Source organism: Agaribacterium haliotis, assembly GCF_002312815.1.
In the GTDB taxonomy this organism is placed as follows: domain Bacteria; phylum Pseudomonadota; class Gammaproteobacteria; order Pseudomonadales; family Cellvibrionaceae; genus Agaribacterium; species Agaribacterium haliotis.
The window spans coordinates 1-57,671 of sequence record NZ_NKQJ01000017.1; the positions used below are offsets into that span (position 1 = coordinate 1).

General features: G+C 50.1%; 36 protein-coding genes (1 of these 36 running past the window's edge). 21 read left to right on the forward strand and 15 right to left on the reverse strand.

What is annotated here, in order from left to right; genetic code table 11:
- Nucleotides 1-413: 413 nt before the first annotated feature.
- The 4 genes from CFK45_RS16860 to CFK45_RS16875 all read left to right on the forward strand — a co-directional run bounded on the left by CFK45_RS16860 (nt 414) and on the right by CFK45_RS16875 (nt 3,061).
- On the forward strand, nt 414-791 hold the full coding sequence (locus CFK45_RS16860; RefSeq protein ID WP_096087621.1) for a carboxymuconolactone decarboxylase family protein: 378 nt from the start codon (nt 414-416) through the stop codon (nt 789-791).
- A gap of 94 nt (nt 792-885) precedes the next feature.
- Nucleotides 886-1,101, forward strand: coding sequence for a DUF6500 family protein (locus CFK45_RS16865; RefSeq protein ID WP_096087622.1), 216 nt, complete (start codon nt 886-888; stop codon nt 1,099-1,101).
- A gap of 371 nt (nt 1,102-1,472) precedes the next feature.
- Complete coding sequence (locus tag CFK45_RS16870) at nt 1,473-2,327, forward strand: sulfurtransferase (RefSeq protein WP_096087623.1); 855 nt, start codon at nt 1,473-1,475, stop codon at nt 2,325-2,327.
- A gap of 17 nt (nt 2,328-2,344) precedes the next feature.
- Nucleotides 2,345-3,061: a class I SAM-dependent methyltransferase gene (locus CFK45_RS16875; RefSeq protein ID WP_096087624.1), complete on the forward strand. Its 717-nt coding sequence runs from the start codon at nt 2,345-2,347 to the stop codon at nt 3,059-3,061.
- A gap of 77 nt (nt 3,062-3,138) precedes the next feature.
- Here CFK45_RS16875 and CFK45_RS16880 read toward each other — a convergent pair whose 3' ends face one another.
- The 3 genes from CFK45_RS16880 to CFK45_RS16890 form a co-directional block, all read right to left on the reverse strand.
- Nucleotides 3,139-5,121 (reverse strand): TonB-dependent receptor plug domain-containing protein, encoded by a 1,983-nt coding sequence (locus CFK45_RS16880; RefSeq protein WP_096087657.1) that lies wholly within the window; start codon nt 5,119-5,121, stop codon nt 3,139-3,141.
- 326 nt (nt 5,122-5,447) lie between these two features.
- Nucleotides 5,448-7,598 (reverse strand): Ig-like domain-containing protein, encoded by a 2,151-nt coding sequence (locus CFK45_RS16885; protein ID WP_143247626.1) that lies wholly within the window; start codon nt 7,596-7,598, stop codon nt 5,448-5,450.
- Nucleotides 7,599-8,125: 527 nt separating this feature from the next.
- The gene (locus tag CFK45_RS16890) at nt 8,126-9,868 is read right to left on the reverse strand and encodes an Ig-like domain-containing domain (protein ID WP_158224743.1); all 1,743 of its coding nucleotides are present in this window, start codon (nt 9,866-9,868) and stop codon (nt 8,126-8,128) included.
- A gap of 288 nt (nt 9,869-10,156) precedes the next feature.
- Between CFK45_RS16890 and CFK45_RS16895 the strand changes: the two genes are divergently transcribed.
- The 3 genes from CFK45_RS16895 to CFK45_RS16910 all read left to right on the forward strand — a co-directional run bounded on the left by CFK45_RS16895 (nt 10,157) and on the right by CFK45_RS16910 (nt 17,097).
- Complete coding sequence (locus CFK45_RS16895) at nt 10,157-10,651, forward strand: prepilin-type N-terminal cleavage/methylation domain-containing protein (RefSeq protein ID WP_096087627.1); 495 nt, start codon at nt 10,157-10,159, stop codon at nt 10,649-10,651.
- Between the two features lie 300 nt (nt 10,652-10,951).
- Nucleotides 10,952-12,772, forward strand: a complete 1,821-nt coding sequence (locus CFK45_RS18395) for an SMP-30/gluconolactonase/LRE family protein (protein WP_143247627.1) — start codon at nt 10,952-10,954, stop codon at nt 12,770-12,772.
- 509 nt (nt 12,773-13,281) lie between these two features.
- Nucleotides 13,282-17,097, forward strand: coding sequence for a carbohydrate-binding protein (locus CFK45_RS16910; RefSeq protein ID WP_096087630.1), 3,816 nt, complete (start codon nt 13,282-13,284; stop codon nt 17,095-17,097).
- Nucleotides 17,098-17,190: 93 nt separating this feature from the next.
- Here the strand turns inward: CFK45_RS16910 and CFK45_RS16915 are convergent, their stop codons facing one another.
- From CFK45_RS16915 to CFK45_RS16925, 3 genes are all read right to left on the reverse strand, one after another.
- Entirely contained in the window at nt 17,191-19,629 is a 2,439-nt protein-coding gene (locus CFK45_RS16915) for an ABC transporter permease (RefSeq protein WP_096087631.1), read from the reverse strand.
- Between the two features lie 328 nt (nt 19,630-19,957).
- Entirely contained in the window at nt 19,958-21,577 is a 1,620-nt protein-coding gene (locus CFK45_RS16920; RefSeq protein WP_096087632.1) for an SdiA-regulated/phytase-like domain-containing protein, read from the reverse strand.
- A gap of 104 nt (nt 21,578-21,681) precedes the next feature.
- Nucleotides 21,682-22,296, reverse strand: a complete 615-nt coding sequence (locus tag CFK45_RS16925; RefSeq protein WP_096087633.1) for a helix-turn-helix transcriptional regulator — start codon at nt 22,294-22,296, stop codon at nt 21,682-21,684.
- Nucleotides 22,297-22,645: 349 nt separating this feature from the next.
- On the opposite strand from CFK45_RS16925, the gene CFK45_RS16930 reads away from it, so the two are divergent.
- The 4 genes from CFK45_RS16930 (at nt 22,646) to CFK45_RS16945 (ending at nt 29,614) form a co-directional block, all read left to right on the forward strand.
- Nucleotides 22,646-24,211: a hypothetical protein gene (locus CFK45_RS16930; RefSeq protein WP_143247629.1), complete on the forward strand. Its 1,566-nt coding sequence runs from the start codon at nt 22,646-22,648 to the stop codon at nt 24,209-24,211.
- Nucleotides 24,208-26,346 carry an ATP-binding protein gene (locus CFK45_RS16935; protein ID WP_096087635.1) on the forward strand — a complete coding sequence of 713 codons (2,139 nt, stop codon included), beginning with the start codon at nt 24,208-24,210 and terminating at the stop codon, nt 26,344-26,346. Before CFK45_RS16930 ends, CFK45_RS16935 begins: the two co-directional genes overlap by 4 nt.
- Nucleotides 26,346-27,068: a response regulator transcription factor gene (locus tag CFK45_RS16940; RefSeq protein WP_096087636.1), complete on the forward strand. Its 723-nt coding sequence runs from the start codon at nt 26,346-26,348 to the stop codon at nt 27,066-27,068. The genes CFK45_RS16935 and CFK45_RS16940 overlap by 1 nt, the downstream gene beginning before the upstream one ends.
- Nucleotides 27,069-27,631: 563 nt before the next feature.
- On the forward strand, nt 27,632-29,614 hold the full coding sequence (locus CFK45_RS16945; protein WP_096087637.1) for an Ig-like domain-containing protein: 1,983 nt from the start codon (nt 27,632-27,634) through the stop codon (nt 29,612-29,614).
- Between the two features lie 343 nt (nt 29,615-29,957).
- On the opposite strand, the gene CFK45_RS16950 is transcribed toward CFK45_RS16945, so the two are convergent.
- The 3 genes from CFK45_RS16950 to CFK45_RS16960 form a co-directional block, all read right to left on the reverse strand.
- Nucleotides 29,958-31,481 (reverse strand): lytic polysaccharide monooxygenase, encoded by a 1,524-nt coding sequence (locus CFK45_RS16950; protein WP_096087638.1) that lies wholly within the window; start codon nt 31,479-31,481, stop codon nt 29,958-29,960.
- A 113-nt stretch (nt 31,482-31,594) separates the two neighbouring features.
- Nucleotides 31,595-34,672, reverse strand: a complete 3,078-nt coding sequence (locus CFK45_RS16955) for a glycoside hydrolase family 9 protein (RefSeq protein WP_096087639.1) — start codon at nt 34,670-34,672, stop codon at nt 31,595-31,597.
- Nucleotides 34,673-34,752: 80 nt separating this feature from the next.
- Complete coding sequence (locus tag CFK45_RS16960; RefSeq protein ID WP_096087640.1) at nt 34,753-36,498, reverse strand: cellulase family glycosylhydrolase; 1,746 nt, start codon at nt 36,496-36,498, stop codon at nt 34,753-34,755.
- A 308-nt stretch (nt 36,499-36,806) separates the two neighbouring features.
- Here CFK45_RS16960 and CFK45_RS16965 point away from each other — a divergent pair, with 308 nt between their 5' ends.
- Complete coding sequence (locus tag CFK45_RS16965; protein ID WP_096087641.1) at nt 36,807-38,036, forward strand: AraC family transcriptional regulator; 1,230 nt, start codon at nt 36,807-36,809, stop codon at nt 38,034-38,036.
- A gap of 137 nt (nt 38,037-38,173) precedes the next feature.
- Here the strand turns inward: CFK45_RS16965 and CFK45_RS16970 are convergent, their stop codons facing one another.
- Nucleotides 38,174-39,259, reverse strand: a complete 1,086-nt coding sequence (locus tag CFK45_RS16970; protein ID WP_096087642.1) for a glycoside hydrolase family 5 protein — start codon at nt 39,257-39,259, stop codon at nt 38,174-38,176.
- Between the two features lie 24 nt (nt 39,260-39,283).
- Nucleotides 39,284-40,294, reverse strand: coding sequence for a LacI family DNA-binding transcriptional regulator (locus CFK45_RS16975; protein WP_096087643.1), 1,011 nt, complete (start codon nt 40,292-40,294; stop codon nt 39,284-39,286).
- A 167-nt stretch (nt 40,295-40,461) separates the two neighbouring features.
- Here CFK45_RS16975 and CFK45_RS16980 point away from each other — a divergent pair, with 167 nt between their 5' ends.
- Complete coding sequence (locus CFK45_RS16980) at nt 40,462-41,979, forward strand: tryptophan halogenase family protein (RefSeq protein WP_096087644.1); 1,518 nt, start codon at nt 40,462-40,464, stop codon at nt 41,977-41,979.
- 273 nt (nt 41,980-42,252) lie between these two features.
- Here the strand turns inward: CFK45_RS16980 and CFK45_RS16985 are convergent, their stop codons facing one another.
- Entirely contained in the window at nt 42,253-45,279 is a 3,027-nt protein-coding gene (locus CFK45_RS16985) for a TonB-dependent receptor (RefSeq protein WP_096087645.1), read from the reverse strand.
- A gap of 533 nt (nt 45,280-45,812) precedes the next feature.
- Here CFK45_RS16985 and CFK45_RS16990 point away from each other — a divergent pair.
- Together CFK45_RS16990 and CFK45_RS16995 are read left to right on the forward strand one after the other, a co-directional pair.
- Nucleotides 45,813-47,732: a sodium:solute symporter family protein gene (locus CFK45_RS16990; protein ID WP_204378499.1), complete on the forward strand. Its 1,920-nt coding sequence runs from the start codon at nt 45,813-45,815 to the stop codon at nt 47,730-47,732.
- A gap of 61 nt (nt 47,733-47,793) precedes the next feature.
- A complete protein-coding gene (locus CFK45_RS16995; RefSeq protein WP_096087646.1) occupies nt 47,794-50,235 on the forward strand; it encodes a glycoside hydrolase family 94 protein in 2,442 nt (813 codons plus the stop codon).
- Nucleotides 50,236-50,333: 98 nt separating this feature from the next.
- On the opposite strand, the gene CFK45_RS17000 is transcribed toward CFK45_RS16995, so the two are convergent.
- On the reverse strand, nt 50,334-50,894 hold the full coding sequence (locus tag CFK45_RS17000; protein WP_096087647.1) for a cytochrome b: 561 nt from the start codon (nt 50,892-50,894) through the stop codon (nt 50,334-50,336).
- Between the two features lie 254 nt (nt 50,895-51,148).
- Between CFK45_RS17000 and CFK45_RS17005 the strand changes: the two genes are divergently transcribed.
- On the forward strand, nt 51,149-52,090 hold the full coding sequence (locus CFK45_RS17005) for a LysR family transcriptional regulator (RefSeq protein WP_096087648.1): 942 nt from the start codon (nt 51,149-51,151) through the stop codon (nt 52,088-52,090).
- A 32-nt stretch (nt 52,091-52,122) separates the two neighbouring features.
- Here CFK45_RS17005 and CFK45_RS17010 read toward each other — a convergent pair whose 3' ends face one another.
- Complete coding sequence (locus CFK45_RS17010; protein ID WP_096087649.1) at nt 52,123-52,413, reverse strand: putative quinol monooxygenase; 291 nt, start codon at nt 52,411-52,413, stop codon at nt 52,123-52,125.
- A gap of 337 nt (nt 52,414-52,750) precedes the next feature.
- Between CFK45_RS17010 and CFK45_RS17015 the strand changes: the two genes are divergently transcribed.
- A complete protein-coding gene (locus CFK45_RS17015) occupies nt 52,751-53,245 on the forward strand; it encodes a lactoylglutathione lyase family protein (RefSeq protein ID WP_096087650.1) in 495 nt (164 codons plus the stop codon).
- Nucleotides 53,246-53,345: 100 nt separating this feature from the next.
- Nucleotides 53,346-54,266 carry a DUF4437 domain-containing protein gene (locus CFK45_RS17020; protein ID WP_204378500.1) on the forward strand — a complete coding sequence of 307 codons (921 nt, stop codon included), beginning with the start codon at nt 53,346-53,348 and terminating at the stop codon, nt 54,264-54,266.
- A 66-nt stretch (nt 54,267-54,332) separates the two neighbouring features.
- Here CFK45_RS17020 and CFK45_RS17025 read toward each other — a convergent pair whose 3' ends face one another.
- Nucleotides 54,333-54,572, reverse strand: a complete 240-nt coding sequence (locus tag CFK45_RS17025) for a hypothetical protein (RefSeq protein WP_096087651.1) — start codon at nt 54,570-54,572, stop codon at nt 54,333-54,335.
- A 257-nt stretch (nt 54,573-54,829) separates the two neighbouring features.
- Between CFK45_RS17025 and CFK45_RS17030 the strand changes: the two genes are divergently transcribed.
- The 3 genes from CFK45_RS17030 to CFK45_RS17040 all read left to right on the forward strand — a co-directional run.
- Complete coding sequence (locus tag CFK45_RS17030; protein ID WP_096087652.1) at nt 54,830-55,228, forward strand: BlaI/MecI/CopY family transcriptional regulator; 399 nt, start codon at nt 54,830-54,832, stop codon at nt 55,226-55,228.
- A complete protein-coding gene (locus CFK45_RS17035; RefSeq protein ID WP_158224744.1) occupies nt 55,221-56,672 on the forward strand; it encodes a M23/M56 family metallopeptidase in 1,452 nt (483 codons plus the stop codon). The genes CFK45_RS17030 and CFK45_RS17035 overlap by 8 nt, the downstream gene beginning before the upstream one ends.
- Nucleotides 56,673-56,770: 98 nt before the next feature.
- A protein-coding gene (locus CFK45_RS17040; protein WP_096087654.1) for an alpha/beta hydrolase crosses the window boundary here: on the forward strand, nt 56,771-57,671 show its 5' portion. The gene runs 74 nt beyond the window's last position; the window shows 901 of its 975 coding nt (coding positions 1-901); it begins with the start codon at nt 56,771-56,773; its stop codon lies beyond the right edge, outside the window.

A 57,671-nucleotide genomic window follows, 5' to 3' on the forward strand; every position in this document is an offset into this window, starting at 1 on the left:
AATTCTAGGCAATCAATATAAGCAATAGCTTGTGAAAACGCTGAGCAAGATGAAGCCGTTTTGCTACGGGCTCGTTATCAGGCGCTTGTTCAAAAGCTGTAATTTCTTAAAATTCGGCGGTCTGCTTCGCTTTGAGCTTCGTAACCAGCCTGCTGGGGGGCAGGTGAGGAAGGTACGACTGGCTTTCATAATTTTGGTCAAAGTGTAGTTCCTAGCTTTCTTAAAAGGTAATAATTTATACACAATAAATAGATCAAATAGGCTTTGTCGTAATTATCACGACTCAAACTAAGTAATCTACCAGACATCCACGGCGAAACTTAATGTATGCTTTAATAGCTTGCTTTAAGCAACTTTGTTTCTGTCGGTAATTGCGACGTTCTGGTAAGTACTAGTCAAGTTAGGAAAAAAGTATGGGTGATGCTTTAGATAGAGGAAGATATTTTTTACAGTCAATAGATCCAGAGCTAGAGGAAGTTTTGGCAGAGCGCTACGATGAGCTTTTACCTGAATTTTCAGAATCTTTAGTCGAAACAATTTATGGTCGCATCTACTCGAGGCCTGGGCTGGATATTAAAACTCGTTTGATCGCAACAATCGCGGCGCTTACTGCTCAGGGTTCGCAAACAAAGCCTCAGCTGCGTATTAATATAAAGAACGCATTAAAGGCTGGTGTGACTAAACGAGAGATTTGTGAGGTTATATTCCAAATGAACTTGTATGGGGGCATGCCAGCAACTATTAACGCACTTAATACTGCGAAGGATGTCTTTGCTGAAACAGGGCATTAGCCTATAAAGGTAGTTCACTCAGATTTTAATTCGGCTGGTAGTAAGCTTAGTTGTATTTGTTGATCCCAGGCTTTTAGGTCAATTAGGAAATAGAATGCGAGACAGCCTCAAAGAAAAGATTATCTCTGTCTGTGATAAAAAGATTCAGTCTAAAAGGGATGGTGTAGGTATTTCTTTTTATGCTTTTTTCAAAAACAAGAATGATAACCCCGAGCTTCTAATGGAAGCTGCTACTTGGTGGATCATGACTCACAAGTTAGATCATTTTGAAAAAGCCGTTAAAGTGAAATCTTTGATCCTGGATGATTAAGCTCATTAATTTCTGGCAGTCATTGCCGATCTGGGGCCTGTTAACACTAATTAAATACGCTCTGCTGGAGCCTGAGTGTTCGACCAGAAAGGCGCTTTGAGCGCAGTTTAGCAAGCTAAATAAGCGATAAGTAACGCATCTGGGGGGATATTCAGGCCCAGCCCTTCGGGTTGTGCCCCTCATCCCGCTCTCTGTGTTGTTTGTCGCTTATTTGGAACAACCAAACCGCGCTCCAAACGCCTTGATAGCAGAATGAGGGGCGCAACAGTGTGCATTTAATTAGTGTTAACAGGCCCTAAGAAAGTCGTGTTTTACATTGCTGTTTTTATGTGTTGAGGGTGCGCCGGTTTGTTCATTATTCAGAGGTTTAAATGGAAAATATTTGTGTGTCGACCCAGTGGCTTAGCGAAAATTTAGCGAATGATAGGCTTGTTTTACTAGACGCCAGTATGAGCAAGGTTGTTGGCAAAAATGCAATCACTTATGCAAAGGCGAGCCTTATACCCGGTAGTCGGAAGTTTTGCCTTGAAAGCAGCTTTTGTGATACTGACTCGAACACGGTTCACGCTTTTCCTAGCCAGTCTCAGTTTGAGCAAGGCATTAAAGGCTTGGGTTTAAACCAGCGCAGTATTGTTGTTGTCTATGATAACCAGGGTATTTATTCATCGCCCAGAGCTTGGTGGATAATTCGAGCTATGGGCTTTAACAATGTTTTTATTTTAGATGGTGGTTTGCCTAAGTGGATAGATGAAAATCGCCCGGTGGCAGATACTTACGCGGGTGACGAATGCAGTCAAGGTGGTGAAGAGGCTGCAGTGAGTGTTGGCGAGAGCCGTTTAAATTCCCTGTGTGATAAAGCGTTTATTTTACGCAATATTGATAATCCGGCAGTTTTAGTTGTCGATGCCCGCGCAAAAGAGCGCTATCTGGGTTTGGTGCCAGAGCCCAGGCAGGGCTTAAGGTCGGGTCATATTCCAAATTCTGTCAACTTACCGTTTGCTCTGGTTTTAGATGGTTTTTGCTTTAAATCTCCCGAGCGCCTTGTTGAAGAGTTTCAACGGATCATTCCCAAGCGCGCTAAACAGTTGGTGTTTTCCTGTGGCTCAGGTGTGACCGCTTGCATAGTTTTGGCGGCGGCGCGCCTTTGTTCTTACCCGGATATCCTGCTTTACGACGGCTCGTGGGCACAGTGGGGTGCAGACCATACTCTTCCTATTGAAAACTAGCTGAATAGAGAGGCCTTATGCCAGATCACGACCTGAAGCAGCACAAATCGTCACAAGAAAACAAGCAACAAGAACAGGAATTGCGTTTTGTTGCCGCTCAGCTTGCCTGTCCAAGTGGCGAGGCAGGTTTGGGCGTTGGCGATAAGATGAATGAACTCAATCGTTTTATGACTGGCAAAACGATTGAGGCCTTATCGGTAACAAAGGGCGAATGTGTGGTTGAGATTGGCCCCGGTAATGGTGTGTTGTCCGAGCCGGTATTGCAGGCGCTGGGCACCGAGGGGCACTATTGGGCGCTGGAAAAATCGCAGTTAATGGCGGCTGAATTACAGCAGCGCTTTATAAGCGCACCGTGTCACGTGCATGTAAAAAGTGCCGATTGTTTGCATGTGCACTTGGATGCGGATAGCGTTGATGCTCTGATGGCTGTCAATGTACTTTATTTTATCGATGATTTACCGGCGTTTTTTCGGCATATTTATACTTGGTTGAAGCCGGGGGCTCGCGTAGTTTGGGGCGTTCGCTCCGATACGGCACTTAAAAATGCAGCCTTTACCAAATATGGTTTTAATATTCGCCGCAGTGATGAAATTAAAATGCTGATGGAAGAGGCCGGCTTTTCTTCGGTAAAATCAAGGCTCTACGATGAGGGTGCCGTGGCATTTGGTGAAACCACGCTCGATGTAGACTGCGTTATTATTTGTGCAGAAAAACCTGGCCTTGATGCAGGGTAAGCCATCTTGGTCGATAGCCCTTGAGCCAAGGCGCAGCATGCTGTTGCTATTGTGCTTTTCTGGCGGGGGGATTTTTCTTACCAGTGAAGCCGAATGCCGCCATTAATAACAAAACCATCGAGCGGGGCGTAGATATCCCTGAAGTCTGGGTTAACTAAATCGCCGTTGTTGATATTTTCAAATTTGCTTTGGCGTGTATCGGTGAAGTTTTCAAAGTTTAAGAAAACACCTAAGGATTCACTTACGCTTTTTTCTGTCATTAAACCAAAAATCCAGTAGCTCTCGCCTGTGCTGTCTTGCTCTCGTTGTTGGGGGCTGAAGTAGTAAGCTTCCAAGCCGATGCGAAAATCATCTTCGCGCTCCCACAGCAAGACTTGGTTTAAGCGGTGCTTGGATACCAGTGCAAGTGGCTGTTCTTTGTCCTGCTTGTTTTGTTTGGCGTCGACATAGGTGTAACCGAGCACGTAGCTCAGTTCGTGCCAGGAAAAAATTAAATTACTCTCTAAGCCTTTGCTGTGTACGTTGTTATCGTGTTGTTCGAATGCAAAATAGTTGCCCTGGTCGACTAGCTCAACGGGCTTGCTGATTTTTGTATAAAAAAGTAAGAAGTTGCCGTTGAGCGTGAATTCGTCGTTGAGCTCAAACCGGTGGTTGATATCAAAGTTTAAGCCGCTGGATGTTTCCGCGTCAAAATCGTGGCTATTAATTGGCTGGATATTTTCAAAGTGCTGTTCTTCGGCGTCGGTGATAAACAATGTTGGTGTTTTATAACCCAGGCCGCCGCCCAAACGCAGGCTAAGCTCGTGCGTCGGAGTATATAAAAAAGCAAAGCGGGGCAGGACAAATTCGCCGTAATCGGAGTGTTGATCAATACGAAGCCCGGCGTCAAAGCTTAGCGTAGCACTTAAGGCTTGCGTATATTGAGCAAAGGCGCCAACGCTGTGTTGTTGGTAATCGTGGACAAAACCGTCCTCGCTTGTGTCCTGATCAAATTTGTCTTGCAGCGCGTTCAGGCCGATAAGCCAGGCGTGTTCGCCGCTATCGCTGCCGAGGCTAAGTTCGCTAAAGCTCGATGTTTGCAGGCCCGAAAATCTGTAGTCGGGAATTTCTAAGCTGCGATCAAAATTGCTATTTGTGTGCTTGAGTTTAAATTCCAGTTCGTTGTCAAAACTGTGTTCCAGGCCTAAGCGAAGATAGGCGCGCCGACTTTTGTTTTCTTCAAAATACTCATTCTGAGCCCGGCCTTGAATGTAATTCATGCTGCCGCCGAGGCGCTGTTCATTGACAAGACCAAGGCCGAGATCAAATTGGGTTTGCTCTGAAGCAGAATAAAACCAGCGCGGGGTAAGTGTTGTGCGCTCAAACTCCGGTATCGCGCTAAGGCCGTTGTCGGCTGCCTCATAGGCGTCATTGCGGTTGTAGGAGCCAAATAAGGTCAGCCCGTGTTGGCCTGCCTGGCGGGAGTGAAAGGCACTTAGGTCCTGGCCCCCCGCAGAGGTTGCATTTAGCAAAACGGCGCTTTCAGGTTTGTCTTGCGGTGTTTTTGATACCAGGTTGACAAGCCCGGCAATGGCGCCGCCGCCGTAAAGTGTCGACGAGGCGCCCTTGACAACTTCGACTTGTTTTAAATCCAAAGGGGTGATTTGCAAGAGGCTAAGACCGCTGGAAAAACCCGAATATATTGGCAGGCCGTCGCGCAGAGTTTGGGTATAGCGACCGTCGAGGCCCTGAATACGTACAGTTGAATTAAAACTGGTGGCTGAGCTCTGCTGAACCTGAATGCCGGTGCTTTCATTTAGCATCATGCGTATGTCGCCGGGTTTCATATTTGCTTTTTCGTGCAGCTCTTCTTCACCGAGCACCTCTACACGCAGGGCGGAATCGTCGAGCGTGCGATGGCCCCGGGCAGACATAACAATCACTTCTTCCAGCCCGCCGCCGTGGGCAAAGGCCGCATTGCTCACCGTAACACTCACAAGGCCTGCGCTGGCTATAACAACTAAGGCGCTCAGCGTTTTTGGCAGCAACAAGCAAGTTGGGCGAAGGGTTAACAAGGGCATAACAAATCCTGATTCGGGCGAGGGAATAACAGATGGCATAAATAACGATTGGAGAGATAGGCGCTTACGGCAGCCTTTACATAGACGCTGCGCTTTGGCTACTTAGAGCAAGCTCGGCATCGATGCGGTATTTGGCGCCATTTGGGCCGGCGCTACTGTAATGATGTTTGCCGGTTTAATGCAAGCTTGCAGGGAGGGCTGGTTCTAAGTTTTTGTACCTGTGCCGCTATTTGTGAATACATTTTGTGGAAAGTTTCCGGCCCAGAAGGCTCTGAGCCGGAATCGAGCTTAGTAAGGCTAGAGTGCCTTATGTTTAATAAACAATACTAGTTCACGTTTTTTCGAACAATGGATTCGGTTAACCAGCCGTTATTGTTGTCGTCAAAGATGCGTATCAACACGGTATCGCCAACTTTGATATCGTCAAAGCTATTAAACTCAGCGGCTTGATTGTCGTTTGTACTAAATAGCGCAAAGCGGTCGATGGTAATGATTTCACCGCTGTCGAGTTCGACACTGCCGAGGCGTGCGCTGGCTTCAGGGCCAGGGTTTATTTCGGCCTGAACAGCAACGATGCGCGCTTTGGAAATAATATGGCGGCCCTGCCACAACAGCAGGCGCTGCAAGCGATAACCTTCGCCTTCAGCGTAGCTGAGCCAGCTGGTGCTTAAGCTGCTTGCACCGCTGCCATCATCGCCAAATATCTGTTCGGCGCTTTCTATAATAAACGGTACATTTGAGCCCCAGACTTCGTTTTCAGTACCGGGCTTTATGTCTTCTGAAATCAAACCCTTGCCATAAAACAGGTAAGAAAGTTCCTGCTGAGGCGCTTTTTCTAGTGCAAATATTTCCAGCGGGTCATCACTGTCTCTATGTGCGGCGCGGTACTGGGCTTCGATATTAACGATGTCATCAACGCTTAGTGCTTGTTCTGGCTGAATATTCGCATAACTATAAAGTACATCGCTGTGTTCTAAGCCTCTTAGCTTGAGGGTTTTAAGGTTTTTATCGATAGCTAAAATTGCAGCGGTGGTGTTGCTAGTAAGTGGTTTTAAGCTGAAACCGTTTTGTGCTTGGGCAAAAACAAGTTCGTGCAGGTAGTCGCCGCCCGCGCGAGCATTGATAAACGCACCGAAGTGTTCAAATTCACTATGCATAATTTGCGCGCAGTCGGCGCCGGAAATAGTTTGGTCAAAAAATGCTTGTGCGCCAAGTTCGCTGCTGCTGGTGTGCGCAAGTGATTCGATGCGTTGAGCTTGGTAGCGGTTTTTTTCGGCCAAATCAAGGTGGTTTACAGCTTTGCCACTTTGGCGATAAAAACTTGCGGTAAAGGCAACGGTATTTAACGGGCACACTAAACTTAAGCTCGGCTGTTCGCTGTAACCCTGCGCCGCACAGATACTGCCCGGGCCGAGTTTTCGCTCGTTATTGATAAGCTCCAACAGTGCAAGCGCCTGTTCTTTTCTGCCTGTGCAAAGATCGCTGAGTCGTTTTCTATCTGTATTGCCGACATCACCGAGCGTTGTGAATGACCAGCTGTTACCGGCAAAGGCAGTGCCGTCAGCGGCAACCAGGGCAGCGGATACTTCTACGTCATAGACCGTTTTGTAGGCGAGTTTTTGTTTTGGCTGCAATACAACAATTTTTTCACTCAGGTAGCTTAAGTCAAAGTCGACAAGCTCACCTGTGTGCGTGTTTGTCAGGCTAAATAAACTGCTTAAATCTGCGCCTTGCATATAAACGGCCTTGTTAAAGCGCAGTTCAATTTCATCACCGCTTGGAACAATCGTTGAGTCTCTTTGTGGGTAGTGCTCGCGAATATAGAGGCTCTGAGGATCGGGTGTGCTTGTCGGCTGGCCTTCGGGTGTTTCAAAGCTCGCTGATGGCGACGGCACTGTAGAGGCGGAAGGCTCGGGGCTGAATTCCGGGCTGACTTGCGGTGTTGAAGTTGCTTTTGCTGTAGGGGTGGCACTAGGCGTTGCTGTCGCTTCGGTGCTGGGTTTAGGGCTTGGTTTAGGGCTAGGTTTAGCGCTTGCTTCGCTACTGGGTTCAGGGCTGGCTTCAGGGCGTGGTTTTGCGCTTGCGCTTGGTTTTGGCTCTGGCCGTGACGTGGCTTGTACTGTCGGCCTGGGCTCGGGGCTGCTTTGAGGTTTTAAGCTCGGCTGAGGTTCACTGGTTTTTTCAGCAGCGGGCTCCGGTTTCGGTGAGCTCGGCACGGGTGCCAATGTAGGCTCCGTTTTAGGTGTGCTTGGAGCCTCTGGCATCAGGCTGGCCTGGGCATCGGGAGCGCTGGCTTGCGCACTTGTCTCAGGCCTTGGCAGGTCGCTACTAGCGGGGCTCGCTTGCAGATTTTGCAGGCTGTCAAGGCTGCGGTTGATGGCGTTGTTGATTTGATCTGTTTCGTCATTATTTTCGCCGCCGCAGGCACTGAGCACAAAAGCCAGTGCTGTGACAGCAAACATTCTTGTATTAAACATGAGTGAGGTCCCAACTTTTTTATTAAGAGCAAAAATGCTACTTAACAAAAGGGGCTGTAAATATGCTTGTCTTTTTTATACTTGAAATGGTTCTCGATTCTTAATCGAGTTTCAGACGGGCTGTTGGTCGTGATGATTTTTTTCTTTTTTTATGTCAGGGCCTGGGCTGAGTTTAAGGCCTTCGGTTGAAGGCCTTAAGTTGATTTATCTGAGCTGATTCAGCTCAGGCCAAGCTTTTAAGTATGGGAAATATGTATACGTTTTCTCGACTCAACTTGCCTGAAACTGGCTCAGTCGATGGGCGCCTGGTGAAAACCGAAAATTGGAAAAAAGAAGGGGTAAGAAAAAGCAGCGATAAAATGAAGGGGCGGTAAAAAAAGAGTCAGTGTAAAAGGGGGGGGTAAGGGGCAGGGCTAAGGAGGAGGGTCAAGCACCCTCAGAGGAAAAGCCTGCAGCAGAAAAACCTGATAAAAATCCCCCGGTCAACACCGGGGGGGGGTTATTTATCTGCTTTTGCTGGCCTGGCGTTAATTTATATTGTTTCTCACAATAGATTCAGCGAGCAGGCCGCCGTTATTGTCGTCGAAAAAGCGCACTAATACGCTATCGCCGGGTTTGATGTCGCTGAATGTTTCAAACTCGCCGCTTTGATCATCGCGCTTGTCAAAGCGTGCCAGAGAGTCAATAGTAATAATTTCACCGCTGTCGAGTTCTATCGTTCCATGGGGGGCGAGCTTAGTTGTTGCCGCGCTGCCGGAGGCGCTTGTGTTGGCCGCTGTGATATTGCTGATAGTCGCGCCGGAAATAATTTTTCGCCCCTGCCACAAAAGCAAGCGCTCCAGTTTATAACCTTCACTCTCGCGATAGGAAATCCAGGTGCTGGCTAAATTTGTTGCGCCGCTGCCGTCGTTACCAAAAACCACGTCGTCACTTTCAATAACAAACGGAATGTTTGAACCGAGCACTTCATTGCTGCTGCCTGCCGAGACATCGTCAGAGCTTAAAGCGTTGCCCATATAAAAATAAGACGCCTGCTGCTTGGCCGATTTTTTCAGTGATAATACTGTTAATGGAATATCGTGATCGCGGTTGTTCGCTTGGTAGATAAATTCAACGTCGACAATATCATCGCGCATAAGCTGTTCGCTTAACTGAATTTTGGCGTAACTATAAATGTTTTTGCTCTGATCAAGCCCGCGCAGGCTAAAGGTTTTAAATGTTGTATTGATATCTAAGATCGCGCCAGTATAAGTTGCGCTGTGCGGGCTTAGTTCAAAACCGTCGGCGGCGTTGGCAAAGATAAGCTCATGATAGGTATTTGCCCCGGCTTGAGCGTTAAGCCTTGCGCCAAAGTGATCAAGCTCGGCGTCCATCAATACGGCACAATCGTTTGCTGAGATATTGTTTTGGAAAAACTCAACCGCGCCAATGTTTTCTTTTTTGTCGATCACGCGGCTAAGGTTTGTAAGCGCTTTTGCTTCATAAGAAAACAAGGCCGCGCCATCTTTGTAGTTAACGGCTTCGCCTCGGTATTGCTTGGAAATTGCGTAGCTTGCCAGGCTATTTAGGTCACAGACCAGGCTCAGGCTAGTTTGCGCACTGTAACCCTGGCTGGCGCAGAGACTGCCGGGGCCGAGTTTGCGCTCATTGTTGACCAGTTCAAGCAGGCTTAATGCTTCATCTTTGCGGCCGGTGCACTGCTCGCTAAGGCGCTGCCTGTCGGTGTTGCCAACATCGGCCAACGTTGTAAACGACCAGCTGCTGCCCTTATATGCTGTGCCGTCAGCGGCAACAAGTGCAGCTGAAACTTCCACGTCGTAGTTTTGTTTGTAGGCAAGTTTGCTTTTAGGCTGCAGCACAACAATTTTTTCAGTCAGGTAGCTAAGATCAAAATCGACGATTTTGCCGCTGCCCTGTTCGCGCAGGGTAAATAAGCTAGTTAAATCGGCACCGCTGGTGTAAACCGCTTTATTAAAGTGCAGCTCGATCTCGTCGCCAGTTGGCACGATGCTGGAATTTTTTTCGGGGTAGTGGGCTTTTAAGTACAAGCTCTGTGGGTCGGGCTTGGGGCTCGGCGACGCGTCGGTTTCTGGTAGGCTGCCAACGTTGCCGGGATCGGGGCTTGGCTGTGTGCTTGGGCTGGGCTGGCTAGATGCACTAGGCTCGCTAATCGGCGTTATTTGGCTGTCTGAATTGTCATCATCACTGCCACCACAGGCGCTGATGCTTAGTGCTAAGACACTTGTGGCAAGAATTTTTGTTCTGAGCATGCTTGGCTTCATTGTCATACTTTTATTTAGTGCGTTTTTTGGGGGAATAATAAGAAAATGCTACTAAATGAATTTGGCGACAAATATGGGGCTGTGTGAATACAGTGAAGCGGTTCGCGCTTTTACTTTAAGTTTCTGATGAGCTGCATTTTGTGATGATTTTGTTATCAATGTATGCATTCGTGTGAGGTGGCTGGCTCGGGCTTGGCTATTCACCGCTGGCGCGCAGAATTGCAGTGCTGCGCGAAACTGCTATGATGCGTTTTTGCTTGTCTAAAATTTGTTCGAATGTTTTGCAAGTTTCTGAATCAAAAGGCTTTTAGCTTGGTTGAACTGCTCGCAGTGCTGGTCTTGATTGCGACACTGGCGGCCATTGCGGTGCCTAAGTTTATTGAGCTCAGTGAAGAGAGTCGGGTTGCTGTGCTGCGCAATTTGAGCGCCTCGGCCCTGGCTGCAAATAATCTGGTTCAGAGCCGCTTCCGAATCGGTGTTGGCCTCTGTGAGGTTCCCGGCCGCGATGACCTTGTTGATATCGACAGTAATGGTGACGGCAACTGTGACACGCGGCTGAAATGGGGTTGGCTCGACAATACCGACCTTGAGTCATGGTTGAGTCTTTCTGACGACTTTGCCATTGATGACCCCAATATTGATGAGACCTATATTGGTTACGACTTTAATGGCAACGGCCTGCCGCAAGACGATAATTGTTATTTTCTCTACACCCAGGCGCAAGGGGCAACACTGCTGCCCAGTTATACACTTGAGCTAAGTGCTTGTTAGGTTGGCGCCAGGCGCGCTGTTTTTCTCGCCCACCGTTTTCTTTCTTGTTTTTCTATTTTTTTAGCCCTTGCCGTGTTGAGCCGTGTCTTTGTGAATGCCGTCTCACTGCTCGCGCATAGCCGTTCAAAAGCCCGTTCAATTGCGACTTCTGCCTGATGTTTTTGTGTTGCCCCGAGCTCCTAGACTGGCGCGTTTTATACACATAGATAAGCTCGGCTAGCTGTCCTAATTGTTCTTTGAGTGCTCGTTTGTATAACGGGGCAAGTCGCTGCGGCCTTGTTTGTCGGTTTTGGGGATGGTATGCGCAGTTTTGTTGGGCGAGAGTGTGTTTGGCTGGCGTATGTTAGGCAGCCGGTTCAGCTTCTGGCTATTTTTAGCTTGGCGACAAGCTTGATCGCCTGCGGTGGCGGCTCTGGTTCCGGCGGTTCTGCTTCGGGCGATAGTAGCGATATTCAGTTGCCTGTTGTTAACAGCCCTGAGCCCATAGACAGCCCTGAGCCAGTAAACAGCCCTGAGCCAGTAAACAGCCCTGAGCCCATAGACAGCCCTGAGCCGGCACCTAGCCCTAATCCAAGCCCAAGCCAGGATGCCGGTGGCCCCGTTATTCCGCAGCCTAGCCCTGCGCCGAGCTTTTTTCCTAGCCCTGTACCCAGCCCAGTAGTGAGTATTGCGCCAAAGCCTTCTCCCATATCTTCCGCAATAGCTTCCGCGAGACCTTCCGCAAAACCCTCTCCCCGGCCGGAGCCAACGCCAACACCGCAAGTAAGCACGCAAGCGTCACCGCAGCCGACACCTGAGCTTTCGCCAAGCCCCAAACCCAGTGCAAGCCCGTTGCCAAGCTCAGAGCCGAGTCCCGAACCAAGTGCCAGTGCATCGCCTATAGCGAGTCCATCGCCGAATCCGGAGCCAAGCTCCAGCCCATCGCCGATAGCGAGTGCATCGCCGAGCCCCGAAGCAAGCCTCAGTCCATCGCCGATAGCGAGCCCTTTGCCGAGCCCTGAAGCAAGTGTCAGCGCATCGCCCATTGCGAGTCCGTCACCAAGCCCCGAGTCCAGCGCCAGTCCATCACCGCTAGCGAGTCCGTCGCCAAGCCCGGAGCCAAGTCCCGAACCAAGCCCATCGGCGAGCGCCTTTACTGATTTTGATGGCGATGGTGTTGCCGATCACTTAGATGCCTGTGCGCATTCGCCGCTTGCTCAGCCTGTGAATGCCGACGGCTGCGCCGAGAGCCAATTGGCCGGCGGGTGTTTTGAGCCCTTTGCCAGTGGTGTGCTGCGCGAAGGCGCGCAGTTAAAAGATATTAGCCGCGATATTAGTTTTGCCTGGTCAGAAGGACCAGCTGTAGACAGCGTTGGCAATTTGTTTTTTAGCGATGTGCCGAACAGCCGTATTTATCGTTACGATATAAACGGCAATTTGTCTCTTGAGTTGGAAAATACTCAAGGTGCCAACGGTTTATATTTTGATGAAAACGATCACTTGCTGATAGCGCAAACGGAAAGCGCCAAGATAGTAAAAATGGACGAGCTTGGTTTAGTCAGTGATATTGCCAGCCGCCACAGCGGTGGCCGTTTTAATCAGACCAATGATTTGTGGTTAGCTCCGAATGGCGATATTTATTTTACCGACCCCTGTTATCGCTGCGAACAATATACCGGAACCAGTCAAGTTTATCGTATTGCCTATGGGGCTTCGGTTGCCGAGCGGGTGACGCAAGACTTATTTCGGCCCAATGGCATAGTCGGCACGGCCGATGGCAAGGTATTGTTTGTTAGCGAAGAAGGTGGCCTGAATGTGACTTATCGCTATTTAATTGAAGAAGACGGCAGCCTTAGCAATAAACAAGTTTTTGCAGATGTCGGCAGCGATGGCATGAGCATAGACTGTGAAAATAATATCTATTTAACCGCGCGCGATGGCAGCCGCAGCCCCTATATAAGCGTGCGCAACATCAATGGTGTTGAGATAGAGCGCATTGAACTTGAGCAGGATACGGCCAATGTTGTTTTTGCCGGGGCCGAACGCGATACCTTGTTTATTACCGCATTTACCAGTGTCTACGCCATTAAAATGCGCACGCGGGGCATACCGTATCGCGCCGCTAGACAAGACCGTAATTAGGCAAAGGCCGTAATTAAGTAAGGGCTGTATAGGAGAAAAGGGGCGTTAGCTAAGGTTTTAATTCGCCTGTTTTGAGTGGCTTAATTATTTTGACAAACGCAGTTAACCCGTATTAGAGCTGTATGTAGTTGGTTCGCCGAGGTCTAAACGCCTGGTGCTTAAACTCCTGGTACTTTGGTCGCGATTTTTTATTGTTGTTTTGCCTGTTTTATTTAAATTTCTCTTGGTTTTTGATGCCGCAATACGGCGATTCGAATTCGTAATTTTTCACTTTGTGACTTGTGTCTCAGCTTGAGTTGCAGGCTAAATCAAAGCTCTGACAAATTCCAACTTCTGCCTGATGTCTTTGTTTTATTCGCAAGCCTTAGACTCGCGCCCTTAAATTTAGCGAAATACGACGCGGTGCAAGCAAGGTTTTTTGCTTGCTACTTAAGTGTGGTGCCGATAACTAGGCTGCCCAAAACTTAACAAGCGTTGTTGCCGTTTTCGATAAACGATTGGGGAGCAGTATGAAGTCAGTCTTTCAATTCCTTAGTGTCAGCGCTTTAGCCGCCGGCTTAGCTGCGTGTGGCGGTGGTGGAGGCTCAAGCCTTCCCGGCGGTGGTGCGCCTAGCCCGAGCCCTGTTGCCAGCGCCAGCCCAGGCAATGGTTTTAGCCCGGCACCGAGCCCGGTTCCCAGTTTAATGCCGAGCCCTGCTGTCAGCTCCCAGCCGTTGCCGAGCCCGCTGCCCAGTTCTGTGCCCAGCGCCGCGCCAAGTGTTGCGCCACAGCCGAGTCCAAATCCAAGCCCAAATCCAAACCCTAGTCCGGAAGCCAGTCCGCAGGTTAGCCCGAGCCCCTTGGTCACGCCCAGCCCCCAGTTTTCGCTAAGCCCAAGTCCGTCGCCGAGCCCGGTGGCCGATTACCGCTTGCTTGCATCGGCGTACAGCGCGACAGGTGATGGCACGCCCGCAACAGAAGATAGCTTCCCCGGTTTTTATCCAAACGGCGATGCAGCTACCCATATTACCAGTGGCGACTGGGCCGACTACCTTGTCGACTTTAAAGCGCCCGGCCGCTACAGCGTTGTTATTGAGTTAGCGACGCCAGTTGATGGCGACACAAACTTACGTTTATTGCTCGATGGCGAAGCTGTTGCCGAGCTTCCCGTTTCTCAGACCAGCATTGATGGCAGTTGGACAGCGTGGATGGAGTTTAGTGTGACGGACCAGTTGCTGATAGCCAGCGCTGGTGAGCATACACTTCGCCTTGAGAGCTTTGGCCAAACTGAGTGGCAGTGGAACGCACGCGCTATTGATATCGTTTATGAAGGCGTTTATAAGCCGCTGCCAGTTGTAAGCCCAAGCCCGATTGTAAGCCCGAGCCCGGTTGTAAGCCCAAGCCCGGTTGTAAGCCCAAGCCCGGTTGTAAGCCCAAGCCCGGTTGTCAGCCCAAGCCCGGTTGTCAGCCCGAGCCCGGTTGTCAGCCCAAGCCCGGTTGTCAGCCCAAGTCCGGTTGTCAGCCCAAGCCCGGTTGTCAGCCCGAGCCCGATTGTAAGCCCGAGCCCGTCGCCAAGCCCGAGCCCGTCGCCAAGCCCGAGCCCGTCGCCAAGCCCGAGCCCGTCGCCAAGCCCGAGCCCGTCGCCAAGCCCGAGCCCGTCGCCAAGCCCGAGCCCGTCGCCAAGCCCGAGCCCGTCGCCAAGCCCGAGCCCGTCACCAAGTCCGAGCCCGTCGCCAAGCCCAGTGCCGTCACCGAGCCCGTGCACTGACGACTGCGGTTTTGACTGGGACAATCCGCGTGACTATATCGGTGAGGATTTTTCTCAGAAACCCGCGCGCCGTAAGTTTTTTATCCCAACAGGTTTTTACGATCGCACCGGCCGCGGCGCCGAGACCATCGATGGTGACGACGTCGACGGCTGGAATCGCGAGAGCAGTGCCTCTGGCATCAGCCACAATACCCGTGGTGAGTGGGCCGAATACGATATCAACTTCGATATTCCCGGTTACTACCGCCTAAGCCTTGAAATCGCCTCGCCGGCAACTGAGGGCATAGGTGCCAAAGTCTACCTCGACGGCAAGCTTGTCTCCGAAACGCCTATGCAAGGTGCCGGAGACTGGGCGACCTGGCGCTGGTTTGATATTGCGCCGGTAATAAAAGTGAAGCAGGCCGGTGGCCATACCCTGCGTATTGAGAGCGCCGGTGAATCCGCGTGGCAGTGGAGCGCTTATTACTTTAAGTTGATGTACCTCGGTCAGGATGATCCGCGTCAGCCAGAAGTTGCGCCCAATGCGCAGATGGCACGCGAGCGCAGCGCCGGCGGTGTTGATGTTCAGGTAAATATGGATGTGCGCCACGAAGTTGGCGGTGTCGACAGCTTTGAGCGCAGCAAATTTATTACTCTGCACAGCTTCCCGAAAGACAGAGACTGGATTAGCGGCGGCCAGCACAGTGGCAACGAGCCAAATAAATTGCCGGACGTGATGAATGATTTTCTCAACGGCCGCGATGTGTATTTTGGTCGCGACACCGGTGAAATGACGCTCGAAGTTACCAGTGCCCAGGAAGACCCGTCGCGCTCGGGTTGGGCATCTGAGGCCTATATGCAAAGCCGCGGTCAGGGCCTGCGCAACAACTATGTGCGCAGCCAGTACGACGATCGCAACCAGAACTTTATTCAGGCCGCTTATTATCGTCCGTTCTACGCCGACGGCCAAAAGGGTATGAATAACTTTACCTTTAGCAGCGCGGAAACTGCAGCCGAGCCTTTTGGCAGCGCCACCGGCCACTTTATGGGCAACTACATTAAGCACTTCTTCCGCGCCAGTGTTAACGACAGCGGGCCAAACAAACCGGCCTGGGTGGAAGTGATTAACGAGCCGATTTACGACTTGGTGCGCAACGCCGGCCACCACGGCTATCAGCCGGAAGAAGAAGTTGAGCGTATTTTCCGCTACCACAACGGTGTTGCCGATCAGATTCACGCGGTGGCGCCGGGCACAAAAGTTGGCGGTTACACCGTCGCGTTCCCCGACTACGAAGCCGATCCGTACAGCGCCGATCAAAACGGTGTGCAGTGGGGCCGCTGGAATGCTGTCGACTTTAAGCGCTGGAAAGAGTGGGACAAGCGCTTTTTAGATATTGCCGGCGAGAATATGGATTTCTTCTCGCTGCACTTGTACGACTTCCCGAATATTCCGTACAGCGCCAAGGGTGAATTCTTTGAGCAATACCGCAAAGGCTCTTATATCGAAGCTATTTTTGACATGCTCGATGCCTACCAGGCTTCGCACTGGGACGAAGTAAAACCCTATGTGATTTCTGAATACGGCACGCAGATGCAAGGCGACTTCGGTATTCCGTGGAACCCAGAGCGCGACTGGCTGCAGGTGAAAGCCTACAGCGCAATGATGTTGCAGTTTATGCAGCGCCCCGATCGCATCGGCGCGGCGGTACCGTTTGTCACGGTAAAAGCGCACGGCGACTGGGCCAAGTATCAAACTCCGTGGGGGCGTATTACCAACTACCCGTGGCGTTTGATGGTGCAAGAGCACGAGCGCGTTAACAATGGCAGCGGTGAGTGGATGTACTCCGACATTGTTCACCACTACGACTTGTGGAAAGACGTCAACGGCACACGTGTAGATAGTTGGGCGTCGGATCTGGATATTCAGGTTGATGCTTATGTCGACGGCAATAAATTGTTTGTGATTGCCAACAGCCTTGAGTTCAGTGAGTCGGCCTTAAACCTGCAATTAAATGGCGCCGGTGCCGCCGTTAGCAATGTTAAGTTGCGCCATATTTACCAGGGCAGTGACGGCGGTGTGCGCTATGCCGAACACAATTACGGCGCTAGCATTCCCGCATCCATAAAACTTGGTGCAGAATCGACGGCGATCTTGATTGTTGAATATCAAAACAATATCAATATCAGTGATAGCTCGGTTGAGAAAAAACTGTTCTCGCCGACCATGGTGCAGGCCATTGAAGATGGCAGTCCGCTTAGTTATACCGTAGCCGGTGTCAATAAAGGCACTCACGGTGAAGCCATTTTGCGCCTCGGCGTTGGTCGCCACCACGAAAAGAGCCTGCAGCCTGTTGTTAAAGTTAATGGCCAGGTGGTCAATGTGCCCGCCGACTATCGCGGCTACGATCAGCGCTACGATCGTTTTGGCCAGTATCGCGGCCGCATTGTTTTCTGGGGGGTGTTAGAAATTCCGGTGGATTACAGCTTGCTTCAGCAGGGCGACAACCAGATCGAAATCACCTTTGAAGATACAGACGGCCACGTCAGTACTGTCGGTCTGCAGACCTTTGAATTTAGCAAGCCTATAAGCAGGCCCTAAAATTAGCTGCATGTTTTTGTTTTAGTCAGTCTTACTAGCCGGTCTTTGACCGGCTTTTTTTTGCCTGCAGTTTATGCCGCTTGTTTGCTTTGTTTATTCATAGCGTAAACGCTTTACCGGCCTATCCATAGCAATGGCGCCGGCGTGGGCGGCGGTGGTTAGCCAGGCGAGGCCAAGGGCTATTAGGGCGGCGCTGATAAAGGGGCCAAAGCCAAGCTCTATATGGCGGCTAAAATTGTTTAGCCAGCTTTGAATAAAAATATAGGCCATCGGCCAGGCGATTAAATTGGCGCTAAGCACTAATAAAACAAATTCTTTGCTAAGCAGCATAACAATGCTTGAGCTGCTTGCGCCGAGTGTTTTTCGAATAGCGATTTCTTTTTGGCGTCGCTCGGTGGTAAATACGGCAAGGCCAAATAGGCCCATGCAGGCAATGATGACCGTTAGCGCGGAGCTAAAAGCGAGCAGCTGACTCTGTTTTTTCTCTGCGCTATACAGCAGTTCTATATCCTTATCTAAAAAACGAAGTGGCAGGGGCTCGCCGGGAAGCATCGTCTGCCAGCTTTGTTTTATATAGCTTAATGCCTCTTGTATATGGCCCGCTGCCAAACGCACACTGACAAAGCGCTCTTCATTTTGCACCAGGTGGTAGACCTGAGGTTTTTGCTGTTCTTTTAAACTGCCCAAGTGTATATCTTCAACAACACCGACAATATGGTAGTTGGTTGAGCCCGGAGGGAAGGGGATTTTAATAATTTTATCGACGGCCTGCTCGGGGCTGTAGCCCAAAGCCTGCGCCGCCGAGCGGCTGACAATGGCCTTGCCTTCGCCGATGGGGTTTTCGTCGCTCGGTATGCGCACAAACTGATCGCCGAGTTCTTGTGAAAAATAGCGGCCCGCTAACAGCGGGATCTGGTAGTGCTGATGAAATTGATAACCTGCATTTAAGGTTGGCAGCGATACCGTATCATTGGTGCCGAGTTTTTGCCCCTCTTTGACATAGGACCAAATATCGCGAAAAGCCATGGTTGGCAGTTGCTGCGCGGCGGCAACTGATACGATGTGCTCACTTTGCAATAAACGCTCTTTTAGCGTGCGATACAAAACGTGGCGGTTTTCGTAGCCTTTGCTGTGGCTTAAGCTGATATTGACGACCTGGGCTTTTTGGTAACCGAGCTCTTGCTGTAAGGCAAAATCGGTTTGTTTAACAATGATATGGGTCGCAATAATCAGTGCGATGGATGTTGAAAACTGCAATAGCACTAAGGCAGTGCGAAAACTGCGTGCGCCCGAGCTATTTTTTTGCCGGGCTTTAAGAGCGTGAATGGCTTTTAAGTTACTGAGATAAAACGCCGGATAGCCGCCTGCAAAAATAGTGACAACAATAAGCAAAACCAGCATCGCCAACAGGCCTTGCTTTTGGTACAGCAGCTTGATACTAAGTGGAAGCTCTACAAAACTCGCTAGCGAAGGCATCAGCAGTTCTGCCAGTGCAAGCGCAAGCAACATGGCCAGCACACTCATTAAAAACGACTCAAATAGAAATTGCGTAATTAACTGTTGGCGGCTTGCGCCTAAGCTTTTGCGCACACCTATTTCTTTGGCCCGATGGCTGGCCCTTGCGGTGCTTAAGTTGACAAAGTTAATGCAGGCGATAATTAAAATAAGCAGGGCGATGGCAGAAAAGCCCCAGACCAGAATATAACTGCCATTGGCTTTCATCTCATAACTTAAGTTTGAGTGCAGGTGTATCTTTTTAAGTGGCATTAAACTCAAGCTTTGATCGTTGGCGATGTCGTTGCCCAGCTCGGCTAGCAAGTTGTTTATTTTAAGCTCGAGTGCGCCTGAGTCAGTTTCAGAGTTTAAAAGTAAATAGGTGTAAAAATTGTTGAAGTCCCAGTTAACTAAATCCTGGGGGAAGCTGTTGCGCAGGTTTTCCAGGCTCAACAGGCTGCCGAACCTAAGGTGGCTTTGTTTATCTAGATCATTGATCACCGCGGTAACGGTAAGAGGGTAGAGACCGTAGAGCAGCAGCTCTTTGCCTAAAGCCGGCTGCTGGCCAAAGAATTTTTGCGCCGAGCTTTTAGTTAAAACAATGCTGTTGGCGCTGCCGAGGGCATCAAATTTATCGCCTTCGATAAACTCAAAATCAAAGATGTCAAAGATTTTATCCTCGCCAAAGAGCATGTCGTCGACATTGATAACTACGTCGCCATAGCTCATTGGCATCGCAGGCAGCATGCCCAGGCGGGCAACACGCTCTATATCTTTACTGAAGTTTTTTTCCAGTGCATCTTTAAACGGCGCGGCAACCGCGGCCAGGTGCATGTCTTCGCCGCCATAGTGGCGGTGCACACGCACGATGCGATCACTGTGCTGATAGCCGCTGTCGTAGTCAATTTCGTAAATAACATAGGCCGCTGTCAACAGGCACAGACAAAGACCCAGGCACAGGCTGCCGATATTGATAACACTGAACAGGCTATGGTTTTTTAAGTTGCGCAAGGCGAGTACAAGGTAGTTGTGTAGCATGGCGGTCGGCGCTAGTTGTTTGTTTGGTGTAGTTAGCAAAAGCTATGTGCTAAAACTTATAGGAGCTTAGCGGCTAAATCTGTTAGTGACTTCTTTCAGCTATTTCTTTTAGCGACTTCTGTGCCAGATGTAAAAAACAAAATAAAAACAACAAACTAGCCTTGTGGGCAGCGGCGCGACTGTGCGCCTGGAGCACATCAACTGTACGCAGGTGAACACTTGAACAAAAAAGCGAGTGGCGCTTTGAGATAAGACTCTCGCTTACGCACACTCGCTTTGTTATTACTAACTTTATCAGTGGCTAGTTTTTGTTAGCCTTTGCTATCGCCTATTCCGGCAGTTCAAAAATATGCATCGCACTGTTGTCCATATCGGAGCTAATCAACAGCTGGCGCAGGTCTAGATCGAGCGCGAGGCCTGAAGGGCTGACCGCACCGATGCTGTTGTTGTCGCCATCGACGATGGAAAAGCGGCCTATTTCCTGTTGCTGCGTTAAGTCGTATTTAATCAGCAGGCCGGCGTATTTGTTGCCGTTTTGCATATATTCATCCGTGCTGAAATACAGGGTATTGCTTGTGGCATCAACACTTAAGGCCGAAATCTGGTAGGGTGTATAGGCCGTGCCCAGGGCGGTGTTTTGCTGTTGTTCGGGGCCGAGCTGATATAGGTATTTGGCGCGCCCGGCGCTGGCATTAATCAGATAAAAAAGATCGTTTGCGGCGACATAATCAAGTGCGTCAAACACGTGTTCGCTGGTGCTAGCATTTTGCCCGCTGTCTTGCGGGCTCAGCGCCTGGATATCCCGGCTGGTTAACAACAGGCCATCGCGCGTATAGCTTTCAATTTTTGACGGGCCGGAGTTTTCCAGCGATTTTAATAAATGCAAGCGAACGTGATCTAAGGGGCCGTCGCTGGCGATGGCTTCGTAGCTGCCCTGTTGGTCGTCTAGGCTAAATAATAAGGTGTTTTGTCCATCAGGCTGAATATGACGAATCTCACCAAAGTCGCTGACAGAAAACAGATTATCTCGGCTGTGGTAGTCGAGACCGGAAGGTTGGTTAAAGTTAAGTTCAACTTTGTCAATGCTGCTAAGTGCAGTAAATTCGGCCGTGCTGGTTTCGGGTTCAGGTTCATAAGATTTTAAACTCGCAGCAGTATCGTTAAAGGCGCTGATAATTCTCGGTGCCTGTTCATCAATCACAACAAGGCCAGAACTCGGGCCTGCATCGAGCTGCCAGGCGCTATCAAAATTGGCTTTAGCATCGGTTTTGATAACAACATTGGCACGCGGCTCGGCGTCCAGTTCATAACCTCGTGTCATGATGTACAAACCCTGCTCGCCCATATGCAGGCCTTCAATGCGGTAGTTGTCAAAGCGCGGCTCGAGTTTTTTCTGACTGATGCGGCCATCTTGTTTTATTGTAAACAGTACTTTGTATGGCGCTTCGCTGATCGCAAGGATGCTGTTTTGCTGAAAGTCATAAGCCACAGCATTGAGCTCGCTGATATCAAAGCTCAAATCAACTTCGAGCTCACTGTATTGCTGCTCGGCATAGAGCCTGTGAATCTCTCCGTCGAGGGTGCTAAGCAGGTACTGCTCGTCGCCGGCATATTCAATGCCTGTCCAGATTTTGCTGTCGCCGATGTCGATATCAAAACGCTCGAGCACAAGGCCAACACTGTCGAGCATCACAATATCGCCGCCTTGACCGAGTACCGCAAAGGCGCCGTTATCAAAATTTAAACTGATGCCACTTAAGTGCTCTATTTCTTCGCCGAGCTGCCTGAGTTCGAGTGTGTAATCAAGGTTAAGTGGCTCACTTGGAAACGCGGTGTCGCCGCCGCAGGCACTTAATAAACCTGTTAAAGTCAGCGCTACGGCCGCGCGCTTTGTCGTCAGCGAGTTGGGTAAAGCCGCTAAAGGGCCAGGAGTCTGAAACTGAGTCATGGGGCTAGATTCCCTGCTAGTGAATGAGTGTGTGAATCTATTGCCGCAGCGGCGCAAAACAAATACGGCAAATGTTCGTTTGCCTTTTTTTAGTGCTTATGTGCTTAAGACTCCGACTTGTGTGCTATGTGTTTTTTGTGCTCATCGGCGTTGTTGTGCTCAATGACTAAGATATCTTCTAGAAAAAACGCGGCCAACTCCGAACGATTTTTGAGCCCGGCTTTTTTATAAATAGCGCAGGCTTGTTGGCGCACGGTACTTTGGCTAGCCTCCCGGATCAGTGCTAATTCTTTCAGGCTTAAACCTTTTAACAGCAGTGCAGCGACCTGCTTCTCCGCCTGGCTGAGCTGCCACTGGTCAAACTGTTGATTAATTAGCGCGCTTAAACCGCGGATAAAATGCTCGGCTTGTTGCTGCCAGGCGGCGGCTTGTTGCTGGCTTAATGTGGCCTGTTGATTGAGCTGGGCGTGGCGTCGGCCTAAAGACAGTGGCAAGGTCTTCCACAAAAAGGCGAGCAGGGCTAAAAATATAAAGCTATAAAACAGATCACCTAGCAGCATCAATGCACTGTGGGCTTGTTGATGGTCTTCAACTAAGTCGGCGACACTCAGTAAAATAAATATCAGCGCCGCACAGGCGATAAATGTTTTTTCTTTTATTCTCAGGCGTCGTACGGTGCCGGCGTCGTTGCTTTGGGGCAATGTCTGTAGCGTTTCCATGCTGCTTCCTTGTTTGTGTTTTGTCTAGGTCTTGTCTGGGGCTTCTAAGTGCCTCGTTAATAGCCACTATGTATTTACAGGCCCTAGTTGCATTGTTGGTTGCATTGTTGGCTTGTTTGAATGCTGCAATAGCTATTGTGTTCTACCGGCTTAGCTTAATGTGCGCCTGTAAATAAAACTGTAAATGAATGTAACCGCTGCCTTTTTGAACTCGCTGCGCCAGTGCGGTCGATTCTGGCGCCAAAGAGGGCCTGTGCACTTCGATTAAATACGCCGTGGTTACAATTCCAGGACAATACGCGTACAAACTTTTGTTACCATTGCGCGCGAAGTTAGCGATGGATTGAATATGCAGCGGTATGGCGATGTCTGGTGCGCGGTGTGCGTGGGCATGTTGGTGTTTGGCATGGCGCTGTTTAATTCGGCCGCGGCTAAGACAGAGACAACGACAGCGATAACAGCAGCGATAACACTTAAGCCCGACTCAGCTGAGCTTGAAGCTAAAACCAGCTTAAAACCTGAGGCTGTTAATCTACAGCGAGCTTTTTATTTGCAAGAGGTGCTCGGTGATTTAAAGGGCGCTGCCCTGTTGTATCAACATGTTGCCAAACACAGCAAACATAAACACTTACAGGCGCAGGCACTACTTCGGGCTGCTCACTGCTACAGTCTTATCGGCGCCAACAAGCAGGTGGCGAGCATTCACCAGCGCTTGCTCGAGGATTTTGCCGAGTTCGCGCAAGTGCAAAATGTGCTGCAGCAATCTCAAAGCTATCTTCAACAGCAAGGTGTAGAGCTTTTGCCGAGCCCCTGGCGCGATGGCGAAGTGCTGGAATATGAATCCTACGATATTAACGGCTCACTTGGTAAGTATACGACACGGATAAAATCCGAGCTGGTCTCGGCGCTTGGTCGACAGTGGAAGACTGAAAATATTACCGTTTTTGCACAAAAAAATGAGTATCGCTTTGAGCAGTCGCTAAGTTTTGATGAGGCGAACCGTTTTGTCAGTTATCAGCGGCACAATTTTGGCCGGGTCTTAGAGGCGCTGCGCGCAAACGGTACTCGCATAAGCTACGATAAACCGCCCAACGGAATATCCTATGAATTTGAGCAAAATGCCGCTTATCTGGCCACGGATCTGGTTGATATTTTGCGTCGTTTACCTCTGCACGAGCATTATCGGGCCAGTTTGTCGCTTTTTGACGGGGGCGGTGTAACGGCCTATCGGGCCAATATTGAGGTGGTCGACGCCGATGTCGCGCTTGAGGTGCCGGCGGGAAATTTTCGCGCTTATCAGCTCAAAGTCACCTACGTCTTGAATGACATTGCTGTGCGCGATGAGAGCTACTGGATTGCCCGCGACCAAAGGCGCCTGATTTTGCAAGCGCGCCAGGGCGAGCTGACCACCAAGCTGCGCAACTACCGCTCGGCTGCCGCAAAACAGGAACTGGCCCATGTTTTAAGTGCCAGCCTGACGATTAATCTGCCGCCGCGCTGGTTAATGTATGCGGTTAAAAGCCGTGCACTTGACGGTCAGAACTATGTCTTGCTGCCGTTTAATGGGCTCTCTGTTGCGCAATACGGAATTAATGTGGCGCCGAGAGACAACTGGCAACAGGTCAGCTTGGCGGAGCTTGCCGAAGAGTCAATCGGCTGGGCTGAGGCCTATTATCTCGATTACAAATTAAGGCCAAACTCGCTGAGCCACATACAGTTGGGTGACTATTCTGCCCTGCGCTACCAGGCAGACTATAAAACCAGTTATGGCGATGAGGTCGAAGACCGAAGTTTATTTCCGAACAGGCAAAAAAAATACACCTATCACATCGTTTTTTATTCATCCAGGCAAAGCGCAAAAATAATGCAGGCGGATCACGATTATATTTTAGATCGGCTGATCAAAAATAAATGAAAGTGATGCTGAATAAAAAAATAGGCGTTAACAAACTTTCGCCGTGGTTTGTTTTTCTTGTGCTCGGTGTTTGTGCGCCGGTTGTCTGTGTGATTTGGTTTATGTTTGGTGCAATTGAAAATGAGCGCCTAGCCAGCAGTAAACGCTTAGAAATTATTTACAAGCGCGATGCCGATCGTGCGGTTGCCCGTATCCAGCAACACTGGGACGAGTGGTTAAGCGCTGTGGAGCTGCGCTGGCGTGAAAATGGCATTGCCAGCTACCCGGCGATAGTCACTGAGCAGCCGGTGCTGGCGGCGCTGGCCTGGTCTGAGGGGCAGCTGCTTTATCCTCAGCCTGTTGTTGAGCTGGAACTGCCGCGTACCCGGCCCGCTTGGAGAAAGGCGCAGTTACTTGAGTTTCAGAAAAATGACGCGACTCAGGCCTTACAGCTGTATCTGGCTTTGTTTGAGCGCGCCAACTTCGGTGAGCAAGTGCAATTAGTTCTGGCAATTGCACGTTGTTACTATCGCTTGGGGCAGTGGGCCAGCGCTTTTGATTATTACGAGCGCTTGCTCCAGCTAAATAATGCCGGTGCAGGCGGGCCTGAATTTATCTTAAGCGGTTTAATACGCGGCCTTGAGATTGCACTGGAACAGGGGCAAATGCGCGTTGCTCCCGGCCGTATTGAAGCGATGATGGCTGCGCTAATTGAGTTGCTGGATACTTATTCTGAAAAAACAGCGGCGCTGAATTCGCAGCAGCGCCTTTATATGATGCAGCGCTTGTTGGCGATGGAGGCCGAACTTAAGCTGATTTATCCACATCTTCGGCCTTTTGTGTTTAAAACTTATGGCGCCGAAGCCTTAGCCAACAGTTTTTTGGCCGCGATTGAAAGCGGAGGCATGGCGGCGTTGAAATCAACTGATTCAGTGATGGTGTTACACGGCCCGGACAGGAACTTATCGCTGTTGATTGATCGCAGCTTATTTGAGCGGGCCGTTAAAGAGGTGATTGCAGAGCACGTTGATGGCCCACATTTGAGCTCAATTAGGGCCAGCGCGGTATCGCCCAACAATCTTGCCTTGCCTGATGGTGAAGACGCCCGGCCTATCGATGCGACGGTGGTGCTGTATGAAAAAGCATTGAGCGGCGTGTTGCACGGTTTTACTATTTATCTGCTTTCGGATGATTCGAACTACTTTGATCGTGAAAATATGATTAGGTTTAGCATGTATATTGGCACGGCTAGCTCAATCATTTTGCTGCTTATAGTCTCGTCGATTGCCGTGCTGCTAAGGGTGCGCGGGCAAGAGCGAATAAATCAGTTAAAAAGTGACGTTATATCGACCGTCTCTCACGAACTTAAAACGCCGCTGAGCTCGGTGAAGTTGCTGGTTGAAAATATTACCGATGAGCGAGCGCTTATGGCACCACATTTGTTTGAGTATGTGACGGTGATCGGTGAAGAAAATGAGCGTTTAACCCGCCTGGTGAATAATTTTTTGGAGTACACGCAGGTCGAACGCGACATAACAAATTTTGATTTTGTTGTACTAGATGCCGAATCTGTGCTGTTTATGGCAATGTCGGCAATTAAACATAAGTTTGATCAGGCCTGTGTTGATTTTCATTATGTTTCTTTTATCGACGCTGCTTCCCACGACCTTTCTTCTCATAACGCTGCTTCCCATAACGCTCCTTCCCATAACGCTCCTTCCAATGACGTTCCTTCCCATAACGCTCCTCGTGACGATGCTTCTGGATGCGCAAAAGCGTTTATTTTTGCAGACAAAGACAAGTTGTGCATTGCATTAATTAACCTGCTCGAGAATGCTTATAAATACACAGGTGAACACAAGTCTATCGAGCTTAGCCTGGCAAGGGATGAATGTTACGTTTATATTCGGGTGCGCGATAACGGTGTGGGTTTGTCGGCGGCGGAACAGAAAAAAATATTCGATCGTTTTTATCGGGTGGATCAGCGTTTAAGCCGGTCAAGCGAGGGCTGTGGTTTGGGTTTGTATATTGCGAAAAATATTGTTGATAAACACAATGGTGAGCTTGTTGTTTGTAGCAAAGCCGGGCAAGGTAGTGAGTTCAGCATTAAACTGCCGATTTATGTCGCAGACACTTGCGAAGAGGAGCGCCGCTGATGAGTGTTGATGCATTAGTTAAACCTGGGAAGTGTGCATCCAAATTGCTGATCGTGGAGGATGATCGGGCTATTCTTCTGGGCTTAAAGGGCAGTTTTTCTAAAAAAAATTACGACATTCAAGTTGCCAGAGATGGTGAGCAAGCCATTCAAATGGCCTTGTCGAATGATTTTGATTTAATTCTTTTGGATGTGATGCTGCCCAAAATTAACGGCTTTGAAGTCTGTGCGAGAATTCGCGAAGCCGACATCAACTGCCCACTGATTATGTTGACGGCAAGGGGCGAAGAAGAGCATATAGTCCGCGGGCTCAACCTCGGGGCCGACGATTATGTCGTTAAACCTTTTAGCGCCAAGCAGCTGCACGCGCGATGCGAAGCGAGTTTGCGCCGCCATATTCGGCCGCTGCAAGAGCGCTATGATTTTGCTGCGTTCAGCTTAGATACACGATCTAAGCAACTTGTGCATCAGCAGCGTGGAAATATTTCACTTACGCCTAAAGAATACGGATTGCTGGAGTACCTTCTAAAAAAAGCCAATCAAGCGGTTAGCAGAGAGGCGCTGCTCGATAGCGTATGGCAGGGCAACTTATTAACCACCGGCCGCAGTGTGGATCGATGTGTCAACACCTTGAGGGCTAAAATTGGCGACACACCAAAACAGCCGCGCTTTATTACTTCTGTGCGCAATATTGGTTATCGTTTTAATTTGCCTCTGGATTAAATCCTGTTTTAACAGGCCCTAGCAGCCTGCTAAGATCAAAACCCGTTTTATTTCTTAGCGTGGAAAAATAATTTTATTTTTTGTGTCAGTGTTTAATAAAACGTGCCAGTTTCGTCGCGTGTTTTTTTGATTTGTGCGCTTCGGGCCCGCCGCTCTTAGTTTTGAGTTCTCAACTCTCAACTCTCAACTCTCAGCTCTCAACTCTCAACTCTCAACTCTCAACTCTCAACTCTTAACCCCCAATTCTTAACTCCCAATTCTTAACTCCCAATTCTTAACCCTCAACCCTTCACGCTCAATTTTTAGCTTTGAATTCTATGCTTTGATATTTAAGGCGCCGCTATTTTTTATGAAAATATAAAAAAGTCCTTTTCGTTACAAAACGCAGACAAAACTCGATGGCGGCCTGTGTAAGCTGAGCTCGCTGTTCACATACGCTTATTGTGAATGTGCACAGTGATTGATTTTGTGGCCAATAAGCGGGTCGGCATAGTCAGAGGCTTTGTTTGCCGCGCAGTGTTTTGGCCTTATTTATTTGTTTTTTTTATTAGGGGCGGACGTTTATGAAACATATCCTGAAAAACTTACCTTTGAGCCTGGCCATTGCCAGTATGTCGTTGTCGGCAAGTGCCAGTGATGCCATCGTTGTTGATGCTGAAAATTTTAGTGCGACAGGCGGCCCCTATGCGGGCTTTAACACCTATGCTTTAGGCATCAATCACAACCAGGCGGGCGACTGGGCCGAGTATTCCGTTGAGCTCCCGTACACCGGGCTCTATAAACTTTCGCTGTTTGCCGCTACGCCGCTTAGCGACGCCAATGCAAGTGTGGTTATTGATGGGCAAGAGCTCAGTGCCGCGATTCTTAACACCGGCGCCTGGGATAGTTTTAGTGAGTTTGTACTCGCTGAAGAGCTTTCATTAGCTCAAGGTTTGAATAACTTTCGCCTGGCGAGCGTTGGCTCTGCCTCGTCCTGGCAGTGGAATGCCAGTCACATTGTTTTTACGCCGCTTCAAGCCGCTAACAGCGCGCCGCTTGCCGAACCTGATGTGGCGCCAAAGTGGGCCTTAAGTGCGAGTGATATTGTGGTTCAGGTGCTTAACAACGACAGTGATGCCGATGCGGACTCACTTCGTGTGGTGGCAGTAGAGGGCAGTGTCAGCGCTCAGGCAGGCTCGGTCAGCTTTAGCGATTCGAGTGTTATTTATCGGCCAACGGGCTCAGGCGCTGAGCCGGACAGTTTTAGTTACACCATTAGCGATGGCGAACAGACATCGACGGCACTAGTGGGTATTTATTACCAGCCATTAAATAGTCCGGCTGAGCCGGGGCCCTATGCGGTCGCCGACTTTGCCACAACCACAGAAGGTGAGCCGGTTGTTATTTCCCCGCTGGTGAATGATTTCAGCCTCGACGGCAGCAGCTTTTCGATTGTCTCAGCCGGCATGCCAGCCCCGGCGCAGCACGGTTCTATCTCTGTTAGCGGCTCAACGATTATCTACACGCCCAATCCCGGTTTTATTGGCAGCGACAGTTTTGCCTACAGTACCGGCGCTGATATCGGCATCGTTCAGGTTGAGGTGAACCCGGCCAACAGCGCTCCGGTTGCCGAAGATGATTACGTCAGTTGGCTTGCTATTAATCCAGACCCTGTTGTTATTCATGTGCTGGACAATGATGTCGATTTTGAAAACGATGAGCTGCGCATTGTTGCCGCCGGTGACGCGGTTAGCCCGAGTTACGGCACGGTAAGCTTTACCGATACCAGCGTTACCATCTCTGATCGTCAGGGCAAGGCTGATAGTTTCTCTTACACCGTTAGCGACGGAGAGAAAACAGCAACAGCTTTAGTGGGCGTTTATCCTTTTCCTACTCGCCCGTCAGAGATTCCCGAAGTCTACGCTCTGCCAGATAGTGTCACGACATTTGTCGGTGAGGCGGTTGTTATCGATGTCTTGGCAAATGACTTTGATCGCACTGGCGCAGAGCTGTCGGTCGTCAGTGTTGCTGGGTCAGGCGCCCCTAACAACGGCAGCCTAAGCACAGACGGCCAACGGGTGATCTACACTCCTGAGCCCGGTTTTGTTGGCCGCGATGTGTTCACTTACAGCAACGGCGCAACGGCGAGTGTGACCGTCGATGTTGTTGCCAAAATAAGCACCATTGAAGTGGAAGATTTTGATGCAACCGGCGGGGCTTTTGGTGGTTTTTCAAGTTTTAGTTTGGGTGATATCGGTGCGGTGAATCACGTTCAGTCTGGCGATTGGGCGGCCTATTCGTTCACACTTGAACAGGCGGGTACGTACACGGTAAGGCTCTATGCAGGCACAACGGTAAACGGAGCCAATGCCAAATTGAGCTTTAACGACAGCGAGACTATTACAGCTGCGGTACCCCAAAATGGTGACTGGGATCAGTTTGACGAAGTTGTTTTTGAAACCACAGTTACCTTGGCTGCGGGTGAAAATACGCTGGTACTTGAGGCCTTTGGTTCGCCGAATAGCTGGGAGTGGAACGCCGATCGTATCGAGCTGGAGCTGAACTAAAAGCTGCTGCTGTTCACGAGTAAGTGCATGCGGCACTGCCTATAGGCCCTGCTATTTTTTAGCGGGGCTTTTTTTTAAGCTCGGCGGTTTTACGATAAGCCCGGCGGTGTTTAGTGTTTCGCTGAGGGCTTTTTTTAGCTGAAGGCTTTTTGTTGAGCTGAGGGCTCTTTTTAGCTGAGGGCTCTTTTTAGCTGAGGGCTCTATTACGCTGAAGGCTTTTTGTTTAGCTGAAGGCTCTATTGCACTTGGTAATAAGCGCCGCGCGTATAAAAAAAGCCCCTTGATAAGGGGCTAAATACAGGAGAGATGGAGAAAATATTAAGGCCCTGTGGGCCCGGCGTGTTTAACGGCAGAGCTCGCCTTGCAAAACGACCACTGGCGCGGCCGTGCCTTCGGGTTTACTGACTTGCAGGCCAAACTCAATACTTTGCCCGGGCTGGATGCTGCGGTTCCAGTTTACGGGGCTGGCGTTATAGAGTTTGTCGCCGCTGAGCTCGGCGTTCCAGACGTTCTCGTATTTCACGCCGTCCGGGAACTGCCAGCTGACGGACCAATCGCTAATGCTTTGGCTGCTGGGGTTGCTTAAACGGATGTTGGCAATAAAACCGTTATTCCATTCGTTGCTTACTGCATAGCTGCACTCGAGCTTGCCGCCTTCTTCAGTATTGGTGAGATTTAGCTGCAAGCTTGAGCGGTCTGTTAGTTGGCCGTCGTCGACGCTCAGTTCAACGGTGTAGCTGCCGGGTTTGGCATAACTGTGTTTTAGGTGGGGCCCCTCGGCCGTTGTGCCGTCGCCGAGCTGCCACTGATAGTTGAGCATGTCGCCGTCGGGGTCACTGGAGTCGTGGCCGTGCAACATGACATCTAAGCCGTTGATGTCGGCGTGAATCATTGCAACCGGCGCCAGGTTTTCAGCTTTTACATTAATAAAAACACTGGCGGCTTCAGATTTAAGGCCGTCGTTATCAATGACAATAAAATCAAAGCTATCTTGGCCGCTAAACCCCGCATTGGGCTGATACACCCAGTCCATGCCGGCGCCGCTTAAGCTGCCGTAGGCCGGGTCGGATACTAGTTGGTAGTCGACAACCGCGCCGTCGATATCACTGCCGCTTAAACTCAGCTTAAGTGGCTGGTTTAATTCGGTACTAAGGGATTGAGCGTGGGCCGATGGTGGCCTCGGGCCGTCTGCAAACGCCAGGTCGATGCAGCCGTGAAAGCGCTCGTAAGTAAAGGCGTTGCGCCCCCACTCGCCGTAAATCACATGGTGGCCACTGCGCTTCGGCAGGGTGCAGGTGGTGCGAAAGGTATTGCCCGGCTTGTCGGCGACAATATATGGGTTGGCCTCAGGTTGGCTGTCGTCGTAAGTTAAAATACAAAAGGCCTGCTCTTCAAAGTCATCCCAGCTTAGGTTTTGTTCGGCGTCAAAAACAAAGTCGCTTTTGGTAATCCAGTAGCGAAATTCTTCGGTGTCGTCGAAGTGGGGGCCCCAGCTTATATTCCAGACGATGTCTAAGGGCCCGGCCGTGGCTGCCTGGGCCGGCCAGTTGGTGGCGACATCCCACGGTGTTGCGCCACCTTGCCAGGTTTCAGCATCAAAGCCACAGACATTAGTGGGTAGCGGGCTGACACCTTTGCGGCCGACATCGTGCGTCAGCACACTCATAAAGTTGTAACCGCCCTGGGCGTCATCGGCAAAGGCATCAATGCAGGCCTGTTGGCTCGCTTGATCGGGTTTTTCATTGAGCCCACAGACGGCGTTGCGCGATGGCGGTTCGACCATTAAACCGTGGGCCTGTACGGTTTGCTGCATAGTGACTGTGGCAACAAGCGCCGCAGCACTTTGAATTAAACGTAAATATTTCATCTCTGATGCATCCGTGTCGGGTATTAAAAACCGGCCCTCTCGAACAGGCCGGAATTTGTTTAGCTTTGTGGCAATGCGCGCGAGGCTCTAGCCCGCGCGCATTGCTTTAGCTTTTACAGACAGGCATCCCCGTCGAGCTCAACCACGGGTGCGGCTGAGCCATCTGGTTTACTGCCTTGCATGCCAAACTCCACACTTTGCCCCGGCTGGATGACGCTGTTCCAGTTCAAAGGCGTGGCGGTGTAGGGGTTGTTGCCGCTGACTTCGGCATTCCAGCCGTGATCGCGAGTGACACCCGCCGGATAGCTCCAGCTGACTGACCAGCCCTCAACCGCTTCACTGCCGGTGTTGCTTAGGCGAATAACCGCGACAAAACCTGTGTTCCACTCATTGGCCACTTCGTACTCACATTGAAGGCCGGCCTCGGCGGCGACGACACTGACCTGCTGGCTCGTTTCATCGCTGGCTATGCCGTCACTTACCGTAAGTGTCACGGTGTAGGTGCCGGCTTGATCAAAGCGGTGGCTGGCGCTTATGCCGCTTTTCTCAACGCCGTCGAAGTCCCAGCTGTAGCTGAGCGCGTCGCCGTCTTGATCGCTGGATTCGCTGGCATCGACCATCACACTAAGGCCGCTGCTTGTGGCTGTGAACATTGCTTCAGGTGCGGTATTGGCCGGCGCCATAACGGCATTGAGCTCAATGCTGGCACTGGCGCTTAGCTCCTGGCCATCGGCATGCAAAGCGATGACTTCTAGCATAAACATGCCTTCAGCATCTGGCGCTTGAAGTGTGACAGGGCTGCTCACCCCGCTGGCTACTTGTGTGCCGTCGATAAGCACTTTGGCGCTGGCGGCATTGGCCAGGGCAAAGTTGAGTTCGAACTCACTGCCGGTGTAAACATCGCTGCCGTCGGCCGGGCTGTTGATGGCAATAGAAGGCAGCATGGGCTCTTCGACAGTAATGCTGACAGTCGCTTTATTGCTGACTCCGCCGTCGTTGTCCGTAGCGCTGTAAGTGAAGCTATCGCTGCCGAAATAACCGGCGTCGGGCAGGTAGGTCAGCATCGCGCCGCTGCCGCTTAAACTGCCGTGCATCGGCTCGCTATAGCTGTAGCTGCTGATGCTGCCGTCGCTGTCTTTTGCACTTAACTTGATGTCGAGCGCGGTATCGGCGGCGGTGCTGAATGTTAAGTCTTCGGCGACCGGTGTACAGTTAATGCCGCTGGCGCCACCGCAAGGTGCTGTTGGCTCTGCACCCCAGACAAGCGTGCTGCCGTTGTAGAGCGCAATCTTGTCAGCATTTTTGTAGCCACTGCCGTAGTTGTCCCACGACGGGTCGGCGCTGTTGTCCCAATCCGGATTGTTGTTATTGGTCGGCAGGCTGATGCGAAATTGCACTTCTTTTTTGTGGTCGCTCTGGCCGCCAGGGAAGATATCCACGCCGCTGAAGTCGATTTCGGTGTAGTAGATATTGTCGGCGGGGTTGCCCCAGGGGCGCAGCTGGCTGACGCTGGTCGCCTGTGAATAAGCCGTGGTCACTTTGATCTCGTCGACACTGTAGCCCGCATCGATCTCGGCGCCGAGATCGACAAAGTAGCGGAACTTGGCTTTATCCAGGTTGGCGGCGGGCCAGGCCGAGCGGTTGTTCACGCGCGCGGCAATTTCGATATGGCGGGGGCCGGTGGCGTTGGTTTTGGCCTCGACAAAGTATTCAAGGTCACGCACTTCTTTTGCCGGGAACTGGCTCTCTGGAATTGGCTTGCCGCCGAAGTCGAGATACAGGCGCGCCAGTGCGCCGGTGAAACCCGCGTTGTAGTCGGTCGCCACTTCGTTGGCGATGTAGTCGCCGCGGTCATCGCTGTAAGCATCGCCGGTGCCGGGGCCGCCTACTAAGGCGCCAACCAGCAAGTGACGGCTTTCAGCCGGTACAGTTAAGCTGTCGGCCCAGGTGCCGTGGGCGCCGCGGTGGTGAGGGTTTTTGGGCCCATTCGCCGCCATGCCGATCTGGTAGGGGTGGCCGCTGGGGTTGTCGCCCAAGATGTATTCCATCTGGCCGACGGCAAAGTCGTAATAGTTGGCAACTTTGTTATTGCCCGGGTCGACTTTTTTCAGGTAATCGGAGTAAATCAGTGCAATAAACGAGGTGTTGGCCGCGTAGCGGGTCGCGCCCCAGGTATCGAGCTGGGCGAGGCCGCCGGCGGTGTATTTGATGCGCTGGCCGTCGTAGCCGGTGCTCCAGTAGTCGAGCCAGCGCTCGGCATCGGCCATGTATTCGCTGTCGCCGGTGAGCTTGGCCATCATCACATAAGAGCCGTAGCCTTTGTCGTCCCAGGCGTGTGTCCACTTGTAGGATTTAACCGTGCTCTGCTGTTCGGTATTGAGGTTGGCGTAGTCGGCCTTGGCTTTGTCTAAGTAGCTCGCTTCGCCAGTGGCCTGATAGAGCCAGATTGACGACCAAACCAGTTCATCTTTGTAGCCGCTCCAGCTGTTGTAAAACGCGGTGGCATCGGTAATACAGTCGCTGTATTTGCCCTGATAGGTATGGGCAAAGCTGTGCAGCTCGCGCGCGTGTTTGACCAGCTTGGCGGCGTAAGCCGGGTCTTCACCTTTGAAAATCATGCTGATGGCCGCAAGCGCGGCGGCGGTTTCGCCGGCGAGGTCAGAACCCGGGCAGCTGGCGTCGATTTTGTACGAAGGGCGCTTGCTGGCGGCGCGACTGGTCAAGTGCACCACTTCCGGTGAGCCCCACCAGGCGTGATCGTCAGAGCCGGTGCCGACCTGGCCGTACAAGGTGTTTGGCGCAGCGTGAGCCTTCATAAAATAGTCGGCGACAAAACGCAGATTGTTTTTAATATGCTGCATCTGCCCACTTTGCTCATAAGCTTCGGGGTATTCGATCACACCCCAGGCAAGTGTGGTGGCCGAGGCGGCCATCGGGAAACCAAACTTAACGTGATCGCCGGCATCAAACCAGCCGCCACTTAAATCAACGCCGACGTCCTTGCCGTCGTCGAGTACGGCGTCGCCGCGCCACTCAACGCGGTTCCAGTCGGGCAATTTGCCGCCTTGCTGGGCTTCGTAAAAATAAATGGATTTTTGTAGGGCTTCGCCGTAGTTTGGCGCAGCGTCGGCGCCGCCAGCTGCCAGGGCCATTGCCGCAAAGAGTCCGTTTAATGCAAAGGTCTTTTTCATTTTTTCATCCTCGTTGCCCGCAGCCAGGCTGCGGGCTTGTCACTGTTATTGTTTTGCGGTTGCTTTTGTTTGTTGTGTGATCACAGGCCGATGGGCTCAGCGCCGCCGTTTAAGTAGTGCTGTTTAACGGTGATGCCCGTGGCGCCGAGCGGCACTTCGTGGTCGAGGCCGATATAACGGCCGCCAGTGGTTTGCCAGAGCACGGGTTCAAGCAGGCCGTATTTGTCTTCGTCCCAGGTTGTCCAGTCGCCGGTCAGCAGACCGCCGGTGTCTCCGGAGTTCGGGTTTAGGCACCAGAAGGTGTGATGCATTTTGTACTCGTCGAGCAGCTCGCGAATGGCGTAGAGCCAGGTTTCGTTGTCGCCGCCATCTAAGAAGCCGCCCCACTCACCGATAAGCAGTGGGCTGATTTCCTGCTGGTGGATGTAGAGCCAGTTGTCCTGCCAGACATCGGCAATCAGGGTGTCTTTGTTAAAGCCCGGGTAGAACCAGTTCTGCTTGTGTACCAGCGGGCCGTAGTCGTGTGGGCTGTACATGATTTTGTCCTGGTGGCCGGCGACCGTGACAGGGTGATCGGCGACACCGCGCAAGTTGCCGCCCCACCAGTTGAAGTGGTAGTCGTCTTCGTTTTTGCTGTCCCAGCTCTGGCCGTCAACCGGGTAGACCTCGATGCCTTCAATCATTAACAGGATGTCCGGGTGGACCGCGAGAATGGCTTTGGAAACTTTCTCGGCAATGTACTTCCAGTTGTTGGCGTCGCTGCTGTTGTCCCACTTGGCAAATACGGCTTCGCTGTGGGCCTTGCCGTGCGGTTCGTTTTCAAGGTCAAAGGCGACAATGGTGTCGTCGTTTTTGTAGCGCTCGGCGAGCCATACCCAGGTGTCGATAAACATCTTTTCGGTAATGCTGCCCTTGGTCCACAGCGGCGCGATATGGCCCATGTTGTCGGCTTCGGCGCTGTGTGCATCGAGCAAAACTTTCATGCCGTGGCGCTTGGCCGAGGCCAAAAATTCATCGAAGATTTCCAGGCTGTCCATGCCCACAAGCTCTGGGTTGGCGTGGGTATTGACCGATGGCGTGACGGCGTTGCCGGTCATCCACTCGTGCACAATTTCGGTGGAAAACGGCACGCGAATCAGGTTGATGCCGCGATCGGCCATGGCTTTAATGGTGTCGTCGAGGTTGACACTCCACAGACCGTGGAAGACACGCTCGGTGGTGTTAAAACCAAACCAGTTGGCGCCGGTCAGCCAGACTATCTGGCCTTCTTTGTTGACAATTTTGTTGCCGCTGACACTGAGCCAGTCATCCCCGGGTTTGGCGGCCGAGGGCGGCATGCTGACAACTGGCGATGGGCTGACGGCCGGGGACGGGCTCGTTTGCGGTGACGGACTGACCTGTGGCGACGGGCTTGTCATCGGCGATGGGCTAACGCTGGGGCTTGGGCTTGGCGATGGACTCGGCAGGCTGCCTTGCCCGCCTTCAAAAACGATGTCGACAGGCATGCGGCTATTGCCGGGGGAAGCGATAAAACCAAACTGCGCTTTTTCGCCGGGCTGGATAACGGCGTTGTAATCCATGCTGCCAATAACATAGCGATTGCCGTCTTTGGAAATAATTCTGGCGTTCCAAATTTGGTCGATAGTGAAATCGGCACTGAAGCTTAATTTCCAGCCGTCGATGCTGGCGCTTTCATCGTTGAGTATATGGCTTTCGCCTTGAAAGGCCGCGCCCCAATCTCCCGAGGGGGACATCGTTACTTCAGCGGCATGGGTTAAGGGACTGAGTAGGCCAAACAGGGCCAAAGCGCAGAGCTTGCGTTTCATTGTTATCTCCAAGCGTTTAATTATTCGTTAGGCAAGTAAATAAACTCGCGCAATAACTGTAAGAATTATCGACTTTTGTTGTCGTCCAGCTTGTTGAAGGCAGAGAATCTGGACGTCTATTTACGCGCAAGTGAAGTACTATATTGAGCAAAACCGCTTTGTGAGGGCGGGAAACAAAGGCAGTGCAAGTTTTTGGTCTTGCTTCTTTGGAATGAAAATCTGTGATGTAATTCCGAATTATTTTTCGGCTGATTGCGCAGGTATGTTGAACGCCAAAAAGTATTAATTTACTGTTTTCGCTGGTATTTATGGCCGATTTTTGTTTGCCTAAGAAAAATCAGGAAAACGTAAATAAAGTGTTAGGGACTTCAAATTTTCAAGGTGGATTCGGCATGTCGCTGGTGTTGTTTAACGGTCACGATCTTATTTTGCTTGCAACTGTACTTGTCGCACTTTTCTTCATGGTTCAGCTTTTACAGTTGAAGCATAAACACAAGTATTTCCCGGTCTTTGTCGTCGGTTTTTGCATTAGCAGTGTCGCGATTCCTCTCGATCTTTTAATAAATTTTGGCGCGATTTTTCACGCCTGGATTGTCACTACAAGGCCCGAGTTGGTTTATCTATTTGAATTTGGCGCCTGGTTGCAAGCGCCATTTGTTTTTTTGCTTGTTGCAAGTCTTGTTGACAAGGAATTTAAATTTAAACGGGTCTACTGGTTGATGTTTCTGCCATTTTTTCTACACAGTTCACACCAGGTTATTCTGTATCACAGTTTGCCTATGGCGGTTAAACGCGACATTCAGCAAAGCCATGATTTGATGAATTTATCGGTGTCGCTATTTTTTGTGCAATTGAGTCGAGAGATATTTCGCCTGTGTTTGATTTCTGCGGCAGTATTGCTCTTGCTAAAGTATCGGCGCCTGATAAAACAAAAATTGGAGGCCTGGTGGCTGGAGCTGTTTTGTGCGTTTCAGTTTTTGTATGTGTTGTTGGGGGTTCTGGTGTCAACTTTATTGTTGTTACAGTCTCAGTTTGACATAAGAATGCCGGTGGCATTTTTTGGTTTAAGTCAAAATTATTTGGCTTTTTTCTGTTTCTCGGGCTTGTGTTTTTTACTTTATCGAGCAGGTCTCAGACAGCAGGATTATTGCGCCATACGTATGTACGAAGAAAAAGACGTACCGTGTTCGGTCAATCCAACTTACCTAAGTTTATTGGAGGAGTTTGTCGGGGTTCAGCGCCAATATACCAACCCATCGCTGTCCTTAGAGAGCTTGGCCGAAACCATGGGCATATCGCCGCGCACCTTAAGTTCGGTTATCAACGGTCATTTTAAATGTAGTTTTGTTGAATATATCAATCAGTACCGCCTCGATGAAGCTAAACGATTATTGATTGAAGAAAAGAAAAAACCGGTGCTCGATATTATGTACGCCTCGGGCTTTAATTCCAAAGCTACATTTAATGCACTGTTTAAACGTGTTGAGGGTATGACGCCGAGCCAGTATCGCAAGCTGCAAAACCAGCAAGCGGCCTAGAGTGCATAGGTTTTGCTTGCCAGGGCCTCGGGCTTAGCGCTTGGATTCGGCCGCTTGGCGTTAGCGATATGATTTTTTGGGCGGTTTAGCTGAGCAAGCTAAACCGCCCAATTTCCTTGGTGTTCTGTTGCTAAAATTCAGGGCTTATTGAGCTCAAGCATGGTTTTTTTGAAAAAGCGCCCCTGCTCGGTGGCTTCGTATTTCCAGCCTTCGTACATATTGGGTGTCCAGTCCGGGTCAAATACCCAGGCCACCCAAGAGGCGCCTTTGCCTTCGAGGTAGTCAATAATTGCCGGGCCGTAGATATGTTCATTGTCGATCACCGGGTAGTGGGCACCGCGTTCACCGTCTTTCATCCAGCCTATTTCGGTGGCCATAAGTGGCGCGCTCTGGGTTATAAAACCCCACTTTTCTTCCCACAGCTGTTGTTGCTTGGGGCCTTCGGCTTTCTGTGGATAGGGGTGGCTGACATAGGCAACATTCGGCCTGTCTATTAAATCACCGCGCGCTGCGCTTAGGTCGTAGGCCCAATCAAAACCAGCGACCAGGCTGACAACATTGCTGTCGTAGCTTTGAATAATATCAATCAGGCTTTCGTTAAATTGTTTCCACTGCGGCCAGTTGAGTTTGCCAAAACGGCCGTCGCCGTCGGTGGGTTCGTTAAAGAGTTCATAAAACGCAACGGTGTTCACACCTTCATAACGAAAAGCGATGGCCTGCCAGAAGCGGCGCGTTTCAATGGCATCGGTTTCATACATTTCGTGTTGGTAAACGCCGTCGAAGATGCTGCCCATTGAGTGCCAATCAAAAATAACGTACATGTTGTATTTATTGGCCCAGCGCACCCCGTCGTCGAGCAACTCAAGGTACTTTTCTTTGCCTCGATAGCGCCAGCTAATCGGGTGGATGGGGAAACGAACGATATTTGCCCCCCAGGAAGCCGCCTCTTTAAAATGTTTTTCTTTCCAGTGGCCATTTTTTTTGAGTTTATCCGGGTCGGATAAATTCATACCGCGAAATACCACGGTCTGGCCTTTCTCATCGACAAACTTGTTGCCTTTGACGGAAATGGCACTCATATAATTTGTTAGGTCTTTGTCGTCGAACTTTTCAGGGTAAGCTTTAAACCACCACTGACCTTTTGCCGAGACATCTTTGGCAATTGCGGGCGTGAAGATAAAAGACAGGCACAGCAATAGCGCCGATGAATATCGAATAAACATGGATCCCTCCTAGCTGAGATGCGATTATTTTTTTGGTGCTGCGGTACTGTTACGTATAATTAGTTTGTGCTCGAGCACGTGCAGGTCTTGTTCTGGTTTCTTTCCATCTAATAAATCCATTAACAAGCGAGCACAGGTTTCACCGATAAACTCCGCAGGTTGTGCAATGGTCGTTAGCGGCGGTGAAAAATATTTAGCAAATTTAATATTGTCGACACCAATAACCGAGATATCCGTCGGCACCTCAAAACCCTGGTTTTTGAGTGTGTGCATCGCACCTAAAGCAATTTCATCGGAAAAACAAAAGATTGCGCTGGGCCGCTCTTTGAGCATAAGCAATTGTTTTGCAGCGCTTTCGCCGGCCTCGACGGTATAGTCTGAGCGAATAATGTTTTTTTCCAGAATACTTAGTTTCGCCTGGCGCATGGCTTTTTCGAAACCCTGCAAGCGCTTTTGGCTGGTCGGGCTATCCATGGCGCCGGTAATGACGGCGATATTACTGTGGCCGAGCTCGATTAAGTGAGACGTTGCATCAAAACCAGCTTTAAGGTCGTCGATGGTCACCGCGGGCACACCTTTAACGCCGGTATATTCGCCACCGTTAACAATGGGCGGAATACGATTGGCGGCAACATCACTCTCATCAAAGGGCAGGCGGTGAGAAAACAGAATAATACCGTCGGCCTGGCGCGATCGCACCATGGCGGCATATTCGCGTTCACGCTGTTCCGAGCACTGGGAATCGCCAAGCAGCACCGAGTAGCCGCGCGCGTGGGCGACATGTTCGATGGCTTTAATGATGCCCGAGTTATAACTGTCGGAGATGTCGGGAATGATAACCACGATGTTGCCCGACTTCGATGTGCGCAAACTCACTCCGAGTTTGTTGGGCGTGTAGCCGACCTCATCGATCGCCTTGAGAACTTTTTTACGTGTTGCCTCGGCGACCCTGCCGGGGTTGCGCAAAGCGTGAGACACAGTCGCGGGAGAAACCCCTGCTTTGCGAGCGACATCCTTGATTCCAACTTCAGCCATTTTATTCTCTTTGTTATGTTGCGCCTGGATCGTAATTCCATTGCCCGGTATCTTGGCTATGCGCTTCACGGCAGAGTATATTGTAAAACGTTTTACATATCCACTGTGGGCGGTTAAATTGGCGTAGGGAATAGATTTACAGTCGCAACAGGGCTGAGGATGGAATCATGACAGCTGAAAAAACAAAGAAAATTGTTATTGTTGGTGGTGGCAGCGCCGGGTGGATGGCCGCTGCCGCTTTAGTTCGGGCAAGGCCCAATTTAGATATTGAATTGATTGAGTCGCCACATATTGCCTCGGTTGGTGTCGGTGAGGCAAGCCTTCCCGGCCTTAGAAATTTTAATGCGTTCTTAGGTATTGATGAAGTCGAGTTTATTAAAAAAACGGGGGCGACATTTAAGCTTGGCATTAAGTTTCAAAATTGGCGCAGCCAGGGGCTCGATTTTTTCCACCCATTTTCTGCCTATGGCCAAGCTCAGGCTGGCGTTGATTTTCATCACTATTTTTATCAGGCCAAAAAAGCCGGTAAAGCTTTTGAGCTTGGGCAGTTCTCGCTGTCAACACAAATGGCCTATAAAGAGCGCTTTGCTCAACCTGTGGCCGATACCCGGCAGCTATTAACGGACTACAAATACGCTTTTCATTTTGATGCCACACTCTATGCCGAGCTATTAAAAAACTATGCCCTGGCGCGCGGGGTCACGTACCACCAAGCCAAGGTGGAGGCGGTAAGTTTGGCTGACGGCGCCTGGATTTCTGAGTTGATCTTAGACGATGGGCAAAAGCGCAAAGCCGATTTATATATTGATTGCAGCGGCTTTCGAGCTGTGCTTATTGAGCAGGCTTTAAAAACGGGCTTTGAAGATTGGTCGCACTGGCTGCCGGTTGACAGGGCAGTGGTGGTGGCTTCTGAAGCGCAGGCTCAGCCTAGCCCCTATACGCTGTCGACGGCACAGGCGGCGGGCTGGCAGTGGCGCATCCCTTTGCAGCACCGCTGCGGCAATGGTTATGTCTATTCAAGCCAGTTTTGTTCCGATGCGAACGCGCAAGCCAGCTTGTTAAGCAACTTAGCTAGCCCGGCCCTAGGTGAAACCAGGCTGTTATCGTTCACCACCGGCAGGCGGAAAAAGTTTTGGAATAAAAACTGTGTTGCGCTTGGCCTGGCTTCGGGTTTTATTGAGCCTTTGGAAAGCACCAGTATTTCTCTGATTCAAACAGGTATATCGCGCCTGTTAATGTTTTTTCCCGATGCGGGCTTTAACGCTGCCGATATTATGGAAGCAAATCGATTAGCCAGAATAGAGCAGGAGCGTATTCGCGATTTTATTATCCTGCACTACTGTTTAAATCAGCGTGTCGATGGTGAATTGTGGGACTACTGCCGATCAATGCCGCTACCAGAAAAACTCAAACACAAGATAGAATTGTTCCGCCACCGCGGCCATATTCTCAGCTACGAACTCGAGTCGTTTGAAGCGCCGAGCTGGTTAAGTATCTTCGATGGCATGGGCGTTGAGCCTTCGAGTGTCAGTGCTGATCTGATGACTCAAGACAGCTACGACAATGCCGGCGCCCTGGAAAGCCTGCGAACGAGTCTCGCTCAAATTTCTGACAAAGCACCGTTACACGCCGACTTCTTAGTTAAACATCATTTGTTAAATCACCAAAAGCGCGTGGCGGTTTAACTAGTGTGAATAAGCCCTAGCAAAAATGGCTTGTGCTGCTACTTGTTAACAAGTCATTTTTTAAATGTGTACGGGATTTTTTTAGATTTTACTTAAGGTTTCACTTTGTTTTTTTGCGGAATTGTTTGGCAAAGGCAGGGGCCAAGGCGATATGTCGCGTTAATATGTGAAGTCCATATGTAAAGTCTATATATAAAAGCGATAGGCAAAAAAAGCGCGGCAGGGGAATGCCGCGCAAAAATGGGAGCACGAGGCCGTGCAACTCTCACATCGTTAAAGCTTAAAGCGGTAGCCTAGGGTGTAGCGCGGCTCATAGTAGTTTTGATACGCGTACTGGTCGTCCCACTGGAAATAGTATTCTTCGTAAGACCCGGTGACATTGGAGCCGTTAAAATATATTTCGTGCTGTTCGCTAAACGCGTAGCTTGCTGACAGATCAACATAACCGACCGGTTTTTGATAAACGTCGAGGTTATCTGTCGCGCGGTTTTCTTCAGCGAGGCGTTCAGAGCGGTAGTTATAGGCGATACGCGCTTGCCAGGGGCCCTGTTCAAACCATGCAATTAAGTTAAGTTGATGTTCGGAGTTTTCAGGGAAGGGTTTTTGCTTGCCTTCAATGTCTTCGTCATCTTGTTCGCTCGGCGACCAGGTGTAGTTGGCGTCAAGCCCAAAAGGGTTTAACCAGCCGTCGCTGAGGTCGCTAAACGCAAGGCGCCCGGCGAGTTCGAGGCCGTGAATTTGGCCGCCATCGCCCTGCACCGGCGTATCTACGCCAATAGTGACCGTGCTGCCATTCGGCCCGGGGAACTCGGTGGGTACCTCGGTTTGCTGAACAAAACTGTCGATATCCACTAAGAACGCGGCAATGCTTGCCGAGCTCGCCTGACCCAGGTACCACTCAGCACTTAAGTCGTAGTTGGTGCTCTGCCAGGGTTTTAATTGTGGGTTGCCACCTTTAGAGGCTTTGTTGACATACCACTGGCCATCGTCTGCGTTGAGTGATCGCTCATAGTTTTCACCGCCACCCCAGTTATCCAGATCCAGCGGTGTCATATTTTCGGTGTAGGCCGCGCGGATAAAAAAGTCGTCGGTGATGGCAAAATTTAAGTTTAATGCCGGCAGGGTAAATGAGTGCTCAACTTCGGTGGTGATATCGCCAATATCGACCGGGGTGTTACCGTAAGGGCGGTCTTCCCCGGTTTCGTTTTGATGCACTTTCATTTCTGTTTCGATTTGGCGCACACCGATATTACCGGACATCAAACCTAACTCGAAGTTTGCCTGCACATAGATGGTCTGTTCGCTGTAATCAATTTTATAGCTGTCTCCGGGCACCACAGCTTTAACAGTCGAGCCAAACACTTTGTTGTGAAATGACTCCGGGTTATCGTAGTCGGCCGGGTCCACAGCCCAGATTCCTGGGATGCCTTTGACGGGGCCAAAGTCGGTCACCCATTTAACATTGTTGTGCAGGTTGATGGGGATCGGTGGCAAGGCGGTATAGCCCTGAAATTCACCGGTGCTGCTTAGGTTTTCACCGGCAACACAGCGCAAATCCGGGTCTTCCGGCTCGGCATTTAGCACCACATCGGTGGCTTTCCACTGCACTAAACAGCCTTCGTCATAGAACGGGGAAAACAGGTGGTATTTTTCCTGATCGATGGAGCGATCTGAATAGCGCAGGCCGGCATCAACACTGGTAAAAAAGCTATTTTCAAACTTCAAGCTGCCATCTAAACGAAAGACATCAAGCGTCGCCGAGCTGTTTTCATTGTTTTCGGAAGAAAATGCACCGACGTTGTAGCTGTCTATATTGGCCATGTAATCGCGCAGGGTGTGGCCGGGGCCAAGTCCACCGTTTATCTCCTGGTCAAAACCACTAAAGCGCGCATGTTTGCCTTCGGTGTTGTAGGTGATTTGAGGGATTTCGGTATAACCGCGCGGATTGGGCGGTACAAAACAGCCGCCGTCTACACCTGCGACGGTGCCGTTGTCTCCACAGTATTCAGCGGGGTAAAACGGATTAATTCCGGTGGCGCTGCCATCCGTTAAATCGCCTTCATTGTAACCGTGGCGTTTTTCAAGATTTGCTTCACCGTGAAGGTAGCGGGCGCTACCGGTAAACATGCCGCCGTTGTCGTAGTTCAACTGTAAATTTAAATTGGTCGAGTCTTTGTTGAAGCTGTCGTTTTGGGAGAACGATTTAACCCGGCGAGCATCGACATCAATTTCCTGCCAGGTAATCCAGGTTCTGCGGTCGTCGTTGCTCTCGGCGTCGTAGTCCTTGATATAGACACCTTTATCTTTGTATTTGGTCGGGGTGAAATAATCGAGCCCCTGCCATTTGTTGGTGGCACTCATACCAATTTTGCGATTGTATTCTTCTTCTTCGGAATAAAATGCTTCGGCAATAATTTCAAAGCCGCCGCCTAATTCAGCTTGCAAGGCACCATTAAAGCCGTAACGCTCGCGCTCGGTTTCTTGATTCCAGCCAACAAAACCCTGCGGCGCAGCCCAGTGGTGCTCGCTGCTTTGATCGCCCCAAGCGTTGGAGGCGTTGGTCCAGCCTGAATCGCCCGGCTCGGCGGTATTTACACCGTTGTAACTGTTAGAAAGGTGCGGGTTGGAATAGGCCGCCGAGGCCATAACACCGATGCGGTCATTGCGCCAGCTTAAAAGGCCGCTGGCGGCGGGGTCGATATCTTCGGTTTCGTTGCCGCGCTGTACTTCGGCGCTGGCTGTTGCACTTAGACCCTGCTCAAAATCAAACGGGCGCCAGGTTTTCAAATCGATGGTACCGGTAATGCCGGCAATGGCCTGGTTGGCCGATGACGATTTGTAGACATCGGCGCCTTTAAATAACTGCGCGGGTAAATCTGAGAACGACGGTTGCACGGTGACGATGGAGCCCGCGCCCATAAAGGCTTCGTCATTGAGCTTGGTCACCACTTGCGGCAGGCCGCGCAGGGAGACTTCGGTACCTTCACCTGCCGAGCGGCGGATTTGAATACCGGGTATGCGCTGCAGAGAGTCGGCAATGGTGACGTCGGGTAATTTACCGATATTTTCCGCAGACAGTGAATCCATTACCACGGCGGATTCGCGTTTGATATTAATGGCTGTCGCTTGAGCGCCGCGGTGGCCGAGAACAAATACTTCTTCTTCCAGGTTGTTGCCTTCTTGCGCAAAAACCGCTGCGCTCGCGCTCAGGCTAAGGCAGGTGGCGATGCTGACGGCAAGTGCTTTTTTGTGAAAGACAGGGGCGCAGTGGGCACCGCGCCTTGGGTTCTGATTTATCATTATTTCCCCCTATGAGCCGGGCTTTAAGTGACGTTCAGCAGGCGCTAGGCGGAGTGATCCCCGGGCGCGCTGCTTCGTTCCATTATTATTAAAACGTTTTACATTGGATGCCGAAAAAAAGGTGGGCACGCCAGCTTTGTAAAACCGCTAAAATCCATTTATCCATCACCAAACTCGTTCTGTCGTCAAAAACAACGCGAAAGAAGCTTAGCTACAGCGGCGAGGACGCTACGGGCAGGAAAAGTAAATCGTTTTACAATTTGCTTGTCAACAATTTCGTTCACAGTTTTTTATGTGCGCATTGTTTTTTTACATAAAAACAAAGCTCTGCAGCCCTGTTTTACTGGAAATACGCGTATTTACATGAGTTATATATTTTTTAGAGATTACTGTTGGTTCTGATTATTTCCAAAGTTGCTTTTGCAGCTTGCTTTGATTTAGTTCTTGCAGAGCTGGTTTAACTTTGCTTGAATGTAAATCGTTTTACAAAAACAATAATTCGTAACGAATCCAGAAGGATTACTGAGTTCGCCATGCAGTCAACCATGCAATTACAGGGCATCGACCTGGCCATTATTGCCGCTTATCTTCTCGCTACCGTTGTTATCGGCCTTTATTTAAAAAAACGTGCAAGCCAAAATCTGCGCAGTTATTTCCAGGGCGGCAGGCAGTTGCCGTGGTACATGCTCGGGCTTTCCAACGCCTCGGGCATGTTTGATATCAGCGGCACCATGTGGCTGGTAACGCTGTGTTTTATCTACGGCTTAAAAAGTATCTGGATTCCGTGGTTGTGGCCGGTGTTTAACCAGATTTTTCTCGCTGCGTTTTTGTCGATGTGGCTGCGTCGATCGAATGTATTAACCGGTGCCGAATGGATACAGACCCGCTTTGGCAATGACCTTGGCGGGCGCTTATCACACATGGTTGTGGTGCTGTTTGCACTGATTAGCGCGCTGGGTTTTCTCGCCTACGGTTTTGTTGGCATCGGAAAGTTTATGGAGATTTTTATTCCGTGGGAGGCGGTGGCGCCCTATGTGCCGTTTCATGTCAGTGAGGCCTATGTGCCGCATTTATACGGTATCTTTTTTACCAGCATCGCAACCCTTTACGTAATGTTGGGCGGCATGCTCAGCATCGTCTGGGCCGATGTGATGCAGTTTACAATCATGACAGTCTCGGCAGTGATTATCGCGGTTATCGCAATGGCCAATGTCAGCCCGGAAGCGCTGCAGGCGGCGACGCCCGCCGGTTGGAGTGATCCGTTTTTTGCATGGCAGCTCGATTTGGATTGGTCGGCGCTGATTCACGAGGTCAACGATAAAATCGTCAGCGATGGTTATAGCCTGTTTAGCATCTTTTTTATGATGATGCTGTTTAAAGGTGTACTGGTCAGCCTCGCCGGGCCTGCCCCCAATTACGATATGCAAAAAATTCTGGCGACACGGTCACCGCGTGAAGCGGCCTTGATGAGTGGTTTTGTCTCCATTGTGCTGATGCCGATTCGCTACCTGATGATCGCAGGTTTTGCTGTATTGGCGATCGTTTATTACCAAGAGCTTGATCTGGTCAGCGGCGGGCGTTTAGATTTTGAAAATATACTGCCCTCGGCGATTTTACAGTTTGCCCCTGTCGGTATTATCGGTTTGATACTCGCCGGTTTACTTGCCGCGTTTATGTCGACCTTTGCCTCGACGGTCAATGCCGCCCCGGCTTATTTAGTCAACGATATATATAAGCGCTACATCAACCCGCAGGCGGACAATAAAAAACTAGTGCGCTGGAGCTACGTAGTCTCTGTGGCGGTGGTACTGATTAGCACCGCTATTGGTTTGTTGATCGAAAGCATCAACAGCATATTGCAGTGGTTGGTTTCCGGGCTCTGGGGCGGTTATGTTGTCTCCAATGTGCTCAAGTGGTACTGGTGGCGCCTGAACGGTATGGGCTTTTTCTGGGGCATGCTGGCAGGTATTGTCGGCGCACTATTTTTCCCGCCTCTGTTTAAATCCATTTATCCAAATATCGCCGGCGATATTGTTCCGCTTTTTGTTTTTCCGTTTTTGTTACTGTTTTCAGGCACGGTCTGTGTGCTGGCAAGCCTGTTAAGCAAAGCTGAAGACGAACAGGTATTGCTGGAATTTTACCGCACAGTCCGGCCGTGGGGTTTTTGGGGGCCAGTTCGGGCACGGGCTCTGGCTGAAGATCAGAATTTCGCTGTGAACAAAGATTTTAAGCGAGATATGTTTAATGTGACGTTGGGCATTGTTGCCCAAACCTGCCTTGTCGCAATGCCGATATTCCTGGTTACCGGCGACTACGACAGCCTAATTGTGGCAACGGCGGTGTTCCTGGTTTTGGCCAGCACACTCAAACGCAGTTGGTACGATCACCTTCCCAAAGACCGCAATAAAAAATCCGCGCTTGACGATAAGCGACTGGAAATGCAGCAAATCTAATATTCTCTGATTCGGGCCGCAAAAAACGGCGGCTCGTGGCAAGCCAAAATGGAACTTGATTATGAATGCTGAGACCGAGCAGTTTGGATATTTTGATGATGACAATCGCGAGTACGTTGTCACCACACCGAAGACACCGTGGCCGTGGATAAACTACCTTGGCAATGAAAACTTTTTTTCATTGATTTCGAATACCGCAGGTGGCTACAGCTTTTATCGAGACGCAAAGTTTCGCCGCTTGACACGCTATCGCTACAACTCTGTGCCGCTCGATAACGGCGGCCGCTATTTTTACATCAATGACGGTGGCAGCGTGTGGTCGCCGGGGTGGAAACCTTGTAAAAGCGCGCTCGATCACTATGAATGTCGTCACGGTATGAGCTACAGCCGTATTACTTCGGAAAAAGACAAACTGCGGGCCAGCGCGCTATTTTTTGTTCCGCTCGGCTACAACCTGGAAATTCAGCAATTAAAGTTAAAAAATCTTGGCGCGAGCAATAAACGTATTCGTTTGTATTCTATGCAGGAGTGGTGTCTGTGGAATGCTGAAGATGATATGACAAACTTTCAGCGGAACTTTTCAACCGGCGAGGTTGAAGTTGAAGATTCAACCATTTACCACAAAACCGAGTTTCGCGAGCGGCGCAACCACTACGCGTTTTACCACGTCAATCGCGATATTAGTGGTTTTGACACCCAGCGTGAAGAATTTCTCGGTGCCGACAACGGTTTTGATTGCCCGCAAGCAGTGCTTGAAGGGGCGCGAAATTCCATGGCTCACGGCTGGGCTCCGATCGCCTCACACGAATTGGAGATCGAATTAAAACCGGGTGAAGAGACCAGTTTGGTCTTTATTCTCGGTTATGTCGAGCTAGATGAAGAGGCAAAGTGGCAGGCGCCCGGCATTATAAATAAGCAGCCTGCGCAAGGCTTGCTTTCACTGTTTGATAGTGATGCCAAAGTCGAGGCCGCGTGGCTGCAACTAAAAGAGCACTGGCAGCGCATGCTCAATCGTTTTCAATTAAACAGTGACGATGACAAGCTCAATCGCAGCGTAAATATCTGGAATCAATACCAGTGCCTGGTCACCTTTAATATGAGTCGCAGTGCCTCTTTTTTTGAAGCTGGCATCGGTCGCGGCATGGGGTTTCGCGATTCAAATCAGGATTTGCTTGGTTTTATTCACTTGGATGCCGAGCGCTCGCGCGAGCGTATTTTGGATATAGCCGCGATTCAATTTGAAGATGGCTCTGTTTACCACCAGTACCAGCCGCTCACTAAAAAAGGTAATGCCGCCATTGGCGGTAACTTTAACGATGACCCTTTGTGGTTAATCTGTTCAACGACGGCTTATATCAAAGAGACCGGCGACTTTTCGATACTTGACGAAGCGGTGCCGTTTAACAATGATGAAAATAATTGTGCGAGTTTATTCGAGCACTTAAAAATAAGTTTTAACCATGTGCTGAATAATCTCGGCCCTCACGGTTTGCCTTTAATCGGCCGCGCCGACTGGAACGATTGCTTAAACTTAAACTGTTTTTCAAAAGACCCGAATGAAAGTTTTCAAACTACGGAAAACCAACAGGGGCGTATTGCCGAATCGTTAATGATTGCCGGCATGTTTGTCTATTACGGCAAAGCCTATGCCGAGCTGTGTAAGCATTTCCAACAAGAAAACGAAGCGGAGCGAGCCATGCGCGAAGTTGAGCGCATGAGTGATGCCGTTATGCAGCACGGTTGGGATGGGCAGTGGTTCCTGCGCGCCTACGATGCCAATGGTAATAAAGTCGGCAGTAAAGACAGCGACGGCAGCAAGATATTTATCGAGAGCCAGGGTTTTTGCGCCATGGCCGGTATTGGGCTAGAGCAGGGCAGGGTTGAGACTGCGCTCGATTCGGTTGAGAAGTTGCTAAGTTGTGACTACGGCATCGTGCTGAATTATCCGGCATTTACACGTTACCACCTCGAATACGGTGAGATATCCACTTACCCGCCCGGCTATAAAGAAAATGGCGGCATTTTTTGCCACAACAACCCCTGGATTATTATTGCTGAAACCAGTATCGGCCGGGGCGATCGGGCTTTTGATTATTTTTGTAAGCTGGCGCCGGCCTACCAAGCCCATGTTGGCTTGAGAAAAACGGAGCCCTACGTTTATGCGCAAATGGTCGCCGGCAAAGAGGCGCCAAACCCGGGCCAGGCAAAAAATTCCTGGCTAACCGGTACGGCAGCGTGGAACTATCACGCCGTTAGTGAGCATATACTCGGTATCAAGCCGCACTACCTGGGCTTGTGCATAGAGCCTTGCCTGCCGGCATCGTTGACTAACTATCGAGTCAGGCGCGAGTTTCGCGGCACCACTTACGATATACATGTCGACAACTCGGCAGGGCTTAATCAGGGCAATTTACAGATCACCGTGGACGGCGAAATTTGTACAGAGAGCTATTTGCCGCAGGCGGCCGGTAAAACACTGAAAGTTGAGGTCAAACTATTCTAAAGGCGGGCCGTGGTGACGGGGCAAAAAGCGCTAAATTAAAAGCGTTGAACTGGGGGCGGGCTCTATATTTAGAGCCCGTTTTCATTTAATAGCGGGCGCTAGTTTGCCGGATCTTGTGTATCAATGGTTTTGCCGAGCATGCGCGCTAAGGTTCCGTCTTTATCGATAAACTGGTGCTTAAGGGCGGCAGCGATATGCAGGATAATCAGCGCAATCAGTATTTTTCCGCCGAGGCCGTGGATAATATGGCCAAGTTGCGCGAGGCTTTCGTTTTTCTCGCCTTTGCCGATAATCTCAAAACCAAATACGGCAACGGGATAGCCGCCTCCCATGCTCATCATGATGCCTGAGATTGGCATAAACAGCGTGCCGAGAAGCAAGAACCAGTGAGTAAAGCTGGCCAGGGCTTTTTCCCAGTTTTTTACCGGGCTCAAGGCTTTGGGGAAGCCATTTTTTAAGCGCCAGCTAAAACGCAGTGCGGCAATAAGTAAGATAAGCACACCAAAGCTCTTGTGTTGGGCAATAAACCCCCACTTTTGCGGCCCGCCTTCGAGCGATTCGATATATAAACCAAAAGGCAGCATGGCAATCATGCTAAGTGCCAAAAGCCAGTGCAGGCTAATGGTGATGTGACTAAAACGTTGGTGGGTATCTTTCATAGCTGCTCCACAATAATATCCGGGCCCGTTAACGATAGCTGTGCCGGGCTTGCCTGTACGTGTTGATCGGTACCGTTTGACCAGTACCGCTTGATCAACACCGGCAAGCGCTCAGCGCCGGCGCCAGCTTAGCTGAATTTGATATCAGTTTGCCAGTGCCCGTTTAAACTACAGGGCAAATAGCGTGAAGCACGGCGCCTGGCATCAATTACGGCATATAATATTGCTTTAGTCGCTGTATAAAGACGCACATTATGTTGCTTGAAGATCTTCATATCGTAATAAAAGTTGCTGAATGTGGCAGCATTACCGCCGCAGCAAAACAGTTGGACATGCGCACCGCAACGGCAAGCGCGGCGTTAAAACGCGTTGAGGCGTCCCTCGGCATGGAGTTATTTGTGCGCAGCACCCGCCGCTTGCGTTTGTCTTCTGCCGGTGAGCGCTATCTGCCTCAGTGCCAACAAGCCTTAGCGCTACTTGATCAGGCGCGGGGCAATGTGCTCAATGAGCTCGACCTGATTGATGGCGAGGTGCGTATCGCGCTGTCCTCCGATCTGGGGCGCAATGTTGTAAGCCCCTGGCTCGATGAATTTATGCAGCAGTATTCGAAGTTGTCGTTGCGCTGTAATATTAGTGACAGCAAGATTGATTTTTATCGCGATTCGGTGGATATGGCACTGCGCTATGGTTCACCTGCTGATGCCAGTAGCTACGGCTTTAAAATTTGTGATGTGCCCAAGCTTTTGTGTGCCAGCCCCACCTACTTACAGGCTCGCGGAACACCAAAAACACCTGCAGAGCTTGCTAAGCACAACTGTTTATTTTATCAGCTGCACGATGTGCTGCAGGATGAGTGGAGCTTTGACGATGGCCAGTTGCTACAGCGCTTTAAGTTAAGCGGTGATCGGGCCAGTAATGACGGCGATCAAGTGCGCCGCTGGTGTGTTGCCGGGCACGGCTTGGCTTTAAAGTCGTGTTTAGATGTGGCGGAAGATTTATTGTCTGGGCGCCTGCATGCACTGATGCCAGACTATGTGGCTCCGCCGACAGAGCTTTGGCTTTTATGCCCGAGCAAGCAATCGATTACACCTACGCTGCGTTTATTGCGCGATTTTTTCCGGGAAAAAACCGCGCATGTAATCAAGCAGTTGCATCAAGCGAAGATCTTATCTTCGCCTACATCCGGTGCGGGTTAAATTTATTTAGCCCTCTAGAGCAGCAATAGCGCTTAGGCAATATGTGTCATTTCGTTGAGCGTGAATTGCTCAACCGCGCCGTCAGTAGCGGCCATATATTGTTTTAGGTGCTCATTGTTCATATGGGTTTGCCAAAGCTCACGTGAACGCCAGTTTTCATAGAAGACAAAGTGCGCGGGATTGTCGTTGTCTTGATGCAGGTCGTAGTTGATGCAGCCCTGTTCGGCCCGGGTAATATCGATGAGCTTGAGCAGCTCACTTTTTACCAGTTCTACCTGATCTGCTTTGGCTTTGATTGTTGCGACAATGGTGAGAGTTGCCATAGTGTTTTTTCCTTAAGTGGCGGCGTAATTGCCTCGGTGATGCTGTGGCGGCACGCTTTGCAAGTGCGCTCGCGAAGCGCTGAGATCTGCGATGCCGGAGCCTATGTTAGGCGGCATATTCTTAGGTAAAAACCGCGTCTTACTTGAAAGATTCTCAAAGTATATTTGATAATCACAGGCCAGCCTGAGAGGCAGTGATCTCGATATTTGCCTGTGGCGTATATCCGTATTGACAGATATTTTGTGTTTTGTTTGTCTATTTTATAAGGGCATAGATTTTTAGTAATGATGTAAAAACGTACTTGTCGCTAAATAGTCTTCACCACGAGGAAATGTTATGAGCACTTACCCCCGTAGTTTCTCTCATATTGGTATATCCGTTCCCAATGTAGAAAAAGCCGCCAAATTTTACAGTGATGTAATGGGCTGGTATCAGATTATGCCGCCCACGCGTATTACTGAGGAATCTGAAACGGCCATCGGCCAGATGTGTATAGATGTATTTGGCACGGGCTGGGGCTCGTTTAAGATTGCACACATGTCAACCGGAGACAGAATTGGGGTTGAGATGTTTGAATTTAATAACAATGAAACTCCGACGGAGTTTGAGTACTGGAAAACAAGTACTTTTCATTTCTGTGTTCAGGACCCGGACATTGAAGGCCTGGTACAAAAAATTGTTGCTCACGGCGGCAAACAGCGCATGCCTATCAGAGAGTACTACCCGGGCGAAAAACCCTTTCGCATGTGTTATGTTGAAGACCCCTTTGGTTTGATTTTTGAGGTCTACTCCCACAGCTACGAGCTAACCTACTCGGCAGGAGCCTATTAATAGCTGCGGGTGTGGTGAGGGTGTGGTGAGGGTATAGCAGCGAATTTATCCTGTTATTGAGCTTTTGCATAACTAGCCAGAACGGCTATCAGGAACAAATATGTATAAATGGAGTTTGTCGGTCGCGCTTTATTCTCTGTGTTTTCAAGCGGCCTTTGCCGGCGATAAAAACGCAGAGCCTGCAGTTAACAAGCTGCAAGCCGAAGAGCCTGAAATTATTCTGGCGATGGATGTCAAATGGACAGCCTTAAACCCCAAGCGCGGCGATAAAAGCCCGCAAGCTGCAAATCTTTGGGGCGATCGCACGACAAGCGGGCCTGCTGGTTTTTTAGTTAAGTTTGCCGACGGCTTTTCATCGCCAGCACATATCCACAATGTCAGTTATCGCGGCGTTGTTATTCAAGGCCTTGTGCACAATGATGATAAGAACGCCGAGCCTATGTGGATGCCGACAAGTTCATACTGGACGCAACCGGCCGGCGAGGTGCATATTACCTCTGCCAAGTCTGCTAAAAATGCTCTGCTTAATGGCGCACCAAGCGCAGCCGCCAAACAAGAGCCTGAAAATTATGAGCTGCCGGCGCTGGCCTCCGACAGTGTCGCTTATATAGAGATTGATAGCGGCCCCTACCTGGTAAAACCCGCAGAAAAAGCCTTTGATAACGGCGAGCGACCAGTCAATATCGATGCCCAAAACCTGTTTTGGCACGAAGCCGATGCCGGTATTGAGCAAGCCTATTTATGGGGGAAAAACAAAAAAGCTCATCTTAATGCAACGCTGCTGCGCTTGCCGGCGGGTGCCGCAGGGCAATTAAAAAGTGACGAGGGCCTTCGCGCCGTGGTTATCGATGGCAGTTTTGGTTATCGCTGGCATCCCGATACCCGGGCTTGGCTAATGCAGCCCGGCGCATATTTTTCAGCCAAAAACAAAAGCCAGCACCGCCTGTTATGTGAATCTAAAAAGCCCTGTACGCTCTATATTCGGGCTAAAGGTTTGTATCAGTTTGAGCCTGAAAATTAGCTGGTATTTAGCTCTGTGCTGCCTTTCAATTTGCTTGCGTTAAGAAAGCCCGCTTTGTTTTGACTATTAGTAGTCTGTATTGCCACTTATGCCTGCCATACGAGAAAGAATCGTTTGGAATTCTTTCTGGCTGATATCAATGTGCTCAAGTACGCGGCCGTAGAGCAGTGCCGTTGCTACATTGCGCCCGCCCAGTTCTTTTTGTGCGCGATACAAACAATACAAAATGACTCGCTCTTTTTGGTTTAAACCGTCGCGTGCATCGGCGATTTCATCTAAGAGCTGTTTGTGTTGTGGCTCGCTCATGGTGTTTGTGTTGGGCTATTCATTCAGGTCATTTAGATCATTTAGGCGCTGCGACAGTTTTAGTTGTACTGTGACGGAATAATAACGCAGCTTTTTAATTTCTTGTATCTGCTTATTTGGGAGTGAAAGCATGGGCGAATTTCTCGTTTATTTCCATGTGCGACTTCTGTCGCATATTTTGCTTGACTAGGTGCGACTAATGTCGCACTATGCTTGGCAAGTGCCATGTAGCAGCGATAGATAGTCAGGAATTCAATATGCCTCAGCCAACCTCGCCAGAATTGGCTTTATTAAAGTGCCTTTGGAAAAGCCAGCCACAGACGGCCCGTGAGCTGCACAATGAAGTGGGGGTGCAGCAACAGTGGAGTTACTCCAGTACTCGCAAGGTACTGGAGCGCATGGGAGAGAAGGGCCTTGTTGTAATTAGCGATCAAGGCAATAAAAAGATTTACCGCGCGAAAGTGGAAAAGCTTAGTACTTTAGCGGCCTACGCTCGCGATTTTGCTCGTCGAGTATTGGAGCTCGAAGGGCCAATACCTGCAGCACTATTTGGCTCCAGCCATTTGGTAAATAAAGATGAGCTGGCAGAGCTAGAAAACCTTATTAATGAGGCCGATAAACAACTCGAATCTAAGCAAGGTGACGGCGATGTCTGATTTACTTTGGGTGCTGTTATTATGTTTGTTTTTAAGCCTTGTGTTTTATGCCCTGCTAAAACTGAGTGCTTTTTTTCGTGTGCCTGAATCTGACAACCTCTGGTTTTTCTGCGCTTTTCTAAGCTTATTTCCGCTATTTTATTTTGTGTTTGTCTCTTCTGGTTTAACTCCAGGCTATGCCCTGGGCTTTTCCCTGGACTATTGGCAGGGCTTAAGCGTGCTTGGCGAAAATGGCAAAGCCTTTGCCACTGAGTTGCTCGCACCCGAAGCTGCTTTGTTGCCGTGGTGGAACGACTACAGGCTTGTCGTAGTTAAAGGCTTGGGTGGAATCTTTTCGCTGTTCTGTGTACCGCTACTTTTTTTGGCGGCTAGTTTATCACTGTGTTCTTTGGGGAAGTTTGTTTACAGCAACGTTAAAATGAGCATGCTATTTTCCCGGTGTAAAGAAAAATGCGTAAACAACTTGCCTGCGAGACAAAAGCTGCTTATTAGTAAATACCGCGTAAAGGTTTTACAAAGTGACAAAGCTATTTCGCCTTTTGTATTTGGCTTGTCGAGCGCGACTCTGGTTTTACCTGGTTATTTTGATGAGCTTGAGCTTAATCACCGTATCGCACTTATTGATCATGAGCTAATGCATGTTCAGCGCAAGGACTACCGCAAGTTGTGGCTGCTTCGGGCGCTGGTATGCTTTGCCGGTTTTAACCCTCTGTTAAAGCGTTTTGAAGCCAACTACGTCGATGCAATGGAGCTAAGCTGTGACAGAGATGTTCTTAGATTGAATAAGCTTGATGCGAAAGTTTACGCCGCTTCACTATTCCAGTGTTTAAAGTTAAGCACGGAGCCGGTCAATCGAGCCCTCTATGTGGCCTTTTCCGCTTCGGCTAAAGCCAGTCATTCCGGTTTTAATAAAAAACGTTTTCAAAAAATACTCCATGGCGCCAAGCCGGCCAACGTAATGTCTAGTTTGCTGTTGGGCCTTGCGGCAATGTTTGTTGCTGTAAGTGTGAATGCGTCGTTGACGAACAAGACGCAGGGTGTTCCCGCATTGCAAGCTTGGCAGGTACCGGTAAAGCACTACCGCCTTAGTTCCCAGTTTGGTTTAAAACAAAAAATTAGAAATAACAAGGCCCATTCAGGCGTTGATCTTGCTGCCCCAGAAGGCACGCAGCTGTTCAGCGCCAATGCGGGCATCGTTCGTATTGCTGACGATAACAGCTTACATGCCAGCCTCGGTAAGGCTGTAATTATTGAACATGCCCAGGGTTTAACGACGCTTTATTCCCATATGCAAGATATTGCTGTTGTCGCCGGCCAACGGGTTGAGGCCGGTGAGAAAATTGGCACTGTTGGCCGTACTGGCAAAGCCACGGGGCCGCATCTTCACTTTGAGCTTCGTCAAAACGATAAAGCCGTCGACCCAAATCATTTCTTAGATTTTTAACTGAATAAGCTTCTCGCTTAATTCAAGCCCCTTATCTAGCTTTAACACCCACTAAACAAGTGCGCAGGTGAGAGCTCGTGCACCAGTAAGGAAATTTTATGAAAAGATTAATTAATACATTGTTAGTGATATCTTGTGGCACTCTGGCTAATGTTAGCTTGGCGGATTCAAGCGTTGGCCTTACTAAAGCTGCGCAGCCGAAGCTGGAAAAAGCTGGCGCCGTTGAGCTAACTCACAGCCAGAGCCTTTCTATCACCTCCAGCGATACGGGCCTGGAGTACGACTTACTCGTGCGTTTTCCTGCTGATTACTCCACCAGCACACGCAATTATCCGCTTGTTTTGCTCAGCGATAGCGATTTTTCATTTCCTGCAGTTACTGCGGTTTCGGCCTTAATGGGTGGGCGGGATATAGAATCTTTTATTGCGGTTGCTGTATCTTATTCCAAAGGCCACAGCGCACAGCTAAGCCGCACAAGGGACTATACACCCACCTATGCGCCCGACGAGTCTGGCGCTCACTCGCTTGAGGCACAAAAACACTCCGGCCGTGCCAAAGCGTATATGAATTTTATTGAAAAGGATGTATTTCCCGCACTTGAGCAACTTTACCGGGTGGATACAAAAAAGCGTATCTATGTTGGCCATTCGTTTGGCGCGTTGCTTGGTACCGCGATGTTGTTTGAACGGCCGCAGCTGTTTACTAGCTATATACTTGGCAGCCCTTCACTGTGGTATGACAACAGGGCTATTTTTGCTATCGAAGACAGTTATGCACAAACACACAAGGATCTGGATGCCCAAGTGTTAATGTATATAGGCTCACAAGAAAATAAAAATAAACATAAAAACATGGTGGAAGATTTGTACCGCTTTCATCAAACACTTAAACAGCGGTCGTACCCAAGCCTGGAAATAGACAGTTTTGAAATACAAGGGGCGTCGCATTTTAGTACCTTTTCTTTGATGCTGGTAGACGCCTTAAGTCGCACGCTTGTAA

Bases quoted from the DNA above. Each gene is read 5' to 3' on its own strand.
- CFK45_RS16915 (WP_096087631.1), bottom strand. From the start codon at position 19,629: ATGCTACACAACTACCTTGTACTCGCCTTGCGCAACTTAAAAAACCAT.
- CFK45_RS16870 (WP_096087623.1), top strand. From the start codon at position 1,473: ATGGAAAATATTTGTGTGTCGACCCAGTGGCTTAGCGAAAATTTAGCG.
- CFK45_RS17030 (WP_096087652.1), top strand. From the start codon at position 54,830: ATGCCTCAGCCAACCTCGCCAGAATTGGCTTTATTAAAGTGCCTTTGG.
- CFK45_RS16970 (WP_096087642.1), bottom strand. From the start codon at position 39,259: ATGTTTATTCGATATTCATCGGCGCTATTGCTGTGCCTGTCTTTTATC.
- CFK45_RS16925 (WP_096087633.1), bottom strand. From the start codon at position 22,296: ATGGAAACGCTACAGACATTGCCCCAAAGCAACGACGCCGGCACCGTA.
- CFK45_RS16865 (WP_096087622.1), top strand. From the start codon at position 886: ATGCGAGACAGCCTCAAAGAAAAGATTATCTCTGTCTGTGATAAAAAG.
- CFK45_RS16875 (WP_096087624.1), top strand. From the start codon at position 2,345: ATGCCAGATCACGACCTGAAGCAGCACAAATCGTCACAAGAAAACAAG.
- CFK45_RS16965 (WP_096087641.1), top strand. From the start codon at position 36,807: ATGGCCGATTTTTGTTTGCCTAAGAAAAATCAGGAAAACGTAAATAAA.
- CFK45_RS16930 (WP_143247629.1), top strand. From the start codon at position 22,646: ATGCAGCGGTATGGCGATGTCTGGTGCGCGGTGTGCGTGGGCATGTTG.
- CFK45_RS17035 (WP_158224744.1), top strand. From the start codon at position 55,221: ATGTCTGATTTACTTTGGGTGCTGTTATTATGTTTGTTTTTAAGCCTT.
- CFK45_RS16945 (WP_096087637.1), top strand. From the start codon at position 27,632: ATGAAACATATCCTGAAAAACTTACCTTTGAGCCTGGCCATTGCCAGT.
- CFK45_RS16950 (WP_096087638.1), bottom strand. From the start codon at position 31,481: ATGAAATATTTACGTTTAATTCAAAGTGCTGCGGCGCTTGTTGCCACA.
- CFK45_RS16910 (WP_096087630.1), top strand. From the start codon at position 13,282: ATGAAGTCAGTCTTTCAATTCCTTAGTGTCAGCGCTTTAGCCGCCGGC.
- CFK45_RS16890 (WP_158224743.1), bottom strand. From the start codon at position 9,868: ATGCTCAGAACAAAAATTCTTGCCACAAGTGTCTTAGCACTAAGCATC.
- CFK45_RS16880 (WP_096087657.1), bottom strand. From the start codon at position 5,121: ATGCCCTTGTTAACCCTTCGCCCAACTTGCTTGTTGCTGCCAAAAACG.
- CFK45_RS17015 (WP_096087650.1), top strand. From the start codon at position 52,751: ATGAGCACTTACCCCCGTAGTTTCTCTCATATTGGTATATCCGTTCCC.
- CFK45_RS16975 (WP_096087643.1), bottom strand. From the start codon at position 40,294: ATGGCTGAAGTTGGAATCAAGGATGTCGCTCGCAAAGCAGGGGTTTCT.
- CFK45_RS16935 (WP_096087635.1), top strand. From the start codon at position 24,208: ATGAAAGTGATGCTGAATAAAAAAATAGGCGTTAACAAACTTTCGCCG.
- CFK45_RS16955 (WP_096087639.1), bottom strand. From the start codon at position 34,672: ATGAAAAAGACCTTTGCATTAAACGGACTCTTTGCGGCAATGGCCCTG.
- CFK45_RS16885 (WP_143247626.1), bottom strand. From the start codon at position 7,598: ATGTTTAATACAAGAATGTTTGCTGTCACAGCACTGGCTTTTGTGCTC.
- CFK45_RS17005 (WP_096087648.1), top strand. From the start codon at position 51,149: ATGTTGCTTGAAGATCTTCATATCGTAATAAAAGTTGCTGAATGTGGC.
- CFK45_RS16920 (WP_096087632.1), bottom strand. From the start codon at position 21,577: ATGACTCAGTTTCAGACTCCTGGCCCTTTAGCGGCTTTACCCAACTCG.
- CFK45_RS16990 (WP_204378499.1), top strand. From the start codon at position 45,813: ATGCAGTCAACCATGCAATTACAGGGCATCGACCTGGCCATTATTGCC.
- CFK45_RS16895 (WP_096087627.1), top strand. From the start codon at position 10,157: ATGTTTTGCAAGTTTCTGAATCAAAAGGCTTTTAGCTTGGTTGAACTG.
- CFK45_RS17000 (WP_096087647.1), bottom strand. From the start codon at position 50,894: ATGAAAGATACCCACCAACGTTTTAGTCACATCACCATTAGCCTGCAC.
- CFK45_RS16985 (WP_096087645.1), bottom strand. From the start codon at position 45,279: ATGATAAATCAGAACCCAAGGCGCGGTGCCCACTGCGCCCCTGTCTTT.
- CFK45_RS16860 (WP_096087621.1), top strand. From the start codon at position 414: ATGGGTGATGCTTTAGATAGAGGAAGATATTTTTTACAGTCAATAGAT.
- CFK45_RS16995 (WP_096087646.1), top strand. From the start codon at position 47,794: ATGAATGCTGAGACCGAGCAGTTTGGATATTTTGATGATGACAATCGC.
- CFK45_RS17010 (WP_096087649.1), bottom strand. From the start codon at position 52,413: ATGGCAACTCTCACCATTGTCGCAACAATCAAAGCCAAAGCAGATCAG.
- CFK45_RS16940 (WP_096087636.1), top strand. From the start codon at position 26,346: ATGAGTGTTGATGCATTAGTTAAACCTGGGAAGTGTGCATCCAAATTG.
- CFK45_RS16980 (WP_096087644.1), top strand. From the start codon at position 40,462: ATGACAGCTGAAAAAACAAAGAAAATTGTTATTGTTGGTGGTGGCAGC.
- CFK45_RS17020 (WP_204378500.1), top strand. From the start codon at position 53,346: ATGTATAAATGGAGTTTGTCGGTCGCGCTTTATTCTCTGTGTTTTCAA.
- CFK45_RS18395 (WP_143247627.1), top strand. From the start codon at position 10,952: ATGCGCAGTTTTGTTGGGCGAGAGTGTGTTTGGCTGGCGTATGTTAGG.
- CFK45_RS16960 (WP_096087640.1), bottom strand. From the start codon at position 36,498: ATGAAACGCAAGCTCTGCGCTTTGGCCCTGTTTGGCCTACTCAGTCCC.
- CFK45_RS17025 (WP_096087651.1), bottom strand. From the start codon at position 54,572: ATGAGCGAGCCACAACACAAACAGCTCTTAGATGAAATCGCCGATGCA.